Below are 57,025 nucleotides of genomic sequence, written 5' to 3' on the forward strand. Positions count from 1 at the left end.
GAAAGCCGTCATACGCCGGTTATCGAGGAACTGGCCGAAGAGGGGACGGTCTTCGAACACGCCTTCGCGACGGGCAACTGGACCCCGTTTTCGTTCCCGGGTATTCTCGCCTCCCGCCCCGTCTTCGCTGATTCGGGCGATATCGGCGTCGAGAAGGCCGACACGCTCGCCGAAACCCTCTCGGGAGCCGGTCTCGAGACGGGCGGGTTCAACGCCGCCAACGGCTTTCTGACCAGCCACTGGGGCTACGACGACGGCTTCGACGAGTTCGAACCGTTCGTCACCGGCAGTTCCAGGTTCTACAGCCAGTATCTCGCCGCTCATCCGACCGTCGAGGCGTGGCTCCAGTTGGCGGCCTCGCCGTTCCGGCGGTTCGCCTCGAAACTCCGCCGCGACGGCAACGACAAGCCCTTCTTCGACGCCTCCCGCGGCCTCGACGTCGAGCGGTCGGCCACCGGCTTCATCGACGACACCGACGAACCGTTCTTCCTGTGGGTTCACTACATGGACACCCACACGCCCTACGTCCCCGCCCCGCGATACGTCCGTGAGGTCTCCGATTCCCGCCTCGGCACCCACCGGATGCTCATGGCCCACACCCGAACGGGGCTGGGCTGGGAGGTCGGCGACCGCACCCTCCAGGACCTCCGGACGCTCTATCAGGGCGGTACCCGGCAGGTCGACGCCAGCATCGGCCGGATTCGCGAGGCGCTGTCGGCGGCGGGCGTCGCGGACGACACCGCCATGATCGTCGCGGGCGACCACGGCGAGGAGTTTCAGGAACACGGCCACCTCGCTCACTACCCGAAACTCTACGACGAACTCATTCACGTCCCGCTTATCGTCGATATACCGGGTGTCGACGGCGGCCGCGTCGAGGAAGCGGTCGGCCTCGACGATATTCCGCCGACGGTATGCGGCCTGCTCGGCGTCGACGGGCGGGATTCGTGGGTCGGCGAGGACCTCACGCCGACGCTTCTCGACGGCGAGACGCCGTCCGGCGACCCAATCGTATCGGTGGCCGTCCGCGGTGAGGAGGTGACAACCCAGCCTATCCCCCGGAGTTTGGTGGAGGGCGACCTCCTCGTCAGCGCCCGCACGACCGAGTGGACCTATATCCGGAACACCGAAAGCGGCGAGGAGGAACTCTACTATCGGCCGACGGACCCGACCCAGCAGGAGAACCTGATGGGGGATGTCGACGCGGACACCAACGCCGACGCCGACGCTACGGCGGCCATCGAACACCTCCGACCCATCGCCGAGCGACACGCGGCGTCGCTTTCGTCGGAAGGGCCGACGGCCAGCGGCGATGTCGACGAGGACCTCGAACGACGGCTCTCGGCGCTCGGCTACCGATAGATGGTACGGGAGACCCTCCGCCAACTCGTCGAGGGCCCCCTCGCAGTTCGGCTGCGGCGGTTCGCCGCCGTCGGCGCGCTCGCGGCGGGTGTCCAACTCGTCTTGCTGTGGCTGCTCGTCGATATGGGGGAACTCAACTACATCGTGGCGGCGTTTCTGGCTATCGAGACCACCATCATCTTCCAGTATGTCCTCAACAACGCGTGGACGTTCCACGCCGACCGCAAGACCGAACGCTGGTCGTACGTCTACGGACTGGTGAAGACGAACATCGTCCGCGGGTCGGCGATTCCCATCCAGTTGTTCGTCCTCTACGTCTTCGTGGCGTTCGGGTCGCTGCAGTATCTGGTAGCGAACGCCATCGCCATCGCGGCGACCGGCCTCTACCGCTACGTTCTCGACGCGCGATGGACGTGGTCGTAGGCCCCTCCCCTTCTCCGCTTATATATCGCCGATAGGCTCGTCGACGCCACCGAAGTAGCGTTCGGCGACGTGTTCGGCCGTCCGCAGCGCCAGCGCCTGGCCAGTATGCGTCGGGTTCGCGCCGCCGACGCCGTTCGAGAGCGCCGAGTGGTCGGCGATGAACAGCCGGTTCACGTCCTTTGCCTCGCCGCCGGTATCCAGCACCTTCCCCATCGCCATCGAGGACTGCATGTGCAGGAGGATGGGTGCGGCGTCGGTTCGGTGGATGTGTTCGGCGCCCGCCTCATCGAGGATTTCGGCGGCACGGACGGCGAGGTCGTCGCGCCGCTGGTCGTCCTCGGGGTGGGCCTCCCATTCGACCTGCGGGACCGGACCGTGTTCGTCCTCGGTCGATTCGTCGACGGAGACACCGTTCGTCTTCCGCGGCCGGTCGTCGGTATGACAGATGAGCGTCAGCGTCCGTCGGTAGTCGGCCATCCGTTCTTTCAGTTCGCGGCCGGCCAAGCGTCCGGCGCTATCCCACGGCTTGCCCGCCGTCTCGCGGTCGAAGGCCCACTCGCCCCGCCCGGCGGCGTAGACGGCCATCGCGGTGATGCCGGGCGCGAAGGTGTTGACCGCGATACCGCCCGTTCCGGGCACGTCGACCCGCGAGCCGGCGGCCTGTCCCTGGTGGGGTTCGGTCCGCCGCTGGCCGATGAGGTCCTCCAGCGTGTCGGGGTCGAAGACGCCCGCGACGAAATCGAAGTGGTGGGTGGTCAGCCCCTTGCCGACCCAACCGTTGTCCGGTAGGCCGCTGTTGAGCCACAGCCGTGGCGTCTCCACGCAGCCGGCCGCTAACACGACGGTATCGGCGCGGACGCGCTCGGTCGTCCCCGCCCACGTGTCGCGGAATTCGACGCCGGTCGCCTCGATAGACCCGGGACCGCCCTCGGTCAGCACCTCCGTCGCGAAGGCGTTCGGCCGGACTTCGACGTTGCCGGTATCGAGCGCCCGCGGGACGAGCGAGATACTGGCCGACCGCTTGGCCCGTTCGCGATAGGGCGCTCCGCGAGGATGTGGACCGCCCTGATGTTCGTGCATTGCGAGCGTGTCGCCCTCGTAGTCGGGATAGCGATAGGCGTCGTCCGCCTCGTTGTCCCCACTTTCTTCGTCCCCGCCGTCCCGCATCAGCCGCTCGTCGGGGTGCGTGATGGCGTTCGGGAACGGCCGGTAGCCCTCCGTCGTGACGTTCAGCCCATCGTTCAACTCGTAGCCCGCACGGCGCGCCCCCTCGAAGAACGCCTCGCCCTTCGGCGTCGTCGGCGCGGGCTTGACCGGGTGAGCCTCCTCCAGCAGTTGATAGTAGGGCACCAAATCGGCGTAGTCGATGGGCCAATGCGGCTGGTCGTCGATGCTCTCGACGAACGCTCGCGGGTGGTTCGCGTAGTAGTGTTGGGTCGTTCCGCCGACGCCCGACAACTGCGAGATGAGTGCCTGCTGTGGGACGGTGCGCTGCCACGGCGGCCGTTCGGCGTCCGCCGGTCCCCACCGTAACTTCCCGGTGACGGGGTCGTTCATGTCTCCTTCCTTCGCGGTGAACTGCTCGTCGAGCAACTCGCCCGAGAGGTCCGCCGGGTCCGCCGATGCCTCGCCGCCCGGCGCGTCGTTCGGCGCCTGCCACTTCTCGTTGCCGTAGAAGGGGCCGGCCTCCAGCATCGTCACGTCGACGCCGAGTTGCCCCAGTCGCCACGCCAGCGCGGGGGCGTCACCGCCCGCGCCGACCACGACGACGTCGGTTTCGCGTTCGCGCATCAGTAGTCGTTCTCCTCGAACGCCTCGATTTCGTAGCCCATGCCGACCGCATACCCCTCCGCAGGTCCGGGATAGCCAGTTTGGTCCCAGCCGAGCGACCCTTCTCCCTGCTCACCCGTCACCTCGGAGTAGTAAACGAATTCGATGAGGATAGGCAGCGAACTGGCGAGGAACTGCACTGCGCCGAGCGATGCCGAATCGTAGCGCTCCGCTAGTTTCGCCACGACCCCCTCGTCTTCGAGCAGACGGAGCGTGCGGAGTCGGTCCTTCCGGGAGAGCCGCGAGAAGATACCGCGGGAGAAGTCGTCGTTGGGCGTGTTGAGGCCGTCTTCGGTGCGTCGCCGGACCAGCAACTCGACGGCGGCGATATCCAGCAGCGTCGCAACGGCGGGGGCCAGCGGCACCGCGTCGGTCACTGCCGCGGCGGCGCCGTGGGTTTCGAGGAAATTGTTCACCCGCTCGATGACTGATTTCTCCAGGTCGACGTCGAGACCCCCGGGGACGTGTTCCTCGCCTCGGTCGGCCAGTTCGGGTGTCTCCGGAACGACTGCATCGACCAGCGCCGCGAACGTCCCGCGCGTGTGGCTCACGGGTGCTGCACCTCTTCTGTGCGTTGAGTTGCCATACCGCTGTCTCCAGCGGCACCACTGTCAATTTTTGGCCGTCTATCCGGGGACGTAGGGAGGTTCTGATCTTATCGGGATATGATACGTTTCGACCACTGGCCATATTCGGTGTACATGACGGATATATAACGTCTGACGCACCGGATATATGTCTGAATTCCGGGTCTAGAAGTCATTTAACGGCCTGATATGGGCATAAAAACTTTACAATATTCTCTAAAGACTTGTCTTAAATCTTAAGGTATTTTTATTTACCGAGCCGACTCATGGAAGGCTGTCATGTCCGAAGACAACAACGCGGTCTCGAACTGGCTCGCAGAGCACCCGAAAATGACTGGCGTCCTCTTCACGATGATGCTGCTGCTGACGCAGGCAGGGTCGGCTGTGGCGGTGAACGGCGGCGGGACTGCTGGTCCATAACCTCACCAGATAACCCCGACAGAGTAGCTACTGTATCAGGCGTATGATTGGAGACGCTCACGGAGCGTCGATGCCGAGACTTTATCGGACCAATAGAGGTTATCGGCGCCGACAACCGGGAATGTAGATATATTAAGAAAGTCGTTTAAATCAGCATCGTCCACTATGAAGGCGTCCAACTCCCCAGGGACGACGTAGTGGCAGTCACAGCCCTCAATGTACGGTCGGTACATCGAACCAACGTCGTAGTTCCAACTTGCGAACGTTTCGACACGAACGTCAAACCGGCCATCTCCACGTAGCCCAACCCGAACAACGTTCGGTATCGGGACTTTGGACTGTGCCAGTGTCGCGTTGGAGTCCCCAACGACAGCATAGCTCAATCCGGTGAACATCGTTTCCTGAATGAGTCCAGTAGCACTCTCGATGGGGAACCCGTAGTTGAGCAGGCGGGCGACGTTCTTTCCGATTTTCGTTGCGACGGAGCTGATTACGTCTTCCAGCGTGACGACTCCCGCGATAGCTCCGTGGTCGACCAGTCGCTGGCCCTGTTCGTAGGAGGCGCAGGCGTTCAGAACGAACGTATCGGCGCCGACATTCCCGAGTTGGTTCGCATCGAGATAGCCATCAGAGCAGTTGAACCCCTCCGGTTCGACGTGGCCGATGTAGTGGATGAAGTCCGTCTCCTGTTCGAGTACGCCGGCGAGTTCGGATTTGCTGAGGCTCTGATGAACGTCGATGTCGAAATCGAGGTGGTCACGTTCGCCGTAGATTTCCGACACGTCCGCCTCGTCGGTCATCTCGTCGTCGTTGACGACGACGTCGATGCTGATTCGGGAGTTACCTTCGGCGTGTTTCTCCAACCGCTGAAGATACGAGGTCGTACTTGCTTTTGCGGCGCCGACGGCGAATCCCTCGCCGACCCACGCCTGGGCCATGCTGTCGGCGTCCGGAAGGTCGATGACTCGTTCGCGGTCGGTTTTCTCCGCCCCCGAATCGGGTGTCGATGATGAGCGGGTAAGCGTTCCGTTCCCCAAGTCGGGTGTTCCTCGGCTTGTCCCCGCGCTGAAGACGTTCTCCATGCTCGCGCTTTCGGTCGATTGGGCGATGACCTCGTCCGAGGGACATCGCACGACTGCGAGGTCGCGAGCGAGGAACGGCATAATACTCGCTCGGTCGGGGTCGGCCTCCACGTCGGCAGTGAGCCGCCACCCGGGTCGACCGACACGCCCGGCCAGTGTCTCGAAGGAATCGTCGAGGTCGAGATACGTCTGCACTCGCTCGGTCAACGGCGCGTCGTACAACTGTTCGAAGTCCAGCGGGATTTCGGCGCCCTCGACGCGTCGGCGGGCGTCGAGTTCCACGTCGTAGAACCCTTCGGTGCGGACCGCGCAGTCGAAGAGGAAGGTGAACTGCAGCACGTCGCGGACGTGGTCTTCGAACGCTTCGCGCTTGCTGTCGGCGTCGTAGCCACCGGCCATCCCGAGCGGATATCGCTTATTTCCGACCTGAAGTGCGGGCGACCCGGGGTCGACGGTCGCTCCGAGCCAGTAGGCAAGCGGCGCGGCCGGATACAGCCATTCGAGGTCGGCGGGAACGGTCAGGCGGATGCCGGTGTCCGGGGGTGTGAGTTCCTCGGGGATAGCACATTCATCGCCGAGTTCGAGTAGCGGTGGGTGTCCACGAAGCGACGGCCACGTTCGCTCCGGGGACCACGTCTTCATCGCGTTGCCGAACAGAGACATCGCCCGCATCAGGCCGGTTGGTTCGCTCGTAGTCGTGAGCGTCCGGGCTGGCTGGGAGTGGAGTGACCGTGCGCCCAGTCGGACCGCCGTCAAGTCACCGAACGCCATTTCGATAGTGTCGTTCTTCTGTGTCACTTCGATACTGGCGTTATCGATGCGTGCGTAGATTTTCATCCCCATCCCGGCGAGTTCGAGCAGGTAGTCGTCGGTCGTGACCGCCGTCGACTCGCTGCTGTTCGGGTCGAATTCCTCGACGGTGTTTCCTTCGAGGTCCCGAATCCACAGGTTGATTAAAAACGGCGTGCGCAACCGCGAAACTGTCACTTCGGTCGCACTGTCGACAGGGTAGACGAAGCCCTCTGTCGGCGCGGGCGTCGGGTCGACCGAGCGGTCGGTGTACAGAAGCGCCTGGACGTCCTCGACGGGGTCGCGGATGTGGACGCCGGACTGTCCGATAAGCGACTCGAAACGGGGGACGACGGGCTCGCGGTGCGGCGTCTCGTTCATGTGTCCCCCCCGTGGTTCGGTCGGTCCGGGCGGTCCCTCGTGGACTTCGCCGGAGGAGCTACTCGCGCTTCGAGGACCGACGAACCAGTCATGAATGGATATTTCCGTGCTATTTCATTAAAAAGATTGCGAGCGTTTCGGTAATCTGACGTTCGATGTCCCGAAACGGAGGTGTGTTTTATTAGGATTGGGTGAGGAGTTAACCAATATGGGTGAGGAGAGCTGTATCAACTGTGGGGCCGCCGAGACCGAGACCTACGAGTTGCTGGTGCGGAACACCAATCACGATGAGGTACCGCTGTGTGATGGCTGTTACGAGGCCATTCAAGAGGAACTGGCTGCCGGCGAGAGCCCGTAGCGCGCCGCAACCGCCACGCCGCGGCGGCCGGACCACCTAACCATGGACGATTCGATTCAGGTACTACACGTTGACGACGACTCCGCCTTCCGCGACCTTGCGGCGGAACTGCTGGAGCGTGCCGACAATTCGATAACCGTTCTCAGCGAATCGGACCCCACGGCCGTTCCGGCGGCTATCGAGGCCAACCCCGTCGATTGCATCGTCAGCGACTTCGATATGCCCGAATGCGACGGGCTGGAACTCTGCCGGCGGGTACGCCGCGACTATCCGGAGTTCCCGTTCGTCCTGTTTACCAACCGAACGGGCGAGGAAATCGTCGACCGGGCGATGGCGGCGGGCGCGACCGATTACATTCCCAAGGAGACCGGCACCCACCACTACGAACTGCTCGCGAACCGCATCACGCTCGCGGTGACTCGCCACCGGGCCCTCCATCGTCTCGGTGAGGTCGAGGGGCTACCGGGCGAACGGATGGCTTCGGAAACGCCACTCGATAGTGATGGGGCCTCGCTTGCCAACGCCGAAGCGGCCGAGGCCGACCACGACGACTGAGGCGGCCGAATCTGTTCGGTTCCTGTTCTACGCTACGCATCGAGTGATGACATCGCTGCGCCCGCGCTGGCAGCGACGAGCGTCCCGACCGCACACATGAGCAAGCCGGGGGTGAACGACCCCGTGAAATCCCGGAGCGAGCCGATGATGACCGGGCCGAGGAAGCCGCCGATTTCGCCGACGGCGAAGACGATGCCGACGGCGGTGCCGGTCAGTTCCGGGCCGATACCCTCCAGTTCGACCGGGATGGCGCGGATGAGCGGTGAGAGACCGCCCATACCCAGACCGATGAGCATGACGGGGGCGATGAGCAGGAGAACAACGGTAGGTTCGGCCAGCAGGCCGAGGACGCCGACACAGGCGAGGCCGCCGCAGACGACGAGCGCCTCGCGGGTGCGGTCGAGACGTTCGGCGATGGCGGGAACGGCGAGGACGCCGACGACTTGGCCGACGACGAGCAGGCTGGTGACGGTGCCGGCCAGTCCGGGGTCGAAGCCGCGGGTTTCGAGGACGGTGACGAGCCAGCCCTGTATCCCGTGAAGGACGAGCAGGTACATCGTCCCGAGGACGACGAGCAACCGGAGGTCCCGGTGGCCGAGGACGGCGCGCATGTCCGCGGACAGCGAGGCCAGCGAGAAGTCGCCGTCCGCGGCGGTTTCGTGGCGGCCGGCGGGGACGTACCACGCGGCAACCGTCCAGATGACGGCGACACCGAGGGTGGCGACGCCGCTGGCGAGAAAGAGGGGGCGCCAGCCACCGAGCGCCGGGCCGATGACCGACCGCCCGAAGGCGAAGACCGTGGCGCTGCCGGTGTAGGAGCCGACCAGATAGACCGAGGCGGCCCTTCCGACCCGGTCGGGGGAGTAGAGTTCGGAGGCCAACTTCGGCAGGCCGAAGGTGATGCCCGTCGCGCCGACGCCCAGAAGGAGCGTCGCGGCGAGCATCGTCGGGAAATCGACGGTGAACGCGCGGCTGATCTGGCCGATGCCGGCCAGCACGATGCCGACGCCGATGCCGGTCCGGGCACCGAGACGGTCGATGACGAGGCCGCTGGCGAGGCCGATGGGTATGTAGGTAAGCGGTACTGCACCGGCGAGGACGCCCGCCTGCGTGCCGGTCAAGCCGAGTTCCTCGATAATCGGGTTGAGATATGTGGGCAGCGAGAACCAGACGAAAAGCAGGGTGCCGTAGCCGAGGCCGCCCAGTGCCAGCAGTGCCGCGTTCTCGATTCGGGTCGGGCGATTCTCCATCGACAGCGGGTTCGGCGACGAGCCAATAGAACCCATCGACTCCGGCCATCGTCATCGCCGCGCTATGTTCCTGTGCTGGCCCAAACAATAATGCGAAGCGGGACCGTTCTAGATGTCATGCAGATGGACGATACCCGCCGCATTTCTTCCGGCACGCCGGGCCTCGACGAGGTTCTCTGTGGGGGATTACTCCGCGGGCAGACGGGAATGATAACCGGCGGGCCCGGGAGCGGCAAGACGATTATCGCCTTGCAGTTCCTCGCGGCGGCCGAGGAGTCGGGGCTGTACATCGGCTTCGAGGAGCGCGAGGAGGACCTCCGGCGAAACGCCGAGAGCCTCGGTATCGACCTCTCGGACGTGACGGTGTTGGACCTCAGCGCCGAGGGCGACCGGTTTTTCTCTCAGGAAGCGTATACGGTCTTTCCCTCCGAGGAAGTCGAGGGCGAGGACCTGCTGGAACGCATCGCGACGGCCATCGACGAGGAGTCCCCCGAACGCCTCGCCATCGACCCGCTGTCGGAACTCCGGTCGCTGCTGCCGGACGACCACCAGTTCCGCCGGAACATCTCCTCGCTTGTTAACGAACTCAAAGAGCGGGACATCTCGATGCTGTGTACGACCCAGCCGACGATTCACGATGCCGAACAGGACCTCCAGTTCCTCGGTGACGCGACCATCGAGATTCGCCGCACCACGAACCACCGTTCGCTGGAGGTAACGAAGTTCCGCGGGTCGGATTTCGCTGCCGGCCGACACACCTACCGCATCGAGGGCGGTACGGGCGGGCACGTCTACCCGAAACTCGTTCCCGGCGACCACGAACGCGACCGCCCGCGTGACCAACTCGCGGCGGGCATCGACGAACTCGATTCGCTGCTCGGCGGCGGCATCGAGCGCGGGTCCGTCACGGTCATCTCCGGGCCCTCCGGCGTCGGCAAGACGACGCTCGGCACGCTGTTGATGAAGGCCTCCGCCGAGCAGGGCGACGAATCGCTCGGGTTCCTCTTCGAGGAACTCCAGTCGGATTACCTCTATCGCTCGGCCCAGATTAGCCTCGACGTCGAACCGCTGCTCGAATCGGATGACCTCCACCTCGAGGAAATCGAATCGCTCACGCAGAGCCCCGATGAAATCGCCAACCGGGTCCGGACGGCCGTCGAGGAGGAGGGCGTCGAGACGGTGATGATAGACGGTATCACCGGCTACCGACTCGGGTTGCGCGGCGAGGATACGCAGGCCGAACTCACCCGCGAACTGCACGCGCTCTGCCGATATCTCAAGCGGATGGGCGTGACCACCTTCCTTATCGAGGAAGTCGACAGCATCACGGGCGAGTTCTCGGCGACCGACGAGGAGATTAGCTATCTGGCCGACAACATAGTCTTCCTCCGGTATCTGGAACTGGACGGCGAGATACGCAAGGCCATCGGCGTCCTCAAAAAGCGGTTCGGCGACTTCGAGCAGTCGCTGCGGGAGTTCTCCATCTCCGGGGATGGCGTGACTGTTGGCCCGAAACTCACCGGGATGCGTGGCCTGTTGACTGGAACCCCGGAGCGTATCGACGAGGGGAACTGATGGACCCGTCGGATGTCCCGCCGCCAGCGTCGAACGCCGGGCGGGACAGCCGTGCACACGACGAATTCAGCATCGCGCTGGGCATCGAGAACCGCCGAAACCGGAAGCTACTGACTGACCTCCTGTCTGATTTCGAGACGACCGAGGCGACGGCCCCGATACCCGACGGCACCGACCTCTGTCTGGTCGATACCGATGGGTTCGCGGCGTTACAGGACGCCATCTCCGACTGGAAGGACGCCGAGCGACCGGCGACGGCACCGGTGCTGCTGTTGACGACCAGTACGGCCGAGGAGGCCTGGCAGCGCTACGGCGATACGGTCGGTGACCTGCTGGACGGTATCCAACCGATTCCGGCCCCGAAGCGGGCGATTCGGGCCCGAGTCGATAACCTGCTGGAGACGCGGAGCCATTCGCTCGTCTCCCGGGCCCGCCAGCGGGAACTCGAACTCTACAAGCGGGCGATGGACGACGCCGGCATCGGCATCACTATCGCCGACGCGACGGACCCCGAACAGCCGCTCATCTACGTCAACGAGGGCTTCGTCGACATTACCGGCTACTCCCGTGAGGACGTCATCGGCCGCAACTGCCGGTTCCTGCAGGGGCCGGACACCGACGAGGCGACGGTCCAGCGCATCCGCGAGGGCTTGGATGCCGAGGAGCCGATATCGGTCGACATCCGCAACTACCGGGCGGACGGCGACCTCTTCTGGAACGCCCTGAACATCACGCCCGTCACCGACGAGAGCGGTTCGGTGACGCACTTCCTCGGCTTCCAGCAGGACGTCACCGACCGCAAGCAGCGCGAGCAACTGCTCGAACAGTACGAGCAAATCCTCCAGTCGGTCGACGACCCGGTTTTCGTCCTCGACCGTACCGGCCGGGTCGTGGATACGAACCCGGCCGCCGAGGAGGCGTTCGTCTCCGACGGCGCGGATTCGGCGGATACGCCCGTCGCGGACCTGTTCGATATCGATTCGGCGGATGCGTTCCGGGCCGCCATCGAAGCCCTCGGCGACGGCGAACGCTCCCAGACCCGCGAGATAACCGCCGATACCAAGGGCAGACGGTCGGTCTATCAGTTCCGGTTCCAGCGGGTCACCATCGCTACCGACGAGCCGGTCGACCGAATCATCGCCATCGGCCGGGATATCACGCGCATCCGGGAGTATCAGGACCGGTTGACGGTGCTGGACCGCATCCTCCGACATAACCTCCGGAACAAACTCAACGTCGTCACCGGCCAATCGCAGTTCCTCGAAGAGAACGCCGACCGGCTACCGCTGGCGGACGTCCGGGAAATCGCCTCGGCCATCGACACCGCCGCATCGGACCTGCTTGAGTTGGCCGACGCCGCCCGCCAGTTCAACCGGAATATCGACCCCGACCGGGCGTCCTCGACCGTCGCCGACGTGACGGACCTCGTTCGGGACGTTGTGGCAGAGGTCCGTGCGGACCGCCCCGACGTCTCCCTCGACATGGATGCGTCTTCCTCGGTGACAGCGACCTGTCCGTCGACGATTCGGCTCTGTATCGAACGCCTCGTCGCCAACGCGGTCGAGTACGCCGACGAGCAGGACCCCCGCGTGCGAATCACCGTCGAGGACGACGGCGTCGAGTGGGTCGAACTCGCGGTGGCGGACAACGGGCCGGGCTTTCCCGACGTCGAACGGCGCGTGCTGACGAGCGGGTCGGAGACGTCGCTGGAACACGTTCAGGGCCTCAGCCTGTGGCTGGTCCGCTGGGCGGTGACGAACGTGGGGGGCCGGTTGGAAATTCGCGACCGGCCTGACGGGGGGTCGGTCGTGGCGCTCCTGCTCCCCAGAGTGGACCGCCCTGTCGGGGTTTAACGCTCTGTGGCGAAGCCAACATTTACCGGCGACCAACGCTACGGTCCATTGATGACGAATCTCGTCACGGACATCGAGGAAACAGTCGCGGAATCGCCCGATGCGACCGCCATCGGTTTCCGAGGTCAGGAGTTCACGTACGAGGAGTTCTGGGCCCAGACCGGCCAGTTCGCACAGGCGCTGGCCGATTCGGGCGTCGAACCCGGCGACCGGGTCGGCATCTATCTGCCCAATCTGCCGCAGTACGTCGTCGCCTTCCACGGCGTGCTCCGGGCCGGCGGTATCGTCGTCCCGATGAATCCCCAGTACAAGTCCCGCGAAATCGAGCATCTGCTCGGCGACAGCGGCGCCGTCGCGGTCGTCACGCTGGCTGACCTCGTCCCGCAGGTTCGGGAGGTTCAGGACGACACCGACGTCCACACGGTCGTCAGCGTGGCCGGCGACGCCGACGGCGCCACCGAATACGACGAGTTCCTCGCCGAGGACACGCTGGAGACGGTCGCCCGCCAGGACGACGACGTCGCCTGCCAGCCCTACACCTCGGGGACGACGGGCACGCCGAAAGGGGTCCTTCTGACCCACCGTAACCTCTCCTTTGAGGCGCGGGCCTCCCCCAAAATCCACGACGGCATCCACGCCGACGACAAGACGCTCGGCGTCCTCCCGCTGTTCCACATCTACGGCATGACGGTGACGATGCTGGCGACCTTCTACGAGGGCGGCAGTTTCTGGCCGATGCCCGAATGGGACGCCGGCGAGGCGCTCGAACTCATCGAATCCGAGCAACTCACCATCGTCCACGGGGTGCCGGCGATGTTCAACGACATGGTCAACCACCCCGACGCCGACGACTACACCCTCTCGTCGGTCCGCTTTGCCAACGCCGGCGGCTCCAGCCTCCCGCTGGAAGTGATGCGCCGATTCGAAGCACAGTTCGACCCCGAACTGTTCGAGGGCTACGGCCTCACCGAGACGGCGCCGGTCACCCACGCCAACCGGCCCGACGACCGCCGGGCCGGCTCTATCGGCAAGCCGCTGCCGGGCGTCGAGGCAAAGGTCGTCGACCACGGCTTCAACGAGGTCGACCCCGTTCCCGAGGGCCCCGTCGACGACGAGACGGAACTCGACGACGTGGTCGGCGAAATCGTCATCTCCGGCCCCAACGTGATGAAGCAGTACTACGACCGCCCGGGCGCCAACGAGGAGGCCTTCACCTACGACGATGACGGCAAGCGCTGGTTCCACACCGAGGACCTCGGTTACTACGACGAGGACGGCTTCTTCTTCATCGTCGACCGCGAAAAGCACATGATCGTCACCGGCGGCTACAACGTCTACCCCCGCGAGGTCGAGGAGTTGCTCTTCGAGCACCCCGACGTCGCCGACGCCGCCGTCGTCGGCGTCCCCGACGAACGCCGCGGCGAGACGGTCACCGCCTTCATCGTCCGCGCGGAGGGTGCCGACGTGACCGAAGACGAGATTCAGGAGTACTGCCTGAACAACCTCGCCGAGTACAAGTACCCGCGTGAGGTCCACTTCATCGACGAACTGCCGCGGACGACCACCGGCAAGGTCCAGAAGTTCGAACTCGAGGACTTCGAGGACATCGACCAGTAACCCCTGCTCGGTCACTGACCGGCCGTTCAGGCCGGCCTCTAACTACTTGCGTATTTTCGACTGATACTTTTATCAGTCAGAACATATTCCCTTGTCGTACTATGGACCGAGAGGCGAGGGGCTCGGGGGATGGGTTCGCGGGGGATGCGGCCGATGGCGATTCCGGCGATTGGCTTCGGGAACGACGGGTGTCGGACCTGCTTGCGAACGTTCCCGGGATGGTGTATCGGTGCCGAAACGAGCGCGGCTGGCCGATGGCGTTCGTCAGCGAGGCCTGTGCGGAGTTGACCGGCTACGACCCGGCCGCCCTCGAAGGCGACGAGGTCAGTTGGGGCGAGGACGTCATCGCCGAGGACGAACGCGAAACCGTCTGGGAGACGGTCCAGTCCGAAACCGAAAGCGAGGGGACGTTCTCGGTGACCTATCGCATCGAGACGGCCGGCGGCGAGAGCCGATGGGTTCGTGACGACGGCCGCGGCATCTTCGAGGACGGTACCCTCGTCGGCATCGAGGGGGTCATCGTCGACATCACCGAGCGCAAACGACTCGAATCCGAACTCGACGAGGTGTTCGGCCGGGTCTCGGACGCCTTCTTCGCCCTCGACGAGGAGTGGCGCTTTACCTACCTCAACGAGCGCGCCCACGAACTGATAAACCCCGAGGGGCGACAACTGGCGGGCAAGGACGTCTGGGAGGAGTTTCCCGACGCCCTCGGCCGGAAGTTCAAGGAGAAATACGAGCGGGCGATGTACGAACAGGAGACCGTCGCCTTCGAGGAGTATTATCCCGGCCCCCTCGACAGGTGGTTCGAGGTCCGCGCGTATCCCTCCGAGACGGGACTTTCGGTGTACTTCCGCGACGTCACCGAGCGCAAGGAGCGCGAACAGGAACTCGAACGATACGAGACCATCGTCGAGACGATTCCGGACGGCGCCTACGTCCTCGACGAGGACCACCGCTTCGTCGCACTCAACGGGACGTTCGCCGAGATGACCGGCTACGACCGCGAGGAGTTGCTCGGCCGTGACGCCGAGGTGGTAAGCACCGAGCGTGGCCATGAACGCGGCATGGAACTCCGCGAGAAACTCCGGGCGGGCGACATCGACGTCGCGGTACTCGAAGAGGAACTCGAACCGTCTGACGGCGAGTCCTTCGACGTGGAACTCCGGTTTACCGACCTGCGGGACGACGACGGCACCTTCAGAGGGACGGCCGGCGCCGTCCGCGACATCACCGAGCGCAAGGAACGCCAGCGAGAACTCGAACTGTTTCGAAACCTGCTCGACCGCTCCTCGGACGCCGTTCTGGTTAGCGACCCCGAGACGGGCCGGATTCTCGACGTCAACGATACGGCCGCCCGTCGACTGAACTACGACCGCGAGGACTTACTCGAGTTGACGATTCCCGACATCGAGACGGAAATGACCTCGCAGGCGGACTGGCATTCGTTCATCGAGGACCTTCGGGCCGAAGGCCGAACGACGTTCCGTGGCTCTCACGAGCGGCAGGACGGGTCGACGTTCCCCGTCGAGGTGAACGTCTCCTACGTCGAACTGAACCGCGAGTACGTCCTGTCGATGGCGCGAGACGTCACCGAACGGAAGGAATACGAGCGGGAACTCCAGCGGAAGGAACGGCGCTACGAGGCCGTTTTCGAGGACCCGAACATCCTCGTCGGCCTGCTCGACCCCGACGGGACCGTCCTCGATATCAACCGGACGGCGATGGAGTACGTCGACGCCGACCTCGATGCAGTGACCGGGGAACCCTTCTGGGAGACGCCGTGGTGGGGCGACTCCGGCGCCGCCAGCGACGAGGTTCGCGAGTGGGTCGAGCGAGCGGCCGACGGCGAGTACGTCGACTTCGAAGCCGACCTCGCCCGCCCCGACGGCGAGCAGTACGCGATTGAGGGGTATTTCAGGCCGGTGACGAACGATGAGGGTGAGGTGGTGTCGATAATCGTCTCCGACCGCGACGTGACCGAGCGGAAGCGTCGAGAGCGCGCACTCGAGGAAAACGAGCGCCGATATCGCGCGCTCGCGGAACATTTCCCGAACGGCATCGTCACGCTGTTCGACCACGACTACGAGTACACCCTCGCGGCCGGCCGTGGGTTCGAAACCATCAGTTCCGACCCCGCCGACCTCGAAGGCCGGACCTTCGATGAGGTCTGGGACGGGGCGACTGCCGAGAGGTTGCGGCCGGCCCTCGAGAGTGCCCTCGACGGCGAGGAGCGGTCGGTCGAACTCGACTACGAGGGTCGGGAGTGGATTCTCCACGCCGCGCCGGTCACCGACGAGGACGGCGAGGTGTTCGCCGGCATGACGATGGCTCAGGACCTCACCGAACGGCGGGCCTACGAGCGCCGACTCGAGGAATCCGAACAGCGGCTACAGGCGCTCAACCGGCTTAACGAGGTCGTCCGCGACATCTCCGATGCGGTTATCGAGCAATCGACGCGGGACGAAATCGAGCAAATCGCCTGCGAACGCCTCGCCGAATCCGACTCCTATGAGTTCGCCTGGGTCGGCGAGACCGACCCGGCGGCCCAGAGCATCGACCGCCGAGCGATGGCCGGCGTCGACGGATATCTCGACGACGTGTCGATTTCCATCGACGCGGACGAGGCCGAAAGCGAAGGCCCCACGGGTCGTGCGCTTCGAACCGGCGAGATTCAGACGCTCCAACACGTCCGCGAATCCCCGGAGTACGACCCGTGGCGCGGAATCGCCGAGGAGTACGGCTTCCGGGCGTCGGCGGCGATTCCGATTCGCCACGAGGATACGGTTTTCGGCGTACTGAACGTCTATACCGACCGGCCGGACGGATTCGAGCAGGAGGAACGGACGGTCATCGACCACCTCGGTGAAATCCTCGGCCACGCCATCGCGTCGGTCCAGCGAAAACAGGCGCTGATGAGCGACACCGTCGTCGAACTCGAACTCGGCGTCCCCGACGTGGTCGAGGACCTCGGAGTCGACATCGACCGTCTGGAGGTCGACCGGACGGTCCCCATCGGGGACGGCGCGTTCCTCGTCTACGGCCGAACCGAGTCCCTCGCGGACGTCGAGGCACTGGTCGAGAGCCTCGATTACTGGGAGGAGGCCACCGCCGTCGACGAGGAAAGCGACCCCGTCCGGTTTCAGGCCCGCCTCTCGGAGCCGCCGATGTTGTCGGCTATCGCCGGCGTCGGCGGGTCGATAGAACGTGCCGTCGTGACAGACGGCGACTACCGGATGACCGTCCACTTGCCGGAAAGCGCCGACGTCCGGACCGTCATCGACACCGTTCAGGACGTCTATCCGCAGGCCGACGCCCTCGCGCGGCGGCAGGTGTCGGCCTCCGAGGCATCGGCCCAGCAGATAAGCGACGACTGGATGGAGGAACTCACCGACCGGCAGTTGACGGCCATCGAAGTCGCGTACTTCTCCGGCTTCTTCGAGTGGCCACGCGGCAGTTCCGGCGAGGAGGTCGCCGAGTCGCTCGGCGTCTCCTCACCGACCTTCCACCAGCACGTCCGGAGCGCCGAGCGCAAACTGTTCGACGTGGTGCTGTCGGAGGCCGGCACCGGCCCCGGGACGCGGCGGGCCGAGTAGCCGTGTGGCCGGTCCGGGCAGCGCTGGGGCCGCTTTCCCGTGATTTATCAGAACCGAAAGACTGTGACGCTATACCACGGAAAAACCGACGGTTTATCCGTGTTCAGCGTCTATTTATATTGTGACAGAAGAAGAAACTCAGCGGAAGAACCTCCGGATGCCGGGGGACGACGAGATGTTCGCTATCGTGACCGAGATGCTCGGAGGCCAGCGCGTTCGCCTTCGCTGCATCGACGGTGAGGAACGCATGGGCCGAATCCCCGGCCGCATGCGCTTCCGAACCTGGATCAACCAGGACGACCTCGTCCTCATCGAGCCGTGGTCGTGGCAGGACGAGAAAGCGGACATCGAATGGCGATACGACGAGCAGGACGCCGCCCAGCTGCGCCGCGAAGGCCACATCGAAGCCCTCGCCTGATTCTTTAGATTTTCCGACGCCCGCGCGAGCGACGCGTCAGCGACCCGATTCATATGTTCTTCTCCCCTAATCAGCCGCGGCCGTCGACGGCTCCGACTCGACGACAAACCGCTCCAGATACCCCGAATACTGCATCAGCATCGTTCCCAGAATGCTCATCACGAGCACGTAGCCGACCGCAACGGCGGGCACCACTTCGGTGAGAATCGGCCCCCGCCCCACCGCGCTGGATGCGATGGCAGCGATGATAAGGGAGAACTCCCCTCTGGTGACCATCCCACAGCCGACCCGGACGTTCCGGCGGTCGTCGAGGCCGTAGATGCGGCCGCTGAGGAAGCCCGACAGCAGTTTCGACGGCGTCGTCACGACGACGAGGACGGCGATGATGCCCGCGACCGCCGGGAAGACGGCGGGGTCGGTGTTGAGGCCAATCCAGAAGAAGAAGACGGCGGCGAAGACGTCCCGCAGCGGGATGAGCCGGTGTTCGAGGTCGTGGAGGTGGTCGGTGCTCGAAAAGCCCATCCCGATGAAGAAGGCGGCGACGGCCTCGCTGACGCCGATAGCGAGCGCGAAGCCGGCGACGAAGACCGTTATCGCGACCGCTCGGAGGACGAACAACTCCTGTGAGTCGACGTCGAGGAACTGCTCGAAATACTCGCCACCCAGATAGACGGCGCCGACCAACACGAGCAGGAAGACCATCGCTGTGCCGACGTTGACGGCGATTTCGGCGAATTCGCCGCCACCCAGAAGCACCGCCGAGACGACGGCGAGATAGAAGGCGATAAAGAGGTCCTCGTAGACCAGCGTTCCGAGCATCGGCTCTGCTTCGGCGTTGGCGATCCAGCCCAGATCGATGAGTGACTTCGTGATGACGGCCGACGAGGAGATGTAGACGATACCGCCGAGGACGAACGCCTCCAGAAGGCTCCAGCCCAGCGCGAGGCCGACGACGACGCCCAGCGGGAGGTTCACGAGCAAATCCAGCGTTCCGGCTTTGCCGATTTTCTCCTTGGAGGCCAGCAGGCGGTCGAGGCTGAACTCCAGTCCAAGGAAAAACAGCAGGAAGACGATACCCAACTCAGCCAGCAGCGTGATGTGTTCCTCCGCGGCCAGCGCGTAGTCGGCGACGGTGAGGCCGGCAATCGGGCCGATATCGAGCGTCCCGAGGACGTAGGGGCTCATCAGGATGCCCGCGATGACGTAGAAGGGAATGACCGACTGGCCGACCCGGCGGGCGAGCGTGCCCGCAAGCGCGAGCACGGCGAACATCAGGCCGGCTTCGAGCAGTACCTGCGCCATGTCTCAGGCGTCGGTGTCGTCGTCGGCCAGTTCGTCGATAACGCCGGATTCGATGGCCGACTCCGGTTCGTCGACCTCGGCGGCGAGGCCCTCGACTTCCCGGCAGGCCTCACGCGGTCCGAGGATGATGAGCGTGTCACCGGCCTGAATGACCGTCTCGGGGCCGGGATTGGATTCGGTCGTATCGTCCCGTTGAATCGAGACGACCGAGGCGCCGGTCTCGTTGCGGAAATCCAGTTCGTCGAGCGTCTTTCCGACGATATCCGACCCCTCAGCTACGTTCACCCACTCCAGCAGGGAATCGCCGTCCAGCATCGTCTCGGTCGTATCCGACTTGACTGGCTGGAAGTGCGCCCCCTCCAGAATGGAGCCGACCTGTCGGGCGAGTCGGTCCGAGAGGTCGAAGAGTTTCTCCGAGTCCGCCTCGCCCACTCGGTGAAACACCTCCCGTTTGCCCGTGTTGTGGATGACGATGACGAGGCGTTCGTCGTCGCCGATTTCGACTTCGAACTTCTTGCCGACGCCCGGCAAGTCCGATTCGTAGACGGTCATGGCTCGGCGTTCGCACGCCGGAGAATAAAACCCAAGCCCCCGCTACAGGTCCGACAGCGATTCGCCGGCGACCAGTCGCCGAAGCGCCGAGGGCAGTTCATCGAGCGCCACGCGCTCCTGGTCGGTCGAGTCCCGCTCGCGGACCGTCACGGTGTCGTCTTCCTGCGTTTCGTAGTCGACAGTGACACAGTACGGCGTGCCGACCTCGTCCTGTCGGCGGTAGCGGCGGCCGATGTTGCCCGTGTCGTCGTAGCTGACTTCGAACCCGGCCGCACGGAGTTCTCGGGCGACCTCCTGTGCGCGGTCGTCGAGGCCGTCCTTGGTCATCAGCGGGAAGACGGCGACGGTCGTCGGCGCCATGTCGGCGGGCAGTTCGAGGAACGACCGCTCCTCGTCGTTGACGACATCGCTGCCGTGCGAATGGATGAGGACGCTGTAGACGAGTCGGCCGACACCGAAGGAGGGTTCGACGACGTGCGGCGTGATGTGCTCGCCGGATTCGGTCTGTTCCTCGACGGCGAAGCCGGTTTTCTCGACGGGGACGGTGTGTTCCTCGCCGTCGACCTTGACGGTGACCTCCTCGCCCTCGAAGGCCGAGCGGTCACGACCTGCCAGCGCGTCGAGTGCGTCGGCGATGTCGCCGGCCTTGCCGCCGAACTCGGGGCCGAGATAGCTCATATCGGGGTCGACCGTCGCGCGCTCGACGGTCTGTTTCTCGTCGTACTGCCGAAAGAGGGTGAAATCCTCCTCGGAGTACTCGCCGTGCTTTTTGAGGTCGTAATCCGAGCGGTAGGCGAAGCCGGTGACCTCGATCCAGTTGCCGCCGAGTTCGGTCTCGGCGTCCCAGCAGTCCGCGGCGTAGTGGGCGAGTTCGCCGGGCAGGTGCTGGCGGTAGCGGAACCGCGCCATGTCGATGCCGATGCGCTCGTAGAACTCTATCGAGCGGCCGAGATAGTAGGCGACCCACTCGCTTTCGATGACGCCCTCGTCGACGGCCTCACGGACGGTGTAGGTTTCCGTTTCGCCGTCGTCGGCCTGCTGAGCCGCCGCGGAGTAGAGCGGCACCTCGACGTCAGCCACGCGCTCGATTGGCGGTTCGTCGTGTTCGGGGTCAATGAAGTGCTCCAGTTCGGCCTGCGTGAACTCACGGACGCGAACGAGCGCGCGACGTGGCGAAATCTCGTTGCGGTACGCGCGGCCGATTTGGGCGACGCCGAACGGCAACTGGTTGCGCGCGTACTCCTTGAGACGCGGGAACTCCACGAAGATGCCTTGGGCGGTCTCCGGGCGGAGATAGCCCGGTGAGGAGGACCCGGGGCCGATGTTCGTGCCGAACATGAGGTTGAACTCCTCGACGGGTTCGTCGGCCAGCGCGGCGCCGCAGGACGGACACTCGATGCCGTGGTCGGCGATGAGTTGGCCGACTTCTTGGGGTTCGTAGGCCTCGGCGTCCTCGACGTCCTCGATTTCGTCCTCGACGAGGTGGTCGGCCCGATGGGTCGCGCCACACTCGGCGCACTCGATAATCATGTCGTCGAAGCCGTCGAGATGGCCCGACGCCTCGAAGACGGCCTCGGGCATCACCGTCGGCGCCTCCAGTTCCATGTGGCCCTCCTCGCGGACGAAGATGTCCCGCCAGGTGTCCTCCAGGTTCCGCTTCAGCGCGGCGCCCTCGGGGCCGTAGGTGTAGAAACCGGCTGTACCGCCGTAGGCTTCGTTCGACGCGAAGAAGAAGCCGCGGCGCTTGGCCAGTTCGGCGAGGTCCGCCAGTTCGGTCATACCAGCGCCTCCAGCAGGTCGACGTCCCGGACGATGCCCGTCAGTTCGCCGCCGGAGACGAGCGGAATCTGCTCGATATCGTGGGAGATCATCGCCTGGGCGGCCTCGCGGGCGGTTTTGCTACCCGTAACCGTCACGAGGTCCGCAGTCATGAATTCCGCGACCGGTTCCGAGGGAATCTCGACGTTCAGCGTCGGCACCGCGCGACTCCCGACGGCCTTGATGCCCTCCCACATCCACTCGTCGTCCTGATTGGCGACGGCATCGCCGGGGTCCGACTCGCCCTGTACCACACGGGCAACCTCGATGATGTCGACTTCCGTCAGCATGCCGGTGTGGTCGCCGTCGTCGTCCAGCACGATGGCGTAGGGGACGTTCGCGAGGCCGAGTTCGCGCTCGGCGACCGGCAGCGGCGTGCCCTGATAGACCGTGTTGACCTCGTGAGTCGCGAGGTCGCCGACGGCGGTATCGCCGTCCTCCTCGCCCTCCGCGATGGCGCGAACGATGTCCGTCATGGTGATGATGCCGACCAGTTCCTCGTCGTCGACGACGGGCACGCGGCGCTCGCCCGAGTCGATAACGAGTTCGGCCACGTCGGTAAGCGACGCCGTCGATTCGACCGACGGGACCTCTCGAATCAGCATCGCCAACTGGTCTTCGTCCGGCTGTTCGATGAGCGATTCACGCGTCACGAGGCCGCGGAACTCCTCGCCGTCGTCGGTTTCCTTGACGATGGGAACCGACGAAAAGCCCCGGTCCTGCAGGTATTCGAGGACGTCCTCCCGAGTACCCGGGATTTCGACCGTGACAACCTCGTCCCGCGGCGTCATCGCGTCTGCGACGTTCATACCCGCGAGGTATCCGCGCCTGCGTACTAAGTCCACCGAACGAACTTTTTGCACGGGCGCCTACGGCGCCCGGCAAAAACTTCGATGAAAAAGACACGGCGGCCCTCCCGATGGTCGGGCCTTGGTCCCGTGCGTGGCGGCCGTAGGCCGCCACGACCATTCGGTTGCGGGCGGAGCACGCAACCCGCACCTCCCTACGGTCGGCGCGGAGAACCGCTCGGCGCTACGCGCCTCGCGGATGCTCCCCACGGACTTCTGGCTAAGAGCGTGAAGCAGGTGAAAGGACGAGTCGTTACTTTGTCTCAGCCTTCGACTTCCTCTTTCGAGATGAACTGCCCAAGCGTTCCCCGCCGTTCGGCGACGGCGCTGTAGGCCTCTTCGCGGAGTTCCTCGTAGTCCTCGAACTGCCGGAGGAAGGAGACGATATCCCGGGACCCGGGCGGGACGTCCGCCACCGCGAAGGCCTCCTCGATGGCCGCGCCACAGGAGTAGACGGTGTCGTCGGTCAGGAAATGCGCACACTCCTCGTAGTTTTCGGGGAGGCGGTCGCGCTGGTCGTCGGAGAGGTCCGAGAAGCCGACCGTCCCGATGTCCGAACGCTGTGCGAAGTAGTTGACCCACCACTTGCAGAACCCGCAATCGTCGTCGTAAACGAGCGTACCCTCTGTCATACCCGAATATACACCCTCCGTCCGTTTAGAAGCCCCGTTTGCGGCGAGGGTCGTCTCAGGAGTATCGGGCGGTTTCGGCGCCGCAGTCCTCACAGACGGTCACCAGCGCGTCGCCCGCTTCGGCCCGCTCGACGACGTGGTCGGTGCGTTCCCCGCAGTCCGGACACTCACACAGCAGCGTCAACTCGCCGCCCTCCTGTGGCGCGCCCATCGCCAGCGCCTTGACGCGCTCGTCGCCGCGGTTCCACCCGCGCTGGAACTCGCCGGCCTCGAAGTGGATGACCTCGTCGGCCCCGACAACGACGTCGCCGTCCTCGGTTTCGAAGGTCACGGTCCCCTCCAAGATGTAGAACGTTTCCTCTTGCTCCGCGTGGGCGTGATAGCCGAACGCGAAACTGTCGCCGGGCGAGAGCTCGTAGTAGTTTATCGCGAGGTTCTCCGCGTCGAGCGCCTTTCCGACCGGCCGTTTGATGGTCGCGGGACTCATCCAACTCTCGAGTTCCTCGATGTCGACTTTCTCCATACGCGGCTATGCGACAGCGCCGCGCAAAAAGGAATGGGCCTCGATAGTCACCGAACGTAGGAAATGAACGCAGGGGCGTTTCATGGTCTGCTTATAAAGCGATACTGCGAGTGGAAAGAGAGATGTTCAAACGGGAGCGGTGCGAGAGCGGAACGGCAGTCGACGGGTAAGCATCCGCGAGGCGCGCGAAGCGCGCCGAGCGGTTCCCCGCGCGACCGGAGGGAGCGCGGGACCAAGGGCCGACCGTAGGGAGGCCCGCCGTGTCTTTTTCATGAACGTTTTTGCCCGAACGAGCGGCCCGAAGGGCCGCGAGTGAGGTGCAAAAAGGTTCTTTTACATCATACCGCCCATGCCGCCGCCCATACCGCCCATGCCGCCGGGCGCGCCACCGGGGCCACCTTCGTCGTCGCCCTTGTCGGTGGAGAGGTCGCCGGCGGAGATGATATCGTCGATTTTCAGGACGAGGTTGGCGGCTTCGGTAGCCGAGGAGAGCGCCTGGGACTTCGCGTGGGCGGACTCGACGACACCGGCGTCGTAGGTGTCGACGATGTCGCCGGTGAAGACGTTGAGACCGGCGGTCTCGTTGCCTTCGTCGTGGGCCGACCGCAGGTCGACCAGCGTGTCGATGGAGTCGAGACCGGCGTTCTCCGCGAGGACGCGGGGAACGAGTTCGAGCGCGTCAGCGAAGGCCTCGACGGCCAGCTGTTCGCGCCCGGAGACGGAGTCGGCGTAGTCGCGGACGCGGCGGGCGACTTCGACTTCGACGGCGCCGCCGCCGGCCAGCACGCGGCCGTCGGAGACGGTCTGGGAGACGACGTCGAGGGCGTCACCGATGCCGCGCTCAAGCTCGTCGACGACGTGCTCGGTCGATCCGCGGAGCAGCAGCGTCACGCCGTGGCTGCCTTCGAGGCCTTCGACGTAGAACAGTTCGTCGTCCTCGTCGAAGGTGACGTCGGCGGTGCCGAGGTCCTCGGCGTCGAGGGTGTCGAACTCGGAGACGATGGTGGCGCCGGTGACTTCCTTCAGGAAGCCGAGGTCGGTCTTCTTGACGCGGGAGGTCGCGAGGATGCCTTCCTGCGCGAGGAAGTGCTCGGCGAGGTCGTCGATGCCCTTCTGGCAGAAGACGACGTCGGCGCCGGAGTCGGCGATGGCGTCGACCTTCTCGCGGAGCTCCTCTTCTTCCTTGTCGAGGAACTGCTGGAGCTGGTCGGGGCTGTCGAGCTGGATGGAGGCGTCGGCCTCGGTTTCCTCGACCTCGATGGGCTCGTCGATGAGGAGGACGTCGGCGTCGTCGACGGCGGTCGGCATGTCGGCGTGGGCCGGGTCCTTGTCGATGACGGCACCGTTGAGGAGTTCGGACTCGCCGGCCGCGCGGCCGGTCTGGGTCTCGACGTTGACGTATTCGAGGTCGACGATGGTCTCGCCGTCCTCGGCTTCGACGGTGACGGCCTGCACGGCGTCGACGACCAGCTGGGCGAGGAGTTCCTTGTCGAGTTCGGCGCCCTTACCGGTCATCGAGGTCTCGGCGACCTTCCGGATGAGGTCGGTGTCGGAGGGGTCGACGTCACGGGCGACGTTGTCGATTTCCTTCCGGGCCTGGTCGCTGGCCTGGTGGAAGCCCTTGATGATGGCCGTCGGGTGGATGTCCTGTTCGAGGAGGTCCTCGGCGTTCTTCAGGAGTTCGCCGGCAATCGAGACGGCGGTCGTGGTGCCGTCGCCAGCCTCGTCTTCCTGTGTCTCGGCGACCTCGACGATCATCGAGGCCGTCGGGTTGTCGATGTCCATCTCCTGCAGGATGGTGACGCCGTCGTTCGTGACGGTGACGTCGCCCATCGAGGAGACGAGCATCTTGTCCATCCCTTTGGGGCCGAGCGTCGAGCGTACCGACTCGGCAACCGCCTGCGCCGCAGAGATGTTGTGGCTCTGGGCGTCTTCGTCCTTCATCCGCTGGGAGTCCTCGCCGAGAACGATCATCGGCTGGCCACCCATTCGCTGCTGTTGACTCATAATCGTCCGAATGATTGTCCGTGGTTCTATATAAAACCTACTGAATAGCGGTGGTCGACCGTTAACCGTCGCTCACGGCGGTCGGCAGCAAAACCGGAAGATAGCGGCGCTGTGCTAATTGTTGTCCCGGTTGTTTTCCCTCAAATCGATGCTGGCGGATTACTCCCTTCGACCCGGGGTTTATTAGGGAATAGTATCGCTTCCCGGTTGTCTTCGGACGGGCGGCGTTCTATTCGACCGGTTCCTTCCAGTTGACGACGACGTTGCCGACCGCGAAATTGTCCCGGCTACCGTCCTCCCGGGCGACCCGAATCGTGTTCTCGCCGGGGGTCAACTCCGCGCCGGTCACGGCGTCCATCCAGTACTGCCAGCCGTCGGCCGGCGGGATGTCGAACCCGGTCACCGGCTCGCCGTTCAGGTAGATTTCGTGGCCGAACGCGCCCACCTCGTAGGCCTGCAGTTCGAGATACGCGTCGCTCGGTTCGGCCGGCACCTCGAAGGTGTGTTCGGTCGTCTCGTCGCCGGTGTACTCCGCCCACGGCACGTCGAGTGCCGACTCGTTCGGCCCTAACTGTTCGCTGAAATGGACGAGCGCGTAGTTGGCGCGTCGGCTCATGGTTTCGCCTGCGGCGCGAGGACATAAATAGCTCAGCGGCGGGGCTGTGGGGGGCAGGAATCGCAGAAGCGCCTCGCGGTTCGCAGTCTCGTAACGCCAGGACAGGGATATCGACTGCCGTTCGGCTTATCCGCGGACTCCACCGTCTCTTGGGGTGAATCCCTCGTCAGGTGTCACGGTCCCGGATTTCAGAGCGTATCGACTGACGCTCGTCCGCTGTGTCGACTGTTGAACACAGCGGACCGCTCGCTCGCCGATGTTTTTTGCTGCATTATAATCGGCGTTGGATCTGGCGTTACACGACTGACAAACGAACTCATCACGGCTCGATCGATTGGCTTCTTCCACATGGCCGCATTCCGCACAGCGCTGGCTCGTGTATTCGGGTGAAACACGTGTTACACGGATTCCGGCACTCCGTGCTTTGTACGTGGTATACTCGATAAGCCGGCGGAAGGCCCACGAATGGAACACGTCGCCAGCCGGTAGCCGATTTCGGATGCCGTCGAGTGCCTCGAACGCGATGATATCGCAGCAGTATCGTTCTGCTTCTGCTACGATGCCGTTTGAAACGCGGTGAAGAATCTCTCGTGCGATACGTCGTTCCTTGTTCTCAATCCCGATGAGTGTGCGTAAGGCACTTCGCGTTCCGGTCTCCTTCAGACGCCGACGTTTTCGGCGAAACTGTCGACGCCGGTGTTCAAGCTCGCTGCCGGAAAAGAACTGGGCAGTCGAGGTAACCGCGATGTTATCGATACCGAGGTCGACGCCGAGTACCGTCCCGTACTCCGGCTGCCGACTCGGCTCTGCCGGCTTCTTGAACCCAATATGCAGGAAGAATGCCCCATCACGCTCGTGGAGTGTACTCTGTGTATGCTCCCACGCTTCGTCGTCGAGGTACTGCTGCTGATAGCCGTCCTTTTTGTCTGGCAGGCGGAGTGTCGCACTGACTCGGCCTTCCGTCGTCGCCAGACTCACGGTTCCATCGTCTAAAAAGGACATCGAACGTTCATCGTAGACCACGGTAGGACTGGTGAACCGAGGTTTTGGCGCATCCCAGCCACGGTCGTGTTTTTCCGTGATGCTTCGTAACGTATCGGCGACGCGATGGGTAGCCAAAATCGCATGCTGGCTTTTCAGCGACGTGCCGTCGCGGACCGCATCATAGGCCATCGACTGAACGGACGTCGCGTCAGTGGTGACTCCCCACGCGCTTTCAGCGGCTATCTGGCAGGCGTTCTGCCATTCCTGCATCGTCTCACGGAGGAGTGATGCCTCTCCCTTTGAAACCTCAAGCCGGGTTACGGCCGTGCGCCGAAGGCAATCCTCCGTGGACACGATACTTACTCTATCCTTCTTGGTTAAAAATACTATGTGGACAAAAAGAATACTACGCGTTGTAGCTGAGTTTGAAGAAGCGCCAGGACAGGGATTCGAACCCTGAATCCCGTAAGGGAACACGCTTTCCAGGCGTGCGCCTTACCGTTCGGCCATCCTGGCTCACCCCAATCTACCGTAGTCTGCTGTTTAAAGGCTTCGCGTTGGCTGCCAGTACGTTACTCGGTGTCGTTCTTCGGAGGCTGGCGACCCAGTGCCGGCCCGACCCACCCCTCAAGATAGTACGCCGAGAGGGTCGTGCCGACGAAGATGACGACCGTAATCGCCGCGATTGGCCCGACGCCGAGGAAGGCGCCGTCGGCCAGCAGATACGCCTGATGGAGGGCGAGAAAGGCGAAGGCGCCGATGGCGCCCCACAGGAGCGCGGACTTCTGCCGCGGCCTCATTTCGTCGCGACGGCTTCGATCTCGACGGCCATCCCCTTCGGCAGGCCACCGGCCTCGACGGCCGAGCGGGCCGGCGGTTCGTCATCGAAGAAGGAGGCGTAGGTGTCGTTCATCGCCTCGAAATCCTCGATGTCGTCGAGGAAGACGGTCGTCTTGAGGACGTTGTCGAGGCTGGTGCCCGCCTCTTCGAGGACGGCTTCGAGGTTCGACAGCGCCTGTTCGGCCTGCACGTCGACCGGTTCGTCCGCGAGGCTCTCGCCGTCGGGCGTCAGCGCAATCTGGCCGGCGGTAAAGACGAGGTCGCCGTTGGTCGTCGCCTGACTGTATGCGCCGACGGCGGCAGGGGCGTCGTCGGTGTGAATCGTCTCCTTGCTCATGGCAGATTGTGCGACACGCGAGGATATAAAAGCGGGCGCTCGCGGCCGAACTGCCGGCGCCCAAGCCTACTTTCGGGTGGCGGTCCTCTGAGGACGCGTGCGACGACGCCTGCTTGCCGCCGTGGCGACGTTGCTGGCGCTCGCCGGTCTCGCGTGGAGTCGCCTCGCGGCCCGCGACATGCCCTTCTCGCCGCTGTCGGCCGACGGCCACGTCGGCGGCGACTACGCCGAACGCCGTGGTATCGCCGGCGATTCGGTCTCCGGCGAAGTCGACGATATGGCCGTCTTCGACCGTCCCGGGTTCGACGCCGACACGCTCCATCCCGAAATCCGGCGCTTCTACGAGGAGACGACCGACTACGAGATGGTCTGTGCGGTCCGGTGGCACCGCGGCTTCCGTCTCGGTGCCGCCCTCGCGGCTCCGGTCACGAGCCACATCGAGCAGTTGAACCTCCCCGGCCCCGGCGGCGACCCCTTCGAATTAGAGAGCCGCATCGTTACGCTGCCCGCGGATACGGACCCACGGGAGGGCGCCCGTTTGTGGATTCGCACGCGACCGGACCGCCGGGGGCAACACACCGAAAACGCGGCCGTCTTCGTCGCCGCCTACGCACGTCACGAACGCGGCAACGAGACCTACACCAACATCGCCGTCCCCCTGCCGGGCGGCAACCTCTCGACGGTGCTACGGCCCGAAGTCCTCCCCACGGACGCGGGGACGGGCGTCGTCTTCACCACCGAAGCACCGGGCGACCCGGGCCTCTATCTCGTGACGCCGCTGGGTTCGTTCCGGTTGCCGATGGGCCAGCGCTTCCGGGTCTATCCCGCCGACGCGAGCGAGGCCCCCGCCCCACCAGACACGCCGTGGAACCCCGACATCGTCGCCACCCACGAGATGTGGCTCTGCGGGGCGGGGTTCCTGACGATAACGTATGCGATTCGATGCTCCGAAAAGGCGTGATTACTCCACGCTGACGGTTCGACTGTCGGTAATCGGCACCAGCGGGAGTTCCGAGAAGGCGACCTCCACCTCGTAGGTCAACTCCTCGGCGTCGCCGCCGAAGACGCCGACCGGAAGCGTCGTCTCGCCGAGATACCGCGTCTCCTCGGACATCTCGACGCCGTTGACGGTGACGCGAACCCCGGCCGGTTCGCCGTCGCCGGCGTTCCTGACCGTCAGTTCGGCCATCGTGTTCTCGCCTTTCGGAATCGAGTCGGGGACGCCGCTCCACTCGAAGGAGAGGGCGGGCAGCGACTCGGCCTGCTGGATGACCCGTTCGGCGAGGCCCTCCGAGAGGCCGGCCGATACGAGGCCGTCGACGCCTGCCTCGCGGACGTCCGCGGGCGTTTCCAGTCCTTCGCTGGCGAGTTTCTGGGCGCGGCCCTTGCCGACGCCCTCGATGGCGGTGAGGCCGACGGCGTCGGCGCTGATGCCGTGTTCGACACGGGCCTCGATGCGCCGGACGAGGTTGGCGTCACGGGGGGAGGCGAAGCGCTCGCAGAAGGCCCGCAACGCTGCCAACATCCGGAGGGCGTTCTGCCGGATAACCCATGCGTCGCTCTGGAGTTCGCCGGGGGTCGTCCCGTCCATGCCGGCGCGGAGGATGGCGAGCACCTTCCGGTTGCCAGCATCGAGGTCGTCGCCCTCGTTGCCCAACACGGCGCCGAAGGTTTCGCGTTCGTCGCGCCGGGCGGAGACGCTGTCGAACTCCCCGGCGTCGGCGACGGTGCGGAGGACGGCCGACTCGTCGAGTTCCGGTGTGTCGTCGTTCGCGGCGCGTTCGCAGAGTCGATAGAACCCCTCGGCGGTATCCAGCCGCAGATAGAACTGCGAGGTGAGTTTCCCGAGGCCGGTCGGTTCGATTTCGAGACCGGACTGGTCGACAAAGCCACCCTCGACGAGTCGTTCCAGCGTCGCCGAAACGCGGTCTCGGAGGGCGTCGGCGGCGTCGTACTTGTCGGGCGCGCTCTGGGCGCGCGTGTAGTAGAAGGTCGTCTCAAGCCAGTCCATCACGTCCTCGATGTCGTCGACGACGCCAAGCGCGATTTCGGCGTTGAGATGCGAGTCCAGTTCCTCGGCCAGTCGCGACTCGATGGGCTTGCCGTCCCGAAGCAGTTGTCGGTACTTGTCGGCATCCGAGCCGTCACAGACGACGTAGGCGTAGCCTGCGTCGTCGTAGCCCGGCCGGCCCGCACGCCCGAGCATCTGGAGGATATCGAGGGGGCTCATGTCCACCTCGCCCTCCAGGGGGTCGTGGAGCTTCGTATCCCGGATGACGACACACCGGGCGGGAAGGTTGACGCCCCACGCGAGCGTCGACGTCGAGAAGAGCAACTGTATCTTCCCTTCACGGAACCACTGCTCGACGCGGTTCTTGTCCTCCCGGGAGAGGCCGGCGTGATGGAAGCCGACGCCGTCGACGACCGACTGCCGGAGCGTGTCGTTGTTCAGTTCTTTGGCGTCGGTGTGGAAATCGTAGTCGCCCCGGGAGCCGATTTCGATATCGCGTTCGGCGATGACGTCCCGGGCCTTCTCGGCCGCGCGCACGGTGTCCTGCCGGGAGGCGACGAAGACGAGGGCTTGTCCGCCGTCCTCGATGTGGGGTTGGGCCAAATCGAGCGCCCGGTAGAGGCGCCGGTACTTGTCGGCGAAGGCGTTGTCGCCGTGGGCGTAGGTCTCGACGCCCGCCGAAAGCGGGACGGGGCGGTAGTCGTCGCCGAACTCGAAGGTCGCTTCGGGCGGGGCGTCCAGCCAGTTCGCGACGTCCTCGACGTTCTGCATCGTCGCCGACAGCGCGACCACGCGGGTGTCACAGAGCCGTCGCAGGCGGGAGATGGTCACCTCGAGGACAGCCCCGCGACGGTCCGAATCCAGCAGGTGGACCTCGTCGATGACACAGCAGTCCACGTCATTTATAAAGGAATACCGCGGCGAGTCGTGTTTCCGCGTCGCCGAATCGGCCTTCTCGGGTGTCATCACGAGGATGTCGGCGCGTTCGGCCTTCCGGGGGTTGAGGTCGCGCTCCCCGGTGACGACGTAGACCGAATAGCCTAACTCCTCGAAGCGGTCCCACTCGTCTTCCTTCTCGTTTGTCAGCGCGCGTAGCGGGGCGAGAAACAGCGCGGTGCCGTCGTTGCGGAGCGTCCGGCAGATGGCGAGTTCGGCGAGTGCCGTCTTGCCGCTGGCCGTTGGGGCGCTGACGACGACGTTGTCGTCGGTGTCGAGTATCGCCGGCAGCGCCTCCCGCTGCATCCGGTTGAACGACTCGAAGGGGAACGCTTCGGCGAACTCGGGGACGAACTCCTCGACGGCGCCGGCGGAAGTAGCCACTACCGGCACCGGGCGCTCGCGGAGTAAAAACGCATCTATTCCGGAAGCGTCGGGGGACTCGCTCGGTTCTGCTTGCGGGTTCCTCGGCCATCTATATTCTGGCGTTGTTTTATAAACCGAGCGTGGCGACTCCTCGACTGCAACCGCCTGCGAAGCCCTCAGCCGGGTGGCGGTCGCTAAGCGGGATACGCTCGCTTCGCTCGCGTAGTGCCCGCTTAGCGACTAAACTGAACGCCACCCGGCTTCGCCCTTCGATTCCGCCAGGGACCGCACAGCACCCGCAGCCACACGCCTCCCCAACCGACTCCCTCGCTCCGCTCGGTCGTCCCTCGCGCGCTGGCTGACCCGACCCCGCTCGCTGTCGCTCGCGGCGGTCGGCCAGCGCGCGCCATATTTAAATGGACAATCGGCCGGGAGCGCGGGCGGCCCCTCGGGCCGCCGCGCGATATGCGCGGCGCTACGCGCCGCGATGTAGGTCCGCGGGCCGTCGGCCCGCGCAACCCGGGGAAGGGCAGGTGCAGTGCTGTCCTGGAGGACTGAAAGGGCGAGGCTCCGGAGGCGTTTATATAGTCGCTAATCAGGCTCTATCCGAGCGAGCGAAGCGAGTGAGGATATCCTGATTAGCGACCGCCTCCGGGCCGAGGGCTTTCCGGCTGTTTGCGGTCAGGCAGTCGCAATGCTCTACTTAAAAAGAAAGACCAGAATGCAGCCTACCGAAGTGCGTCGAGTTCGAACTCGAAGCCGGACACCGGCACTTCGAGGTCGTGTTCGACCAGCACCTTCGGATGCACCTCGCCGATAACACCGACCGACTCCCCGTCGAGAACCACTTCGGCGGTCCGGCCCGAGATGAAACTCGGATGGTCGGTCGGCGGCGTTTCGAGGTCCTTGTCGAAGGCACGCGCGATGGCTTGCAGGCGCGCCTTGGCGTCCTCGTAGGAGGCGTCGGTTCGCGCGACGACGCCGGCAACCGTGCGGTGTTCGGCGACGTTGGTCGCTTCGTCGGTGTCGACGTGGGCCGCAAGCCCGATTTCCGCGAGGTCCTGCGGGTACGCGCGGTGGGTGTTGTTTTCGAGGACCATCAGCAGCGAGGGCAGCGCCCAGGTCCGGATGACGGTGTAATCCTCGCTGTAGGGTTCGGTGATGGTCGCCGGGTCTTCGGCCCCCAGCGCGTCGTCGTCGGCGTCGAGGCCCATCCGGTCGAACAACTCTTCCTCGTTCGTCATGTGGAAGTTCAGCAGGTCCTCGAAGCCAAGCCCCACGAGCGCATCGCGGGCGGCATCCTCTAGTCGGGAGCGGTCGTGGCGGCCGCCGACCGTCGAGACGTCCGGATACTTCGGTTCGAGGTCGTTGAAGCCGTAGGAGCGGCCGATGTCGTCGACGATGTCCAGCGGGTGGAGCACGTCGACGCGGTAGGGCGGAATCTCGACCTCGTAGAGGAGTTCGTCTGCGTCTTCGTCGGGGCCGCTCGATTCATCGTCCTCGATGCCGGCCACCGATTCGGCTTCGAGCTCCCGTGTCGGGACGGTCTCGATTTCGGTCGTCTCATCGACGCCGCCGGTGTTGGCGGTGTCGGGCGTACGGGCGTCGGAACCACCGATTTCGTCGTCGTTCGTTTCGGCGTCGAGGCCGGCACGTTCCAGCAGGTCGATGACGTCCGTGCCGGCGATGTCGATACCGAGGAGGCTCTCGATGCGGTCGTGGGAGACCGTCTTGGTGTCGGTGCTGAGGTCGGGTCGGACGACCGTCTCGTCGGCGTATTCGACCTCGACATCCTCTATTTTCCCGCCGCGCGCCTCCAGCGCGTAGCAGACGATGTTGAGCATCTTGTCGATAGTCCACTGGTCGGTGCCCGTCATCTCGATGAAGAGGTCGCGGGACCCGGCTTCGACCTCGGTCCGCTGGCCGTTGATGACTGGCGGGAACGAGAAGAGGCCGATGGCGTCGTAGATGGCCGGATAGCGGTCCAAATCCTCGACCAGCGGCGCGTAGTCGTCGCCGATGGGGTGTTCTGCGAGCACCTCGGCGGGCGTCCGCTCCGAATCGTCGTCCAGCGGGACGAACTTGTCCTCGTCTGGCTCGACGCCGCGGTAGACGATGCGCTTGTTCTCGTCGCCCTCGCCGAGCGGTTTCAGCATCGTCAGGTCGTGGACGCCGATGGCGCCCTTCGCGCGCTTGCGGCCCATCGTCGCGTGGAGTTTCTCCTGCAGTTGGATGAGCGACTCCAGTTCCTCCTCGTCGAGTTCGGCACCGCGGACGATGGCGCCCGTCACGTAGGGCCGTTCCTCGGGCACGGACTCTTCAACTTCGATGGTCCACTGGGCGTCGTTCGTGCTCGGGACGTAGACGCCCCGGTCGTCGCCGTAGTGGTAGCGGAGCGACCGGGCGATGCCTTCGACTGAGAGGCGGTCGAGGCGGTCGGGCGCGAATTCCAGTTCGAATTCGCCGTCTTCGGTTTCGCCCTCGAATTCGAGGCCGAGACCGAAGAGGTCGTCTTTGAGTTCCTCGTCGCTCTTGTCTTCCTTGCCGGTCAACTCGCGGAGTTCGTCGGGGTCGACGTCGACGACGGGCATTACTGCACCACCTCCACGTTCCGCAGCAGTTCAAGGTCACACAACGTCCCGTGGACGTCGCGGATGTCCTCGAAGCCGTACATCAGCATGAGCAGGCGCTCCAGGGCGAGGCCCCACGCCATCACGTCACACTCGACGCCCAGCGGCGTCACGACCTCCTCACGGAAGATGCCGGAGTTGCCGATTTCGATGAGTTCGCCCGTCTCCGGGTGTTTGCCGAACAGTTCGAAACTCGGCTCCGTGTAGGGGTTGTAGTGGGGCTTGAACTCGATGTCAGTGATACCGAACTGCTCGTAGAACTCGGTGAAGGTGCCCATCAGGTCACGCACCGAGAGGTCTTCGGCCATGACCCACCCCTCAATCTGGAAGAACTCCAGCAGGTGCGTCGGGTCGAGCGTGTCGTTGCGGTAGACCTTCTCGACGCTGAAGTACCGCTGGGGCGGTTCGAGGTCGCCCTGCGCGAACCCGGACAGGTACCGCATCGACAGCGAGGTGGTGTGGCCCCGCAGGTCGACCTGCTTTGCGACCTCGGGCGTCCACGGCGAGTGGTAGCCGTCGCCGTCCTCGCCGACGCCGTTGCGGTGGGCGTCCTCGACGCGTTCCAGCAGGTCCTCCGGGATGGACTCCATCGCCGGGACGTCCAGCGCGAACTGGTCCCAGTGGGTCCGGGCGGGGTGGTCCTGCGGCATGAACAGGCAGTCGTTGATCCAGAACTCCGCGTCGGCGTGGGGGCCTTCCATCTCCTGGAAGCCCATCCCGACCAGCACGTCCTTGACGCGGTTTGCGGTCTGTCGAAGGATGTGCTCCTTACCGCCGTGGACCGTCTCGGCGTCGGCCTCGACGTTGTACTCGGTGAACTCGACGTCCTCCCATTCGCCGGAGGTCAGCAGTTCGGGTGTGACCGCGCCGACGGTTTCGGCGACCTCGACGCCCTCCATCATCGCGGTGACGCCCTCGTCGGTCAGCGTCACCGAGCGGACGGTCGTCTCCTCGCGTTCGATGAGGCCGCGGGATTCCAGTCGGTCGAGAATACCGGCGTCGATGTAGCCGGCGTTGCCCCCGGAGATGGCTTCGAGCGCCTCGGCTTCGCGGTTCTTCTCGGCGGCCTCAGCGTCGGGTTCGGCGACGACCTCGCCGCTGTCTATCTTCCCGAGGCCCTTCCGGGCGAAGTTCGACAGCGCGATGTCGACTTCCGGGCCTTCGAGGCCCGACGCGCCGATGAGTTGGCCCATCGGGACGGCTTCCTCGTCCGCGCCGGCGTCCATGGCCGCCTCGTAGAGGCGGAGTTCCGGCAGGCCGTCTTCGAGATAGGTCTCGCCCTCATCGGTGAGGCTGACCTCCTCGGCGACGTGTTCCTCGACCGCCACCAGCCCGTCGTCTTCGAGTTCGAAGGCGGCGCGGGTGACGGCGGCGGGGTCCTCGCCGAGCTCCTCGGCGAGCTGTGCGACCGTTTTCGTCTCGGTCGCGCTGGCGGCTTCCAGCAGCGCGACCTGCGTTTCGGGGAGTCTCATTGATGCGGTATGCGTGGGTCTCTCTGTTAGCGGTTCCGACTCGAAGACGGGGTTTCACCGGGGGCCACGCGTGGCCGCCCGGCTCCCCCCGCGTCTACGCCGCGAAGAAAAAGCCGAACCCGAAGCTTACGGAGCGGTCGGAAACGGTGCCGACGGCAGCGGGTTCGGATGCCATACGCGGCGGCAAGAGGGCTGTCGGGAAAAACGTTGTCCTCGGCGCAATCGGCTGTTGGCCGCTACTATCGGGTATCGCGCAACTCGACGAACCAGCCTTCGTCGGCGGCGATCCAGCGGTCGGGACTTCCGTCGCTGACGGGGCCGCCCCGGTCGAAGATGATACACCGCTCGTTCCCGTCGGGCGTCTCCTCGATGCGGGCATCGACCAGCGGACTGGGCGCCTGTTCGTCGTCGATGTCGGGATAGGGTGCGGGCATCGTTCGCTTCAGCCTATCCCGAGACGACACTTCAACGGGGGAAAACGTTCAATCGAAACGGCGAATTTCGGGCGATACAAACAGTCTAAACGGTATAAACGGAGGCGCTATGTCCCGTGCTGCCAGCTTTCCATGTACTGAATCTGCTCGTCGGTCGGCTCGTCGATGTCGATGCCCTCGGCGGCGAGTTTGATTTCGGCGACCTCCTTGTCGAGGTCGTCGGGCACGTCGTGGACGCCGGGGCCGTAGTCGTCGCTGTTCTCCACCATCTCGCGCACGCAGACGGCCTGCACGCCGAAGCTCTGGTCCATCACTTCGGCGGGGTGGCCCATCGCGACAGGGGAGGCGAGGTTGACGAGGCGGCCGTCGGCCAGCACGTTGATGCGGCGGCCGTCGGGCAGGCGGAACTCCTCGATGCCGTCCCGTACTTCCTGCCGGGAGTCGGCCAGCGAATCGAGGTCTTCGAGGTTGATTTCGACGTTGAAGTGCCCGGAGTTCGCCAGCACGACGCCGTCCTTCATCTTCTCGAAGTGCTCTTCGGTGATGACGTCCCGGTTGCCCGTCGTCGTCACGAAGATGTCGCCCTTTGCGGCGGCTTCGTCCATCGAGCAGACCTCGTAGCCCTCCATGTGGGCCTCGAGCGCGCGACGGGGCTCGATTTCGGTGATGATGACGTTGGCGTTCTGTCCGACGGCCTTCTTGGCGACGCCGCGGCCGCAGTAGCCGTAGCCGGCGACGACGATGTTCTTGCTCGCAAAGGAGAGGTTCGTCGTCATGGCGATGTTCGACAGCGTGGCCTCGCCGGTGCCGTGGACGTTGTCGAAGAGCCGTTTCATCGGCGTGTCGTTGACGGCGAACATCGGGTACTTCAACTCGCCGTCCTCGTCCATCGAGCGCAGGCGGTGGACGCCCGTGGTCGTCTCCTCACAGCCGCCGACGATGGAGTCGATGAGTTCGGGGTAGTCCTCGTGGATGGCCATCACGAGGTCGCCGCCGTCGTCGACCGTAATCGTCGGGTCGTGGCCGATAGTCGCCTCGATGGCGCTGTAATACTCCTCGTCGTCGACGTCGTGTTTCGCGTAGGAGGTGATGTTGTCGTGTTCGTCGAGCGCGGCGCTGACGTCGTCGTGGGTCGACAGCGGGTTACAGCCGGTGATGGCGACTTCCGCGCCGCCCTCCGCGAGGACTTCGGTCAGGACTGCGGTCTTGGCTTCGACGTGCATCGCCATCGCAACCGTCTCGCCTGCGAGGGGTTGCTCGGCGGCGAACTCCTCGGCCAGCGAGGTCATGATGGGCATATGCTGGCGGGCCCATTCGATCTTCTTTCGGCCCGACGCCCGGGATTCTTCCGGGTCGTCGAGTTGTTCGGTAATCGTCGGGTGGCTCATACCCATCACGACGGGTGTGGCCGGGAAAACGCTACCGAACGATGCCTGCTGGTGCTATCGGACGAGACCTGCGAAAAAGAAAACCGCGCGAAAAGAGGGGGAGCGTGGGGAACGACTACGGTGCGTTAGTTGTTAGGGCCGTTGCCGTTACCGTTGCCGGGACCGCCGTCAGTATCGTCTTCTTCCTCGGTTTCTTCGGTTTCCTCGTCTTCGGCGTCAGGTCCGGCATCGGCGGGCGGGCCCTGCGTCTTGTTGTCGGCTGGGCCACGTTCGCCGTCAGGTCCGACGTCTTCGGGCGGACCTTGGGTCTTGTTTTCGGGCGGGCCCTGCGTCTTGTTGTCGGACGGACCGGCGTGTTCCGGCGGGCCGGCGCTTTCCGGCGCGTTACCCGGGTTGTGCTCGCGGACGAACTCCGAGACCTGCTGGCCGATGTTCGTCGTGTTGTTGCCCTTCACGAGCTGCTGGACGAAGGATGAAACCTGCTGCCCGAACGGCACGACGTTGTTCTCGGAGCCCGTCAGCGTAATCGTCGTCGTTGCTGACTCGTTGCCGTCCTCGGCGGTGATGGTCAGGCGGACGCCCTGTTCGGGGGCCGGGAGCGTTACTGTCCCGTCCGAGCCGGTCGTGTACGCGCCCGTACCACTGTAGGTGTAGTCCTCGTCTTCGGTTTCGTTGTCGGAGTCGGATTCCTCTTCAGTTTCTGCATCCTCCGTTTCGGTCTCGTTGTCCATCTGGAGGTTCGCGTCCTCCGTCGAGGTTTCCGTGTCCGTGTACGTCTCGTTGTCGCCGTCCGAGGTATTGTTCTCGTCGTCCGAGGTGGCGGTCTCGGTGGTATTCGTGTCCTCGGACGTCGTGTTCGTGTCGTCCTCGGTTTCGTTTTCGTCGGTGTCGTCTTCTTCCTCGTCGTCATCAGCGACGGCGTCGCCCTGCGTCACCGTCACGTCCGCGCCCTCGACGGGCCCGTCTTCGTCCGTGACGGTCACGACGACGTTCTCGCCGTCCTGTGTCACGTCGACGCTCAGATTCCCTGAGCTGTCCTGTGTCTGCGCCATTGCGACGCCGGGTCCGACGACCGAAAGGACCAGCAGCGCCGACAGCGCCATTGCCGCGAGTTTTGTATTCGAACTCATCTCACTCGGGTGGACGACCGAGATACGGATAAAGGGGGTCTCTCGTTCAGTCGGTTCAGCACCGTCTGCAACTGGTAAGTAAGTGGCTCAAAAATCGTTAGAACGTTTAGAAACGATGCTCGTCGTTTAATACGCTACTCGGATGCCCGGCCGATAGCCTCGTTCGCGTGCCGCGAGGCCTCCCGGCGGACGGGGTCGACCTCCAGCGTCCGGACCTCGCGGTCCTCCATGAGCACCTCGCCGCCGACGACGGTGTGACGGACGTCGCTGCCGCGGACGGCGTACGCGAGGTGGGAAACGAGGTCGTTTTCGGGCGTCAGATGCGGCGCGTCGAGGTCGATAACCGCGAAATCCGCCAGCGCGCCTTCCTCGATGCGTCCGGCATCGAAGCCCAGTATCTCGGCACCTCTTTCGGTTGCCGCGTTGACGACGTCGGGTGCGGCGACGGCACTGGCGTCCTCTGCTTCGAGTTTGCCGACCATCGCGGCGTCCCGGACCTCGTCGAAGACGTCGAGGTCGTTGTTCGAGGCGGGACCGTCAGTGCCGATACCGACGGTGACGCCGGCATCGAGCATCTTCTGGACGGGTGCGATGCCGCTGGCGAGTTTCATGTTCGAGGCCGGACAGTGGGCGACGCCCACCTCGCGGTCGGCCAGCAACTCGATTTCGGTCCCGTCGGTGTGGACGCCGTGGGCGATGAAATCGACCGACTCCAGCATGCCGAGGTCGTCGGCGAACTCCAGGGGCCGGACGCCGCGTTCCTGAACGATGGGCGCGACTTCGTCTTCGGTCTCGTTTGCGTGGTAGTGCAGGGGAATCCCCTCATCACGCGCGCGGTCGACGTACGTCTCCAGCAACTCGTGGTCGACCGTCGTCAGCGAGTGAGGCATCAGCGCCGTCCGGATGCGGCCGTCGGCGGTGCCGTCGAGTTCGCGGGCGACGGCCAGTCCCTCCTCGAAGTCGGCGCGAGCGTCGGCCTCGTCCTTGCCGACGGTGACGATGCCGTGGCCGACGCGGGCCCGGAGGCCGACCTCCTCGAAGGCCGCGACGACTTCGGGGACGTGGAAGTACATGTCGCCGACGCTGGTGACTCCGTTGCGAATCATCTCGACGGAGCCGAGCCGGGCGCCCGCCCGAACGTCCTCGGGGTCGAAGGCACCTTCGACGGGCCAGATGTCCTCCTGGAGCCACGCGTCAAGCGGCTTGTCGTCGGCGTAGCCCCGCAACAGCGTCATCGCGGCGTGACAGTGGGTGTTGACCAGTCCCGGCACGACGAGACTGCCGTCGGCGTCCAGCGTTTCGTCGGCTTCTCCCCCGAGTCCGTCGCCAACGTCGGCGATGCGGCCGGTGTCGCGGTCGGCGAGCACGTCCGCCTCGCGAATCGAGAGGTCGGGCAGCAGGACGCGGCCGCCGGTGATTCCCAGCGTACTCATGGGCGGCCGTAAGCCCAGGGATGGGTTGAAACTGCCGACACGCCGGCGCCTTTTCACGCTCGTTAAACCGAGTTCGGGGTTTTTGAGCAGTCGACGGGAAGTGCCGATATGAGCCCGCTCTTCCTCCTGCTGGCGCTTGCCCTCTCGGGGCTCGCCGGGGTCTTCTTCCTCGGTAGTTACCTCTGGTATCGACACGCCCCGCGGCTGTACGCCGAGTCGGTGTTCCCGGACGATGCGGCCGGGGTGCGACTGCTCCGGTACGGAATCGCCGCCGGCTTTGCCTCCTTCGGCGGCTTCCTGTTCGTGTTCGTCTTCCACCTGCTGGTGTTGGGCGCGGCCGGCACCGACTCCGGGTTGACCGCCCTGCTGGCGTCGCTGCCCCTCGAAGAGACGGCGGTCGGCCTCTTCCTGCTGGCGCTTGCGACCTTCTGTGTCGCGGGGGCCGGCTACGCGGCCGACGCCCTCCGCGGCGGGTCCGAGGGCGTCCGATAGGGCAAAGGCCTGCCCGCCACAAGCGGGGGTATGCGCATCGCCGTGCCCAACAAGGGGCGCCTTCACGAGCCAGCACTCGATTTGCTCGAACGCGCCGGCCTGCACGTTCAGGACGGCGCCGACCGGAAACTCTACGCCGACACCGTCGACCCCGACGTGTCACTGCTTTTCGCCCGCGCTGCGGACATCCCCGAATACGTCGCCGACGGCGCCGCCGCCCTCGGCGTGACCGGCCTCGACCAGGCCAAGGAATCCGACGTCGACCTCGTTGACCTGCTCGACCTGAAGTTCGGGAGTTGTCGCCTCGTCCTCGCCTCGCCCGAGGAGGGCGGCGTCGAGAGCCCACAGGAACTCACCGGCGGCACCGTCGCCACCGAGTTCCCGTCGATTACGGAGGCCTACTTCGAGGACCTTGGTTTCCAGCCCGATATCGTCGAGGTGTCGGGGGCGACCGAACTGACCCCGCACGTTGACATCGCCGACGCCATCGTCGATATCACCTCGACGGGGACGACCCTCCGGATGAACCGGCTCGAAGTCATCGACGAGGTGCTGGAGTCGTCGGTGCGTCTCTTCGCCCACCCCGACGTCGCCGACGACCCGAAGGTCGAGCAGGTCCGAACCGCCTTCCAGTCGGTGCTGGACGCCGAGGGCAAACGCTACCTGATGATGAACGTCCCGACCGACGCCCTCGATGACGTCCGGGAGGTCATCCCGGGGATGGGCGGGCCGACGGTCATGGACGTCGCTGGCGACGATGACGGCGAGGAAACCGTCGCGGTCCACGTCGTCGTCGACGAGCGGAAGGTCTTCGAGGTGGTGCCGGAACTGAAGCAGGCCGGCGCCAGCGACATTCTCGTTACCGAAATCGAACGACTGGTTCCCTGAGACCCGCCCCTACGCGTTTTTCGGTGGACGTTTCGAGCGTCGCACACCGGCGGCTATCGGTTCGAAGCCCGTCGAAAACGGATGGGGTGGGGGGATGGGGGGTGGGGGGAGATAGGTGGGGGATACCCGACACGCTGGCGGACCGTCGCCGCGGTGCGGCATGGGGGACGCATGTCAATGGGTGTGGACGGCCTCCACCAGCATCCAATCGTTTCGGTTCTCCTACAAAAGGGATGGTGGCTAAAATGTTAGGTGCCTGTCTCAGGCCGAAAGCAGGTTCCGGAGCGCGAGGCCGAGAATCACCGCGATGGCGAAGTGAAACGTCGTCAACAGGGCCGCGCCCTTCGTCGTCAGTTTGTAGACGTAGCGGACGGCCACGAGCGTGGCCCCGAACGCCAACACCGCGACGACGACCGGGCCGGCGGCTTCGAAGAACATCGAGATGGCTGCCGGAACTGGTGAGACGGCGACGGCGCGCTGGTGGGGTTCGTCGCCGAGCACCCACAGCGCCGCGAGATGAAGGGTGACCGCATAGAAAAGCGCCGCCAGCACGAACGTGACGACGAGCGCGAGCGGACCGCCGCCGACGAGGTCGGCCTGCAACGGGAGCATACCTCGATTACGGGGCGGCGACGGGAGTAGGTGTCGTTATCCGTCCAGCAGACCGAGTTCTTCCAGCCGCGAGACGATCTTGTCGACGGCTTCCTTCGCGTCGTCCGGCTTCTTGCCGCCCGTGATGACGAGTTTGCCGGAGCCGAAGAGGAGCGCGACGACGTCGGGGTCGTCGAGACGGTAGACGAGGCCGGGGAACTGCTCGGGTTCGTACTCGATGTTCTCGAGACCGAGACCGATAGCGATAGCGTTGAGGTTGAGATTGCGGCCGAGGTCCGCGCTCGTGACGATGTTCTGGACGACGATTTCGGGGTCCTCGTCGACCTGAATGTCGAGGTCACGGAGTTTGTCGAAGACGATACGGAGCGATTCGTGGACGTCGTCGGTGGATTTCGCGCCGGTACAGACGATTTTCCCGGAGCGGAAGATAAGTGCCGCCGACTTCGGTTCCTGGGTCCGATAGACGAGGCCCGGGAACTGCTCGGGGTCGTAGTCCGCACCCTCGAGGTCCATCGCGACGCTCTGGAGGTCGAGCTCCTGGCCGATCCCCGTCGACGCGACGACGTTCTCGATATTGATAGTCTCCTTGGGGTCCTGCATGATTCGACTTAAAGCACGTATTTAAGGTTTATAAATGTAGGTGGTCGTTTCTGACAGGTCGCACAAGCGAGTGATGACCGCGCCGTTTATCTGCGGGCGACGGCCATTTTCGGCCGTGTATCTGCTGGAGTTGGCCGGCGACGACGACGCCTTCGCGCTTCGTGAGGCCGAAAGCCGCGCCTCCGACGTCGAGTTGCTGGCGCCCGGCCTCGCGACCGCTCGCGGCGTCCGCCGAGCGGAGACGCTGGCGTATACCCGTCGCGTCTGTCGGCTCGTCGGCACTTGCAAGCCCGAGGTCGACGCCGCCGTTGCCGTGCTAAAGGCCGCTACCATCGACCGGCAAGGAACCGTCGCCGTCCGCGCCCGCGACGTCCGCGGCCGTACGGATATCGACACACAGGCCGTCGAACGCCGACTCGGAAGCGTGCTCGTCGACCGGGGCTTCGACGTCGACCTCGATGACCCCGACCACACGCTCGTCGCCCTCTTTTCCGATAGCGCCGCGCTCGGCTGGCTCGACACCGAGACGATGCGGGATTTCGGCGACCGCCAACCCACCGAAAAACCCTTCTTCCAGCCCGGCAGCATGGACCCGATGGACGCCCGCGCGCTGGCGAACATCGCCGGTGCCGGCCCCGAAACCCGCCTGCTGGACCCCATGTGCGGGACCGGCGGCATCCTCGTGGAGGCCGGCCTCGCGGGCAGCGACGTCGTCGGCGTCGACGCCCAAGAGAAAATGGCTCGCGGCGCCAGAAAGAACCTCGACCACTATTTAGACGACGGCGAGGTCGTCCGCGCGGACGCGACGCGGCTGCCGTTCGCCGACGACAGTTTCGACGGTCGCGAATCGTCGGACGATTCGCGAGCCCGAAAGGACGCAAAGCGTCCTTTCGACGGCGTCGTCTTCGATGCGCCCTACGGCCGGCAGTCGAAAATCGAGAGCGTCTCGCTGGACGCACTGGTCGGCGATGCCCTCGCCGAAGTCCGGCGGGTGGCCCCCAAGGCCGTCCTCGTCGCCGACCGGCCGTGGAACGACGCGGCCGAAGACGCGGGGTGGACCGTCGAATCACGCTTCGACCGGCGCGTCCACCGCTCGCTTGTCAGGTACGTCCACGTGCTGGTGTAGTTCGGATAGAAAAGACTACTCCTCGTCGTCCTCGTCTTCGGTCGTCAACAGGTCCTGCAACCGCTCGTCCGATAGGTCGGGTAGCGTCTTCCGTGGCGCCCGCCCGGCGGCTTCGACGACGTCGAGGGCTTCCATCGGCCCGTAGCCGTGATAGCGGGTCAGCCACGCAGCGGCGACCAGGCCCGTCCGGCCGAGGCCGTCGTCGCAATGAATCGCCACTCGCTTGCCTGCGTAGTTTCCCATCCGAATCGCCTCGACGGCAGCATCGAGGGCCTCGTCGTCCGGAATCCCCTCGGCCGGCAGCGGCGTGTGTCGCGTCTCGAAGCGGTCGGCATAGGCCTCGGGGACGCCGTACTCCGCGGCTTCGGCTTCCGAGAGAACACAGACCACGCGACCGATGCCCGCCTCGTCGAGGGCATCGAGCCACGAATCGAGGTCACCGTCGCTGAAGCGGGCCCGACAGACGCCGAAAACGGGCGCGTCGGGGGCGACGGGTGCGAGGTTCGTCATCTATCGGCCGAGTTCCGCGAGCAGGCGACCGAGATGGACCCGGTCGGTGTTGCCCTCGGACATTTCGAGGTCGATTTCGCCAGCGAGTCGGTGCACCTCGGCGAGTTCGCGGCCGTCGTAGCGGCTTCGGGCCGCCGCGAGCAGTTCCCGCAGAATCTCGTTTCCGGCGAAGCCCTCGTCGTAGAGCAGGTCGTCGAGACTGCTGCGAGCGTCCTCGAACTCGCCGGATTCGGCGTCCGCGAGGATGGATTCCAGTTCGTCGCGCATGCCCACGTCGCCCAGCGCGTCGTAGGCGGCCTGCATCGTCACCTCGCCGGCTTCCTCGTGGGCCGTCTGGGCGCCGAGGATGGCCTTCCGGAGGTCGCCGTCGCCGTAGCCGGCGACGTATTCGAGGCCGTCGGCGTCGTAGTCGACGCCCTCCGCCTCGACGATGGACTCCAGCACCTCGACGGTCTCCTCGTGGGTCGGCGCCCGCATCGGCACCGGGAAACACCGGGATTCGATGGGCGGGATGAGTTTCGAGGGCTGGCGGGTCGCGATGACGAACTGCGTCGCCTCGTAGTGCTGTTCCATCACCCGCCGGAGGGACTGCTGGAAGTCCTCGCGGATGGCTTCGGCGTTGTCCAGCAGCACTGTCCGGAAATCCCCCGAGACGGGCTGGTAGGAGGCCTGTTCCTTGAGGATGTGGCTTATCATGTCCCGTTTGGAGAGTTGCGAGCGGCCCTCCAGGAAGTGCGAAAAGCGGGGGTCGTTCTTGATTTCCTTCTTCGTGCGGCCGAAGAAGTCGGCGACGTTGATGACGACGAAGTCGTTGTCGGGGTCCTCGTGGGTCGCCTCCGCGAGCGCGCCGACGGCGGCGGTCTTGCCGGCGCCGCGGGGGCCGAAGACGACGAGGTTCATCGGCTCCTCGACGGCCCGGCGGAGGTGGTCGCGGGCCTCCGCCTGCGGCAGGTCGGCAATATCGGGCGCGTGTTCCTCCGTCCACAGCGGCGCTTCCATTGCCGTACCGTATCGCCCCGGCGTTCAAAAGCGTCCCCCTTCCCGCTGCGGTGGTCTCCGAATAGGCTGATGACGCACCTGTGTCGGTGAATAAACTGATAGAATGAGCGTGCGTATCCACCGAGTAAAGAGACAAACACTCGTTTGACTCAAGTCCATCCTTTTATTTTACTGGCCCGATGGATGGGTATGAATCGTCGCTCGATGCTCGTCGCCGTTGGCGCGGCGGTCGTTGGTGGCACCACCACATTCGGCGAAGGCCCTGCTGGAATCGCCGTCAACGAACGGGAGAATGGGAGCGAGGGCGGGAGTCACGTCGCCACGGAGATCGTCGATTGGACGTTCTCGAAAGATGGACCATTCGTCCGTGACGAAGGTGCTGACCCGCAAGTAGAGTTCAACGATGAGAACGAGCGGGTGGTCGTTACCGGTGTTCTCCGCGTCGGATCGAGTTCCTGTTACGAGGCAGCCGTTGACTTCGTTAAATACGATGATGGCGAGCTCCAAACTCGACTTATCAGTACCTCTCAACAGGACCACACCACGTCCGTACCGTGCACGGACGACATCCAGCGAGTCTACTATCGACTCGTCGTTACGTTCGACGGGGGCCTTCCTGAACGAGTTATCGTTGATGAACAAGACGGCGGGATTGCAGAGCGTACGCCGAACGAACCGTAGTACCGAGAACTGGTAGTTGTCCCACCTACGTCGACCGATCCGTGAACAGCCCTCGCTGAACACCATCTGTCGGAGGGGCCGGTCTTTTTACTCGCCCCTGCCGATTCGCCTGCATGGACATCGAGTTCGGAACCGACGGCTGGCGGACGACCCGCGAGGAGTTCACCGACCCGCGCATCCGTGCGGTCGGCCAGGCCGTCGCCGACTACCTCCGTGCGAGCGACCACTCGGACCCGGTCGCGGTCGGCTACGACCCCCGCGAGGGCTCCCGCAATGCCGCTGAGGAACTCTGCCGCGTTCTCTGTGCCAACGGCTTCGACGCCCTGCTTCCGGACCGCGACACGCCGACGCCCGTCGTCGCGTGGACGGTCCGGGACCGCGACCTCGCCGGCGCCCTGCAGGTGACCGCGAGCCACAATCCCGCCTCCTACAACGGCATCAAGTTCATCCCTGAGGGCGGCGCACCAGCCCTGCCGGACGTCACCGACCGATTGGCCGAGAACCTCCGCGAACCGGACCCCCTGCCCGAAGCCGAGTGGGGCAGTGTCACCGAGACGGATTTCCTCGACGCGTATCTCGACCACGCGCTCGATTTCGTCGAGGCGGACCTCTCGGGACTCACTCTCGCCCACGACGCCATGCACGGCAGCGGCCGCGGCGTCACCGACGAACTCCTCGCACGCGCGGGCGCCGACGTGATACGCCTCCGTTCGGAGCGGGACCCCGAGTTCGGTGGCGGGTCGCCCGAGCCTTCGGCCGCCCGCCTGCGGGACCTCGAATCCCGCGTGCAGGACGGCGAGGCCGAACTCGGCGTGGCCAACGACGGCGACTCGGACCGCATCGCCGTCGTCACGCCCGAGCGCGGCGTCGTCGACGCGAACTGGCTGTTCGTCGCGTTGTACGACAGCCTGCTGGAAGAGGACATTCTCGAAGGTGACGCCGTCCGCACCGTCTCGACGACGTACCTCGTCGACCGGGTCGCGTCGGCCCACGGCCACGACGTCCACGAGACCCCCGTCGGCTTCAAGTGGGTTGCCGAGGCGATGGCCGACCACGACGCCCTCATCGGCGGCGAGGAGTCCGGCGGCTTCGGCGTTCGCGGTCATCTCCGGAACAAGGACGGCGTTCTCGTCGCGCTGCTGGTCGCGGCCGCCCACAGCGAAGAACCGCTGGACGACCGCCTCGACCGACTCCGGGACGCCTACGGTGACATCGCACAGGACCGCATCAGCGTCGACTGTCCCGACGACCGGAAGGCGGCCGTCATCGACAGCCTCGACGGGAGTCTCCCGGACCGGGTTGCGGGCGTCGAAATCGAATCGGTGAACGACACGGACGGCTTCAAACTGGTGCTGGAGGATGGGTCGTGGCTGCTCGTCCGACCGAGCGGCACGGAGCCGAAACTGCGGGTCTACGCCGAAGCCGAGAGCCGCGAACGTGTCGAAGAATTGCTAGAGGCCGGCCGCGAACTCGTTCGACCCCTGATCTAACGGCGGGTACTGTCGTCCGTTTATCGTCCGAGCGTGGGCCACTGCAAGGACTTATTTATACACTTCCTTACATATGGAAAATTGCTCATTCGGGCCGTCATTCTCATAATCTGGGACTCAGAGGTATCATTATCACTCTACTGAGGCTATATTATCGTATGAGTACCACAACTGACGCTCAGTCCCGCTATAACGAACTCCGGTCGACTATCGGTGGCTTCACCGTCGAAGGACGTGCCCACTCGCTCAGCGCGTGGTTCGTCCTCGCACTTCGCCTTGTCATCGGGTTCGCGTTCCTGTATTCTGGCGTCGAGAAGATCCTTGGCGGCTTCTCCGCGCAGGGATATCTCGGAAACGTCGCTGCGACCAACGGGAACCCACTAGAGGGGATGTTCCTCTGGATGAGCCAGACGCCGTGGTTCGTCGAGTTCGTGAACGTCGCCGTCCCGTTCGGCGAAGTAGCCATCGGCCTCGGCCTCATCGTCGGGCTGTTGACCCGCCTCGCGGCGTTCTTCGGCGCGTTCATGATGCTCATGTTCTACTTCGGTAACTGGGACATGGCCCACGGCCCCATCAACAGCGACTTCATGTACATGCTGGTGTTCCTGTCGGTGGCCGCCTTCGGGGCCGGACGCATCCTCGGGCTCGACGCCTACGTCGAACAGTACGAAATCGATGGCCAACCCATCGTCGAGAAATACCCCGTGCTTGACTACCTCTTGGGCTGACGGCATACTGGCCGATTCACCGGGGATGTTTTCAGTCTCTCTTTATCGAAGAACCCCACGACACCGCCCGTCCTCACACTCTACCTCGAAACCAAGCGCCTCATAGAAGGGCCGCACGCCGGAGTCGAAGCCAGCGGTCAGTTCACCGCGTCGCTCGGCGGCGGCCTCGACGAGCGCCGCACCGATTCCCTGCCCGCGACGCCCCGGCCGAACCGCCACGGCCTCGATTTCCTCGCCGTCGAGCACTAGCGCGCCGAGGATACGGTCGCCCTCGACAGCGACCAGAACGGTCCCCTCACGAACTGCCGCCTCGGGCACCTCCAGCATCGCGGCGTTGCAGATGCTCCGAACGGTCGATTCCTCGTCGTCCCTCGCGATGCGGACCTCGGTGTCGGTCATCCGCCCTTGATAAGTCGGAGGACGCGGACCGACTCGGCGTCGACCGTCCGGTCTTCGGGGACGGGGCTGCCGTCGACCAGCACCGAGGCCTCGTGGCTGGAGAGGCCGACTGCATCGAGGAGGTCGCCGTAGGTCGCCTCGGCGTCCAACTCGAGGTCGTGGGTCTCCTCGCCGACGACCTCACAGGTGACGTGCATACGCGAGGAAAGCGGCCGGAGGAATTTCAGCGTGCCGTTCCGGCTACAGGTGACTCAGCGGGCGGGGGTTCCGAGCGATGAGGTCGTAGCCCGAACGGAGGCCGAGCGCGACGATACCCGCGCCGAGCAGATAGACGAGTGTGGCGAGAACCGGCCCGACGTAGGGGACCAGCCCCAGCAGGGTCACGCCGACGACGCCGACCACCAGTGCGAGATAGCGGCTCTCGACGTCGGCCCGCCCCAGCACGGCCGCTGCGACGGTATACTGGCCGTACACGCGGGCGAACCAGCCCGAGACGAGGGCGAGCATCAGCAGCGCCACCGCGAACGGCAGGCCGATAATCGTTATCGTCAGGACGACGACCGCGAGGCCGACGCCGAGGACGGCGGCCAGTCCGATGCCGAGGGTATACAGGGGCTCGGTGGCGACGGTATCGGTCGCGGCGTCGGCGAAGCCGGGAGCGATTCGGAGGAGTACAGCGCCCAACAGCAGGTCAGCGAGCAGCATGAAGCCGATAAAGCCGACGGTTAGCACCTCGGTTGGCGGTCCCAACGCGAGGTCGTCGGCGTTCTGGATGCCTCCCTCGACGGTTCCGCCCCGGTCCTGAAGCGTGCCGTAGTAGTTCAGGCTCCCGCCGACGGTCGCCGAATCGGCAAGCGTGATGCTGCCGGCGACGACGTTCGCGTCAGCGCCGACGTTTCCGGCGATGGTGACGCCCGACCCGACGGCGCCGAACGAGCGGTCGACGGTCCCGCTCTCGCCGAGGGTCGCGTTCCCCGCGTAGACGAGCGCGTTCCCCTGTACGGTCCCGTCGATTCGCACGTTGGCGCCGTAGGCTCGAACGATGCCGGTCACTTCCCCGCCCTCGGCGATGTGGACGTCACCGCCGTAGGCACGAAGGTCACCGTCGACGGTCCCGCGGACGACGATTTCGCCGCCGGTCGCCGTCACGCCGCTGACCGTCTCCCCGTCCTCGATGACGACGGTACCGCCTACCATCGTTTCGGCGGCCGCAACGCCGGCGAACAGCGAGAGGGCGACCGACAGCACACATACAACCAACGTGACACGTCGCATATCTTGTGCCTCACAACGCCGGCAAAAATACGTTGGGGGCTCTCGGGAGGTTTATGGCCGGCGACCCACTCCTTCCGGGCATGAGTGAGGCTGCCGCCGAAACCGACCGCGGGCGGGAAATCTGGATCGAAAAGTACCGCCCACAGACGCTCGACGAGGTCGTCGGCCACGAGGCCATTACCCAGCGCCTCAAGGAGTACATCCGACAGGAAGACCTGCCGCACCTGCTGTTTGCGGGGCCGGCCGGCACCGGCAAGACCACCTCCGCGACGGCTATCGCCAAGGAAGTCTACGGCGACGACTGGCGGGAGAACTTCCTCGAGTTGAACGCCTCCGACCAGCGTGGTATCGACGTCGTCCGGGACCGCATCAAGAGCTTCGCCCGCGCCTCCTTTGGCGGCTACGACCACCGCATCATCTTCCTCGACGAGGCCGACGCCCTCACGTCGGACGCCCAGTCGGCCCTCCGGCGGACGATGGAGCAGTTCTCCGATAACACTCGCTTCATCCTCTCGTGTAACTACTCCAGTCAGATTATCGACCCCATCCAGTCCCGGTGTGCCGTCTTCCGCTTCTCGCCGCTCGGCGACGACGCCGTCGAGGAGCAGATTCGCATCATCGCCGACGAGGAGGGCATCGAGATGACCGACGACGCCGTCGATGCGCTCGTCTACGCCGCCGACGGCGACATGCGGAAGGCCATCAACGGCCTGCAGGCCGCCGCCGTCATGGGCGGGGTCGTCGACGAGGAGGCCGTCTACACCATCACCTCTACCGCGCGCCCCGAGGAAATCGAGGAGATGGTCTCGAAGGCCATGCACGGTGATTTCACCGCCGCTCGCTCCCAACTCGATACGCTCCTCCGCGATGTGGGTATCGCTGGCGGCGACATCATCGACCAGATGCACCGCTCGGTGTGGGAGTTCGGACTCGAAGAACGCGAGGCCGTTCGCCTGATGGAACGGGTCGGTGAGGCCGACTACCGGATTACGGCCGGCGCGAACGAGCAGGTGCAACTGGAAGCGTTGCTGGCGTCGCTGGCGTTGGACGAGGAGTAGCGACAACTGTTCGGACCCCTCGTTCCGGTCAATACAGGGGACTCAGGTGTCGTTCAGTACAGCATCTCGGATTCTTGGGGCAAATGTTGAACCAGTTCGGTGAGTCAGCCGAGGGTTACAGCGGAACCCAAGGAGACCAGCAAGGCAACGGAAACGGCAATGGCGATGGCAAAGGAAGTGACAAGGTCAAAACTCATAATAGGTGAATCCATTGTTGGCACAAACGCCCCGGGCTGAAGCAGAGACCCGGGTCGACCAGATTCAACTGGCGATCGTGGGTGAGGTCTAACTCACGTCTCTCAATTCATCACCTATGGAATTTGTATTGGCATCGAAACGAATCCGGGATTCACGCACAGCAACCCTCAGTGCGATGCTGGTCGTGATACTCGCCCAGATCCCCATTTACGCAGTCTTCGCGGATATCCCAGTGGTCGGTGATTCATTCCTGGGTGCCGCCATACTGTGGGTCATCGGCGCACTCGTTTGGAGCGGGTACACAGCAATTCTGCTACTGGCTCCACTGGCCGATATCCGAAATCATCCGGATCGTGATTCCTGGGGGCCGTTTGAGACGCTGAACGTGTACTCCTACGTGTCCGTTCGTCAGATATGGATCCGACTGCTGCACGGAGTCTTAGGGTGTATCTTCGCGATTATCGGCACGGTACTCTTTGTGGCGACACCGCCGCTATTGGTACTCCCAACGGTGGTAATGATGACTTCGGTCATTATGATGGGAGCGCACATTGGTGTAAAAGATCCATCAGAAGAGACGAAACGGCATCTCTGATCATCGACAATCAGAGGTCGGTACCACGTCCCACTTCACTACAAGATCCACAGCAGCCACGGCAGGTCCATCTAATATGCGTTCCCCATCCGGCGACTCTGTTGAAATCTCATACAAGAGATGTGAGCCAGGCCTACATCAAGATCGGACGACGCCATTGCGACGAGTTCATGATAGGCCAACTTCCTGTTCTGGCCCAGTCTCGGAAGTTGTCAGTAACCGCGTGCGAGATACAGAGTATGTAGTCAGCACGGCGGACATGTTTGTTTCATAAAGAAGGTACTGAACTAACCGCTTAGTGTGCACACTCTATTGACCAGTCGATTTGTTTATTGTATGCTGAACACAAGTCTTGGGAAGAGTTCTATGACGCCCTCACGTTTGCTGGCCCTGAACGGCGGGTAGCATACGCCGACCGTAGGGAGGCGTTTCACCGCGCGAGCGAAGCGAGCGCGGGACCAAGGCCTGACCGTCGGGAAGGCCGCCGTGTCTTTTTCATCGAAGTGGTTCGAGAGTCGCCGGAGGCGACTCTCGTCATCCAGCAAATCGCCGGAGGCGATTCGCATGGATTTTTGCCGGGCGGCCGCAGGCCGCCCGTGCAAAAAGTTCGCTCGAAAACCCTTTAGCCGCCCACGGGCCAAGGAAGGGTAATGAGTGACCTCGACGAGGAATATCAACTAGAGTATTTCCACGACGAGGGGTTCGTACGGAAGGAGTGTCCGTCGTGTGGGGCGCACTTCTGGACCCGCGATGAGGACCGGGAACTGTGTGGGGAACCGCCGTGTGCCGACTACGAGTTCATCGGCGAGCCGGGTTTCGACGAGGAGTTCTCGCTGGAGGAGATGCGCGAGGCGTTCCTCTCCTTCTTCGAGGAGCACGGCCACGAGCGTATCGACCCCTATCCCGTGGCGGCCAACCGCTGGCGCGACGACGTCCTGCTGACGCAGGCGTCGATTTACGACTTCCAGCCGCTGGTCACGTCGGGACAGACCCCGCCGCCGGCGAACCCCCTGACCGTGAGCCAGCCCTGCATCCGGATGCAGGACATCGACAACGTGGGCAAGACGGGCCGGCACACGATGGCCTTCGAGATGATGGCCCACCACGCCTTCAACGCCCGCGAGGACCTCGAAGACCCCGACCAGTACGCCTACGAGGGCGAGGTCTACTGGAAGGACGAAACGGTCGAATACTGCGACACGCTGCTCGACGAACTGGGGGCGGACATCGAGGACGTCACCTACATCGAGGACCCGTGGGTCGGCGGCGGCAACGCCGGGCCCGCAATCGAAGTCATCTACCGCGGCCTCGAACTCGCCACCCTCGTCTTCATGTGCATGGAGCAGGACCCCGAGGGCGACTACGAACTGAAGGACGGCAACACCTACTCCTTCATGGACACGTACATCGTCGACACCGGCTACGGGCTGGAGCGGTGGACGTGGATGTCCCAGGGGACGCCGACCGTCTACGAGGCGGTCTACCCCGAGATGATCGACTTTTTGAAGGACAACGCCGGCCTCGAATACACCGAGGACGAACTCGCGCTGGTCAACCGTGCGGCGCGGCTTTCGGGCCAACTCGATATCGACGACGTCGACGACGTGGAGGCCGCCCGCGACAACATCGCCGAGAAACTCGACGTCTCGACGAGTCGACTCCGCGAGTTGGTCGAACCGCTCGAAGACATCTACGCGATTGCGGACCACAGTCGGACGCTGGCCTACATGTTCGGCGACGGCATCGTCCCCTCGAACGTCGGGACGGGCTATCTCGCACGGATGGTGCTCCGGCGGACCAAACGGCTCTGTGACAACGTCGGCGTTGACGCGCCGCTGGACGAACTCGTCGACATGCAGGCCGACCGCCTCGACTATCAGAACCGCGATACCATCCGCGACATCGTCCGCACCGAGGTCGAGAAGTACCGCGAGACGCTCGAACGTGGCGGCCGACAGGTCGAACGCCTCGCCAGCGAGTACGCCGAGAAGGGCGAACCCATCCCGCTTGAGGAAGTACTGGAACTCTACGACTCGCAGGGTATCCAGCCCGATATGGTCGAGGAAATCGCCGACGACCACGGCGCTGACGTCGAGATTCCGGACGACTTCTACTCGCTGGTGGCGGCCCGCCACGGCGGCGAGGAGGCTTTCGAGGAAGAGGAGGCCGTCGCCGAACAGGAAGACCGCATCGCGGAACTCCCCGACACGGAGAAACTGTTCTACGAGGACCCCGAGCGCACCGAGTTCGAGGCCGTCGTCCTCGACGTCGTGGAGTGTGAGGACGGCGAGGGCTACGACGTCGTCCTCGACCAGACGATGTTCTACCCCGAAGGTGGTGGCCAACCGGCCGACGTCGGCACGCTGTCGTCGGACGACGTGACTGTCGAGGTCACCGACGTACAGGAAATCGATGGCGTCGTCCTCCACCGCACCGACGGCGACCCCGGCAAGGGAGAGTTCGTCCGCGGGCAAATCGACGGCACCCGGCGCAAGCGCCTGATGCAGCACCACACCGCGACCCACATCATCGGGCATGCGGCCCGCGAGGTACTCGGCGACCACGTCCGGCAGGCCGGCGCCCAGAAGGGCACCGACTCCTCCCGGTTCGACATCCGCCACTACGAGCGCATCTCCCGCGAGGAGGTCAAACGCATCGAGCGCGTGGCGAACGAAATCGTCACCGACAACCTCGCGGTCAAACAGGAGTGGCCCCACCGACAGGAGGCCGAGGAGGAACACGGCTTCGACCTCTATCAGGGCGGCATCCCGCCGGGCGAACAACTGCGTCTCATCCACGTCGCCGAGGACGTTCAGGCCTGTGCGGGTACCCACGTCACCCGGACGGGCGACATCGGCACCATCAAAATCCTCTCGACGGAGCGCGTGCAGGACGGCGTCGAACGGCTGGTCTTCGCGGCGGGCGACGCCGCCATCGAGGCCACCCAGCGCACCGAGGACGCCCTCTACGATGCGGCCGATACCCTCGACGTCTCGCCCCAGGAGGTCCCCGACACCGCCGAGCGGTTCTTCACCGAGTGGAAGGAACGCGGCAAGCAGATCGAGGACCTCAAGGAGCAACTCGCCGAGGTGCGCGCCCAGGGCGGCGGCAGCGAGGGCGAGGAGGTCGACCTCGGCGATGCGACGGCGGTCATCCAGCGCGTCGACGCCGACATGGACGAACTCCGGGCGACGGCCAACGCCCTCGTCGAGGAGGGCAAGGTCGCGGTCCTCGGTAGCGGACGGGACGGCGCGACCTTCGTCGTCGCCGTGCCCGACGACGTCGACCTCAACGCGGGCGCGGTCGTCAGCGAACTCGCAGCCAAGGTCGGCGGCGGCGGTGGCGGCCCGCCGGACTTCGCACAGGGCGGCGGCCCCGAGACCGACAAGCTTGACGACGCGCTGGAGGAGGCCCCCGACGTGCTGCGGCAGCTCCGCGAAGCCTGAAGGAGCCCGGTTTCGACGGGGCTCTCCCGAACATGTTCCGTTTCGGATTTAGAAAGCTAATAAAACGCCAGCGATAGACGGGTTAAGGTCCCCGCGTATACGCGGCAGACGCCCTTTTGTGGTTCGGTCGGAGAAACGGACGATGCCGAAGCCGACGTGTGCGTCGTTAGGAGTCGTGGTCGCGGTCGCGCTGGCCACCAGTATCGTGATTCTCACGGGGGCGGCGGCGCCCGCGGCAGCCAACCACGGCGACCTCGGGAACCTCACCATCACGCTCCCCGAGGCGTCCGACCACCAACCGGGCGACCGGAACCCCGAGGGGGCGACGGTCCGGTACTTCTTCCAGGGAACCGACGCCTTCGCGGAGGCCGGCGCACCCAACGGGGCGACTCTCGATGCAATCGTCGTCGAAAGCGAGGGCGTTGACTTTTCGGCCTGCGGCGTCGGCAATATCGCCGCCTTCGGCCTCGACCGCGGGGGCAACAACTCCGGCACCCAGAGCGACAAGGACCTCGTCCAGCACATGAAGACCAACGACTTCCGCGAAAGCGGGCTCTACCTCCGGTTCTATCAGGAGAGCGACTTCGGCGGTGACCCCGTCTTCGTCAACCCCGAGGACGCGATTCGGGCCCAGCAGGGCGCCGGCTCGTCGGACGGCCCCTGCTACACGATGCCCGAAGCGCCCGGCTGGTACCAGATGACCGGCTACCTCAACGGGACGAACCCCGAGGGCGAGTACGTCGAGGAGGACACCACCTCGCATTACTTCTACGTCTGTGATTGTGAGAGCGAGGCCGACGCCCGCGAACAACTCGGCCCGCCGCCGTCGGCGGAGGGGGCCTCGACTCAAACGAGCACGCCGATACCCGAGACGCCGACCGCCACGGCGACCGCGACCGCAGCGACGACCGACGCACCGTCGACACCGACCGCTGCGAGGACCGAAACGGCGGTGCCGACCGCGACGCTCGCGGCCCAACCCACCGCGACGGCGACGCCGGCCACGACCGACACGGAGAGCGGCGGCCAACCGTCGGATGGCGACGGCGGCCTTCGTGAGACACCGACACCCGGCAGCGGCGCCGGGTTCGGTCTCGGCGTGACCGCACTGGCGCTGGCCGCAATCGCCCTTCTGGCGGGGCGGTCCTGACGTGTCGGCGTAGCGTCCGGTGGCCACAGGGTATAGGGGACTGCCGCGCGAGCTAGCCACTATGGCAATCCCGTTTGTCGGCTCGATAGTCGCGTTCCTCGTCGCATTGCTCGTCGGCGGTCTGGCGATTTATATCAGCGCCAGGGTCATCGCCGACGTCGACGACTACAGCCACGCGGTTATCACCGCCCTGCTTGGGGCCATCGCGTGGGCGCTGACGTCGTGGATTCCCCTCATCGGCCTTATAATCGCCCTCATCGCATGGGTCTGGGTCATCAAATGGCGCTACCCGGGCGGCTGGGTCGACGCGGCGATTATCGGTGCCGTCGCGTGGGTGTCGGCACTGGTCATCCTCTATGTTCTCAACACGGTGCTGGACCTCGGCGTCGGCGCCTTCGGCGTGCCCGGCGTGTAGGCCAGCGG

51 protein-coding genes and 1 tRNA gene (1 of these 52 cut by a window edge) are annotated in these 57,025 nt (G+C 64.8%); 22 read left to right on the top strand and 30 right to left on the bottom strand.

Translation table 11 applies throughout. The features are described from left to right. A protein-coding gene (locus tag HWV23_RS10860; RefSeq protein ID WP_178290420.1) for a sulfatase crosses the window boundary here: on the top strand, window positions 1–1,362 show its 3' portion. The gene continues 78 nt to the left of window position 1, outside the view; 1,362 of the gene's 1,440 nt are visible here — the last part of the coding sequence; the start codon falls outside the window, past its left edge; its stop codon occupies window positions 1,360–1,362. Then, on the top strand, window positions 1,363–1,785 hold the full coding sequence (locus HWV23_RS10865) for a GtrA family protein (protein WP_178290421.1): 423 nt from the start codon (window positions 1,363–1,365) through the stop codon (window positions 1,783–1,785). An 18-nt stretch (window positions 1,786–1,803) separates the two neighbouring features. On the opposite strand, the gene HWV23_RS10870 is transcribed toward HWV23_RS10865, so the two are convergent. Both HWV23_RS10870 and HWV23_RS10875 read right to left on the bottom strand, forming a co-directional pair. After that, complete coding sequence (locus tag HWV23_RS10870) at window positions 1,804–3,576, bottom strand: GMC family oxidoreductase N-terminal domain-containing protein (RefSeq protein ID WP_178290422.1); 1,773 nt, start codon at window positions 3,574–3,576, stop codon at window positions 1,804–1,806. Next, on the bottom strand, window positions 3,576–4,166 hold the full coding sequence (locus HWV23_RS10875; protein ID WP_178290423.1) for a hypothetical protein: 591 nt from the start codon (window positions 4,164–4,166) through the stop codon (window positions 3,576–3,578). The genes HWV23_RS10870 and HWV23_RS10875 overlap by 1 nt, the downstream gene beginning before the upstream one ends. A 315-nt stretch (window positions 4,167–4,481) precedes the next feature. Between HWV23_RS10875 and HWV23_RS10880 the strand changes: the two genes are divergently transcribed. Beyond that, window positions 4,482–4,622, top strand: a complete 141-nt coding sequence (locus HWV23_RS10880) for a DUF7503 family protein (RefSeq protein WP_178290424.1) — start codon at window positions 4,482–4,484, stop codon at window positions 4,620–4,622. 35 nt (window positions 4,623–4,657) lie between these two features. Here the strand turns inward: HWV23_RS10880 and HWV23_RS10885 are convergent, their stop codons facing one another. Continuing rightward, complete coding sequence (locus HWV23_RS10885; protein ID WP_178290425.1) at window positions 4,658–6,874, bottom strand: hypothetical protein; 2,217 nt, start codon at window positions 6,872–6,874, stop codon at window positions 4,658–4,660. Between the two features lie 208 nt (window positions 6,875–7,082). Between HWV23_RS10885 and HWV23_RS10890 the strand changes: the two genes are divergently transcribed. Both HWV23_RS10890 and HWV23_RS10895 read left to right on the top strand, forming a co-directional pair. Next, entirely contained in the window at window positions 7,083–7,232 is a 150-nt protein-coding gene (locus HWV23_RS10890) for a hypothetical protein (protein WP_178290426.1), read from the top strand. A gap of 42 nt (window positions 7,233–7,274) precedes the next feature. Continuing rightward, on the top strand, window positions 7,275–7,787 hold the full coding sequence (locus HWV23_RS10895) for a response regulator (RefSeq protein ID WP_178290427.1): 513 nt from the start codon (window positions 7,275–7,277) through the stop codon (window positions 7,785–7,787). Between the two features lie 32 nt (window positions 7,788–7,819). On the opposite strand, the gene HWV23_RS10900 is transcribed toward HWV23_RS10895, so the two are convergent. Further along, window positions 7,820–9,073 (bottom strand): MFS transporter, encoded by a 1,254-nt coding sequence (locus HWV23_RS10900; RefSeq protein ID WP_211693232.1) that lies wholly within the window; start codon window positions 9,071–9,073, stop codon window positions 7,820–7,822. Between the two features lie 81 nt (window positions 9,074–9,154). On the opposite strand from HWV23_RS10900, the gene HWV23_RS10905 reads away from it, so the two are divergent. The 5 genes from HWV23_RS10905 to eif1A all read left to right on the top strand — a co-directional run bounded on the left by HWV23_RS10905 (window position 9,155) and on the right by eif1A (window position 18,096). Beyond that, complete coding sequence (locus HWV23_RS10905) at window positions 9,155–10,612, top strand: ATPase domain-containing protein (RefSeq protein WP_246282679.1); 1,458 nt, start codon at window positions 9,155–9,157, stop codon at window positions 10,610–10,612. Further along, window positions 10,612–12,465, top strand: a complete 1,854-nt coding sequence (locus tag HWV23_RS10910; RefSeq protein WP_178290429.1) for a PAS domain S-box protein — start codon at window positions 10,612–10,614, stop codon at window positions 12,463–12,465. Before HWV23_RS10905 ends, HWV23_RS10910 begins: the two co-directional genes overlap by 1 nt. 51 nt (window positions 12,466–12,516) lie before the next feature. Continuing rightward, on the top strand, window positions 12,517–14,082 hold the full coding sequence (locus HWV23_RS10915) for a long-chain-fatty-acid--CoA ligase (protein WP_178290430.1): 1,566 nt from the start codon (window positions 12,517–12,519) through the stop codon (window positions 14,080–14,082). Window positions 14,083–14,183: 101 nt separating this feature from the next. Then, on the top strand, window positions 14,184–17,678 hold the full coding sequence (locus HWV23_RS10920; RefSeq protein ID WP_178290431.1) for a PAS domain S-box protein: 3,495 nt from the start codon (window positions 14,184–14,186) through the stop codon (window positions 17,676–17,678). 121 nt (window positions 17,679–17,799) lie between these two features. Continuing rightward, on the top strand, window positions 17,800–18,096 hold the full coding sequence (eif1A, locus tag HWV23_RS10925; RefSeq protein ID WP_178290432.1) for a translation initiation factor eIF-1A: 297 nt from the start codon (window positions 17,800–17,802) through the stop codon (window positions 18,094–18,096). Window positions 18,097–18,162: 66 nt separating this feature from the next. Here eif1A and HWV23_RS10930 read toward each other — a convergent pair whose 3' ends face one another. The 12 genes from HWV23_RS10930 to HWV23_RS10985 form a co-directional block, all read right to left on the bottom strand. After that, entirely contained in the window at window positions 18,163–19,398 is a 1,236-nt protein-coding gene (locus tag HWV23_RS10930) for a cation:proton antiporter (RefSeq protein WP_178290433.1), read from the bottom strand. A gap of 3 nt (window positions 19,399–19,401) precedes the next feature. Beyond that, window positions 19,402–19,950, bottom strand: coding sequence for a cation:proton antiporter regulatory subunit (locus HWV23_RS10935; protein WP_178290434.1), 549 nt, complete (start codon window positions 19,948–19,950; stop codon window positions 19,402–19,404). Between the two features lie 42 nt (window positions 19,951–19,992). Further along, window positions 19,993–21,729 carry a glycine--tRNA ligase gene (glyS, locus tag HWV23_RS10940; RefSeq protein ID WP_178290435.1) on the bottom strand — a complete coding sequence of 579 codons (1,737 nt, stop codon included), beginning with the start codon at window positions 21,727–21,729 and terminating at the stop codon, window positions 19,993–19,995. Further along, window positions 21,726–22,577: a CBS domain-containing protein gene (locus tag HWV23_RS10945; protein ID WP_178290436.1), complete on the bottom strand. Its 852-nt coding sequence runs from the start codon at window positions 22,575–22,577 to the stop codon at window positions 21,726–21,728. The genes glyS and HWV23_RS10945 overlap by 4 nt, the downstream gene beginning before the upstream one ends. A gap of 302 nt (window positions 22,578–22,879) precedes the next feature. Next, window positions 22,880–23,248 (bottom strand): DCC1-like thiol-disulfide oxidoreductase family protein, encoded by a 369-nt coding sequence (locus tag HWV23_RS10950; protein WP_178290437.1) that lies wholly within the window; start codon window positions 23,246–23,248, stop codon window positions 22,880–22,882. 55 nt (window positions 23,249–23,303) lie between these two features. After that, window positions 23,304–23,771, bottom strand: a complete 468-nt coding sequence (locus HWV23_RS10955) for a cupin domain-containing protein (protein ID WP_178290438.1) — start codon at window positions 23,769–23,771, stop codon at window positions 23,304–23,306. 333 nt (window positions 23,772–24,104) lie between these two features. Beyond that, window positions 24,105–25,778, bottom strand: coding sequence for a thermosome subunit beta (thsB, locus tag HWV23_RS10960; RefSeq protein WP_178290439.1), 1,674 nt, complete (start codon window positions 25,776–25,778; stop codon window positions 24,105–24,107). A 229-nt stretch (window positions 25,779–26,007) separates the two neighbouring features. After that, a complete protein-coding gene (locus HWV23_RS10965) occupies window positions 26,008–26,394 on the bottom strand; it encodes a DUF7383 domain-containing protein (protein ID WP_178290440.1) in 387 nt (128 codons plus the stop codon). Window positions 26,395–26,520: 126 nt separating this feature from the next. Further along, on the bottom strand, window positions 26,521–27,648 hold the full coding sequence (locus HWV23_RS10970) for an RNA-guided endonuclease InsQ/TnpB family protein (protein WP_178290441.1): 1,128 nt from the start codon (window positions 27,646–27,648) through the stop codon (window positions 26,521–26,523). A 164-nt stretch (window positions 27,649–27,812) separates the two neighbouring features. Further along, window positions 27,813–27,894: transfer RNA gene (locus HWV23_RS10975), tRNA-Ser, on the bottom strand. A gap of 56 nt (window positions 27,895–27,950) precedes the next feature. Further along, window positions 27,951–28,178 (bottom strand): DUF7981 family protein, encoded by a 228-nt coding sequence (locus HWV23_RS10980; RefSeq protein ID WP_178290442.1) that lies wholly within the window; start codon window positions 28,176–28,178, stop codon window positions 27,951–27,953. Further along, a complete protein-coding gene (locus HWV23_RS10985; protein ID WP_178290443.1) occupies window positions 28,175–28,555 on the bottom strand; it encodes a Rid family detoxifying hydrolase in 381 nt (126 codons plus the stop codon). The genes HWV23_RS10980 and HWV23_RS10985 overlap by 4 nt, the downstream gene beginning before the upstream one ends. 97 nt (window positions 28,556–28,652) lie before the next feature. Between HWV23_RS10985 and HWV23_RS10990 the strand changes: the two genes are divergently transcribed. After that, window positions 28,653–29,516 (top strand): hypothetical protein, encoded by an 864-nt coding sequence (locus HWV23_RS10990; RefSeq protein WP_178290444.1) that lies wholly within the window; start codon window positions 28,653–28,655, stop codon window positions 29,514–29,516. On the opposite strand, the gene HWV23_RS10995 is transcribed toward HWV23_RS10990, so the two are convergent. The 7 genes from HWV23_RS10995 to HWV23_RS11025 form a co-directional block, all read right to left on the bottom strand. After that, a complete protein-coding gene (locus HWV23_RS10995; RefSeq protein ID WP_246282680.1) occupies window positions 29,517–31,886 on the bottom strand; it encodes a DEAD/DEAH box helicase in 2,370 nt (789 codons plus the stop codon). A 710-nt stretch (window positions 31,887–32,596) separates the two neighbouring features. After that, window positions 32,597–34,459 (bottom strand): tRNA ligase subunit PheS family protein, encoded by a 1,863-nt coding sequence (locus tag HWV23_RS11000; RefSeq protein ID WP_178290445.1) that lies wholly within the window; start codon window positions 34,457–34,459, stop codon window positions 32,597–32,599. Continuing rightward, window positions 34,459–35,970 carry a phenylalanine--tRNA ligase subunit alpha gene (gene pheS / locus HWV23_RS11005; RefSeq protein WP_178290446.1) on the bottom strand — a complete coding sequence of 504 codons (1,512 nt, stop codon included), beginning with the start codon at window positions 35,968–35,970 and terminating at the stop codon, window positions 34,459–34,461. Before pheS ends, HWV23_RS11000 begins: the two co-directional genes overlap by 1 nt. Window positions 35,971–36,209: 239 nt before the next feature. Next, entirely contained in the window at window positions 36,210–36,404 is a 195-nt protein-coding gene (locus tag HWV23_RS11010) for a hypothetical protein (RefSeq protein WP_178290447.1), read from the bottom strand. 107 nt (window positions 36,405–36,511) lie between these two features. Further along, window positions 36,512–37,792 (bottom strand): adenosylhomocysteinase, encoded by a 1,281-nt coding sequence (locus HWV23_RS11015; protein WP_178290448.1) that lies wholly within the window; start codon window positions 37,790–37,792, stop codon window positions 36,512–36,514. Window positions 37,793–37,917: 125 nt separating this feature from the next. Continuing rightward, window positions 37,918–38,922: a proline-rich domain-containing protein gene (locus HWV23_RS11020; RefSeq protein WP_178290449.1), complete on the bottom strand. Its 1,005-nt coding sequence runs from the start codon at window positions 38,920–38,922 to the stop codon at window positions 37,918–37,920. Window positions 38,923–39,056: 134 nt separating this feature from the next. Then, window positions 39,057–40,355 (bottom strand): amidohydrolase, encoded by a 1,299-nt coding sequence (locus HWV23_RS11025; protein WP_178290450.1) that lies wholly within the window; start codon window positions 40,353–40,355, stop codon window positions 39,057–39,059. Between the two features lie 108 nt (window positions 40,356–40,463). On the opposite strand from HWV23_RS11025, the gene HWV23_RS11030 reads away from it, so the two are divergent. Together HWV23_RS11030 and hisG are read left to right on the top strand one after the other, a co-directional pair. Next, window positions 40,464–40,847 carry a hypothetical protein gene (locus HWV23_RS11030; RefSeq protein ID WP_178290451.1) on the top strand — a complete coding sequence of 128 codons (384 nt, stop codon included), beginning with the start codon at window positions 40,464–40,466 and terminating at the stop codon, window positions 40,845–40,847. A 30-nt stretch (window positions 40,848–40,877) separates the two neighbouring features. Next, on the top strand, window positions 40,878–41,735 hold the full coding sequence (hisG, locus tag HWV23_RS11035; protein WP_178290452.1) for an ATP phosphoribosyltransferase: 858 nt from the start codon (window positions 40,878–40,880) through the stop codon (window positions 41,733–41,735). 261 nt (window positions 41,736–41,996) lie between these two features. Here hisG and HWV23_RS11040 read toward each other — a convergent pair whose 3' ends face one another. After that, on the bottom strand, window positions 41,997–42,347 hold the full coding sequence (locus HWV23_RS11040; protein ID WP_178290453.1) for a DUF7473 family protein: 351 nt from the start codon (window positions 42,345–42,347) through the stop codon (window positions 41,997–41,999). Window positions 42,348–42,383: 36 nt separating this feature from the next. Next, complete coding sequence (locus tag HWV23_RS11045) at window positions 42,384–42,947, bottom strand: TATA-box-binding protein (RefSeq protein WP_178290454.1); 564 nt, start codon at window positions 42,945–42,947, stop codon at window positions 42,384–42,386. Window positions 42,948–43,071: 124 nt separating this feature from the next. On the opposite strand from HWV23_RS11045, the gene HWV23_RS11050 reads away from it, so the two are divergent. Then, window positions 43,072–44,073 (top strand): methyltransferase domain-containing protein, encoded by a 1,002-nt coding sequence (locus HWV23_RS11050; protein WP_178291660.1) that lies wholly within the window; start codon window positions 43,072–43,074, stop codon window positions 44,071–44,073. A 15-nt stretch (window positions 44,074–44,088) separates the two neighbouring features. On the opposite strand, the gene HWV23_RS11055 is transcribed toward HWV23_RS11050, so the two are convergent. Beyond that, entirely contained in the window at window positions 44,089–44,583 is a 495-nt protein-coding gene (locus tag HWV23_RS11055) for a protein-tyrosine phosphatase family protein (protein WP_178290455.1), read from the bottom strand. Then, a complete protein-coding gene (locus HWV23_RS11060) occupies window positions 44,584–45,582 on the bottom strand; it encodes an AAA family ATPase (protein ID WP_178290456.1) in 999 nt (332 codons plus the stop codon). It lies immediately after the preceding gene. A gap of 189 nt (window positions 45,583–45,771) precedes the next feature. On the opposite strand from HWV23_RS11060, the gene HWV23_RS11065 reads away from it, so the two are divergent. The 3 genes from HWV23_RS11065 to HWV23_RS11075 all read left to right on the top strand — a co-directional run bounded on the left by HWV23_RS11065 (window position 45,772) and on the right by HWV23_RS11075 (window position 48,481). Then, entirely contained in the window at window positions 45,772–46,263 is a 492-nt protein-coding gene (locus HWV23_RS11065; RefSeq protein ID WP_178290457.1) for a hypothetical protein, read from the top strand. Window positions 46,264–46,376: 113 nt separating this feature from the next. Continuing rightward, window positions 46,377–47,753 (top strand): phosphohexomutase domain-containing protein, encoded by a 1,377-nt coding sequence (locus tag HWV23_RS11070; protein ID WP_178290458.1) that lies wholly within the window; start codon window positions 46,377–46,379, stop codon window positions 47,751–47,753. Window positions 47,754–47,911: 158 nt separating this feature from the next. Then, window positions 47,912–48,481, top strand: coding sequence for a DoxX family protein (locus HWV23_RS11075; protein ID WP_178290459.1), 570 nt, complete (start codon window positions 47,912–47,914; stop codon window positions 48,479–48,481). A 42-nt stretch (window positions 48,482–48,523) separates the two neighbouring features. On the opposite strand, the gene HWV23_RS11080 is transcribed toward HWV23_RS11075, so the two are convergent. From HWV23_RS11080 to HWV23_RS11090, 3 genes are read right to left on the bottom strand one after another with little or no spacing between them, the layout of a single operon-like run. Continuing rightward, the gene (locus tag HWV23_RS11080) at window positions 48,524–48,880 is read right to left on the bottom strand and encodes a GNAT family N-acetyltransferase (RefSeq protein WP_178290460.1); all 357 of its coding nucleotides are present in this window, start codon (window positions 48,878–48,880) and stop codon (window positions 48,524–48,526) included. Continuing rightward, a complete protein-coding gene (gene samp2 / locus HWV23_RS11085) occupies window positions 48,877–49,077 on the bottom strand; it encodes a ubiquitin-like small modifier protein SAMP2 (protein WP_178290461.1) in 201 nt (66 codons plus the stop codon). The genes HWV23_RS11080 and samp2 overlap by 4 nt, the downstream gene beginning before the upstream one ends. A gap of 43 nt (window positions 49,078–49,120) precedes the next feature. Then, window positions 49,121–50,155 carry a bactofilin family protein gene (locus tag HWV23_RS11090; RefSeq protein WP_178290462.1) on the bottom strand — a complete coding sequence of 345 codons (1,035 nt, stop codon included), beginning with the start codon at window positions 50,153–50,155 and terminating at the stop codon, window positions 49,121–49,123. An 80-nt stretch (window positions 50,156–50,235) separates the two neighbouring features. On the opposite strand from HWV23_RS11090, the gene HWV23_RS11095 reads away from it, so the two are divergent. The 5 genes from HWV23_RS11095 (at window position 50,236) to HWV23_RS11115 (ending at window position 57,017) form a co-directional block, all read left to right on the top strand. Beyond that, on the top strand, window positions 50,236–51,213 hold the full coding sequence (locus tag HWV23_RS11095) for a replication factor C small subunit (RefSeq protein ID WP_178290463.1): 978 nt from the start codon (window positions 50,236–50,238) through the stop codon (window positions 51,211–51,213). 313 nt (window positions 51,214–51,526) lie between these two features. Further along, entirely contained in the window at window positions 51,527–52,006 is a 480-nt protein-coding gene (locus HWV23_RS11100) for a hypothetical protein (protein WP_178290464.1), read from the top strand. 650 nt (window positions 52,007–52,656) lie between these two features. Further along, on the top strand, window positions 52,657–55,452 hold the full coding sequence (alaS, locus tag HWV23_RS11105) for an alanine--tRNA ligase (RefSeq protein WP_178290465.1): 2,796 nt from the start codon (window positions 52,657–52,659) through the stop codon (window positions 55,450–55,452). Window positions 55,453–55,594: 142 nt separating this feature from the next. Next, window positions 55,595–56,602 (top strand): hypothetical protein, encoded by a 1,008-nt coding sequence (locus HWV23_RS11110; RefSeq protein ID WP_178290466.1) that lies wholly within the window; start codon window positions 55,595–55,597, stop codon window positions 56,600–56,602. Window positions 56,603–56,663: 61 nt separating this feature from the next. After that, window positions 56,664–57,017 (top strand): hypothetical protein, encoded by a 354-nt coding sequence (locus tag HWV23_RS11115; protein WP_178290467.1) that lies wholly within the window; start codon window positions 56,664–56,666, stop codon window positions 57,015–57,017. The last annotated feature ends 8 nt before the right edge of the window (window positions 57,018–57,025 follow it).

The sequence above is a fragment of the Natronomonas halophila genome (assembly GCF_013391085.1).
In the GTDB taxonomy this organism is placed as follows: Archaea; Halobacteriota; Halobacteria; order Halobacteriales; family Haloarculaceae; genus Natronomonas; species Natronomonas halophila.

Coding starts and splice junctions, on each gene's coding strand:
- HWV23_RS10865 (WP_178290421.1), top strand. CDS start 1,363: ATGGTACGGGAGACCCTCCGCCAACTCGTCGAGGGCCCCCTCGCAGTT.
- HWV23_RS10870 (WP_178290422.1), bottom strand. CDS start 3,576: ATGCGCGAACGCGAAACCGACGTCGTCGTGGTCGGCGCGGGCGGTGAC.
- HWV23_RS10880 (WP_178290424.1), top strand. CDS start 4,482: ATGTCCGAAGACAACAACGCGGTCTCGAACTGGCTCGCAGAGCACCCG.
- HWV23_RS10885 (WP_178290425.1), bottom strand. CDS start 6,874: ATGAACGAGACGCCGCACCGCGAGCCCGTCGTCCCCCGTTTCGAGTCG.
- HWV23_RS10890 (WP_178290426.1), top strand. CDS start 7,083: ATGGGTGAGGAGAGCTGTATCAACTGTGGGGCCGCCGAGACCGAGACC.
- HWV23_RS10895 (WP_178290427.1), top strand. CDS start 7,275: ATGGACGATTCGATTCAGGTACTACACGTTGACGACGACTCCGCCTTC.
- HWV23_RS10900 (WP_211693232.1), bottom strand. CDS start 9,073: ATGGGTTCTATTGGCTCGTCGCCGAACCCGCTGTCGATGGAGAATCGC.
- HWV23_RS10905 (WP_246282679.1), top strand. CDS start 9,155: ATGCAGATGGACGATACCCGCCGCATTTCTTCCGGCACGCCGGGCCTC.
- HWV23_RS10910 (WP_178290429.1), top strand. CDS start 10,612: ATGGACCCGTCGGATGTCCCGCCGCCAGCGTCGAACGCCGGGCGGGAC.
- HWV23_RS10915 (WP_178290430.1), top strand. CDS start 12,517: ATGACGAATCTCGTCACGGACATCGAGGAAACAGTCGCGGAATCGCCC.
- HWV23_RS10920 (WP_178290431.1), top strand. CDS start 14,184: ATGGACCGAGAGGCGAGGGGCTCGGGGGATGGGTTCGCGGGGGATGCG.
- HWV23_RS10930 (WP_178290433.1), bottom strand. CDS start 19,398: ATGGCGCAGGTACTGCTCGAAGCCGGCCTGATGTTCGCCGTGCTCGCG.
- HWV23_RS10935 (WP_178290434.1), bottom strand. CDS start 19,950: ATGACCGTCTACGAATCGGACTTGCCGGGCGTCGGCAAGAAGTTCGAA.
- glyS (WP_178290435.1), bottom strand. CDS start 21,729: ATGACCGAACTGGCGGACCTCGCCGAACTGGCCAAGCGCCGCGGCTTC.
- HWV23_RS10945 (WP_178290436.1), bottom strand. CDS start 22,577: ATGAACGTCGCAGACGCGATGACGCCGCGGGACGAGGTTGTCACGGTC.
- HWV23_RS10950 (WP_178290437.1), bottom strand. CDS start 23,248: ATGACAGAGGGTACGCTCGTTTACGACGACGATTGCGGGTTCTGCAAG.
- HWV23_RS10955 (WP_178290438.1), bottom strand. CDS start 23,771: ATGGAGAAAGTCGACATCGAGGAACTCGAGAGTTGGATGAGTCCCGCG.
- thsB (WP_178290439.1), bottom strand. CDS start 25,778: ATGAGTCAACAGCAGCGAATGGGTGGCCAGCCGATGATCGTTCTCGGC.
- HWV23_RS10965 (WP_178290440.1), bottom strand. CDS start 26,394: ATGAGCCGACGCGCCAACTACGCGCTCGTCCATTTCAGCGAACAGTTA.
- HWV23_RS10970 (WP_178290441.1), bottom strand. CDS start 27,648: ATGCAGGAATGGCAGAACGCCTGCCAGATAGCCGCTGAAAGCGCGTGG.
- HWV23_RS10980 (WP_178290442.1), bottom strand. CDS start 28,178: ATGAGGCCGCGGCAGAAGTCCGCGCTCCTGTGGGGCGCCATCGGCGCC.
- HWV23_RS10985 (WP_178290443.1), bottom strand. CDS start 28,555: ATGAGCAAGGAGACGATTCACACCGACGACGCCCCTGCCGCCGTCGGC.
- HWV23_RS11000 (WP_178290445.1), bottom strand. CDS start 34,459: ATGCCCGTCGTCGACGTCGACCCCGACGAACTCCGCGAGTTGACCGGC.
- pheS (WP_178290446.1), bottom strand. CDS start 35,970: ATGAGACTCCCCGAAACGCAGGTCGCGCTGCTGGAAGCCGCCAGCGCG.
- HWV23_RS11010 (WP_178290447.1), bottom strand. CDS start 36,404: ATGCCCGCACCCTATCCCGACATCGACGACGAACAGGCGCCCAGTCCG.
- HWV23_RS11015 (WP_178290448.1), bottom strand. CDS start 37,792: ATGAGCCACCCGACGATTACCGAACAACTCGACGACCCGGAAGAATCC.
- HWV23_RS11020 (WP_178290449.1), bottom strand. CDS start 38,922: ATGAGTTCGAATACAAAACTCGCGGCAATGGCGCTGTCGGCGCTGCTG.
- HWV23_RS11025 (WP_178290450.1), bottom strand. CDS start 40,355: ATGAGTACGCTGGGAATCACCGGCGGCCGCGTCCTGCTGCCCGACCTC.
- HWV23_RS11030 (WP_178290451.1), top strand. CDS start 40,464: ATGAGCCCGCTCTTCCTCCTGCTGGCGCTTGCCCTCTCGGGGCTCGCC.
- hisG (WP_178290452.1), top strand. CDS start 40,878: ATGCGCATCGCCGTGCCCAACAAGGGGCGCCTTCACGAGCCAGCACTC.
- HWV23_RS11040 (WP_178290453.1), bottom strand. CDS start 42,347: ATGCTCCCGTTGCAGGCCGACCTCGTCGGCGGCGGTCCGCTCGCGCTC.
- HWV23_RS11045 (WP_178290454.1), bottom strand. CDS start 42,947: ATGCAGGACCCCAAGGAGACTATCAATATCGAGAACGTCGTCGCGTCG.
- HWV23_RS11055 (WP_178290455.1), bottom strand. CDS start 44,583: ATGACGAACCTCGCACCCGTCGCCCCCGACGCGCCCGTTTTCGGCGTC.
- HWV23_RS11060 (WP_178290456.1), bottom strand. CDS start 45,582: ATGGAAGCGCCGCTGTGGACGGAGGAACACGCGCCCGATATTGCCGAC.
- HWV23_RS11065 (WP_178290457.1), top strand. CDS start 45,772: ATGAATCGTCGCTCGATGCTCGTCGCCGTTGGCGCGGCGGTCGTTGGT.
- HWV23_RS11070 (WP_178290458.1), top strand. CDS start 46,377: ATGGACATCGAGTTCGGAACCGACGGCTGGCGGACGACCCGCGAGGAG.
- HWV23_RS11075 (WP_178290459.1), top strand. CDS start 47,912: ATGAGTACCACAACTGACGCTCAGTCCCGCTATAACGAACTCCGGTCG.
- HWV23_RS11080 (WP_178290460.1), bottom strand. CDS start 48,880: ATGACCGACACCGAGGTCCGCATCGCGAGGGACGACGAGGAATCGACC.
- samp2 (WP_178290461.1), bottom strand. CDS start 49,077: ATGCACGTCACCTGTGAGGTCGTCGGCGAGGAGACCCACGACCTCGAG.
- HWV23_RS11090 (WP_178290462.1), bottom strand. CDS start 50,155: ATGCGACGTGTCACGTTGGTTGTATGTGTGCTGTCGGTCGCCCTCTCG.
- HWV23_RS11095 (WP_178290463.1), top strand. CDS start 50,236: ATGAGTGAGGCTGCCGCCGAAACCGACCGCGGGCGGGAAATCTGGATC.
- HWV23_RS11100 (WP_178290464.1), top strand. CDS start 51,527: ATGGAATTTGTATTGGCATCGAAACGAATCCGGGATTCACGCACAGCA.
- alaS (WP_178290465.1), top strand. CDS start 52,657: ATGAGTGACCTCGACGAGGAATATCAACTAGAGTATTTCCACGACGAG.
- HWV23_RS11110 (WP_178290466.1), top strand. CDS start 55,595: ATGCCGAAGCCGACGTGTGCGTCGTTAGGAGTCGTGGTCGCGGTCGCG.
- HWV23_RS11115 (WP_178290467.1), top strand. CDS start 56,664: ATGGCAATCCCGTTTGTCGGCTCGATAGTCGCGTTCCTCGTCGCATTG.